Origin of the sequence: Streptomyces sp. 4N509B (assembly GCF_052245655.1) — a bacterium.
GTDB lineage: Bacteria > Actinomycetota > Actinomycetes > Streptomycetales > Streptomycetaceae > Streptomyces.
Genome location: NZ_JBQQBZ010000024.1, coordinates 55713 through 111972 on the forward strand (window position 1 = coordinate 55713; position 56260 = coordinate 111972).

Here is a 56260-nt window from a genome sequence, read left to right on the forward strand (position 1 = left end):
TCGTCCTGCGCGACGTGGCGGCGAGCCCCCGCCGCGTCGCCCGCTACGCCGCCGTGTGCGGCTTCCCCGCCGAGGCCGCCCGACGGACGCTGCCCGCGACGTACCCGCACCTGGTGGCGTTCCCGGCCGCGTTGGCGCTGATGACGCGCCGCGACGTGCCGTTCCCCGTACTGGGCCTGGTCCACCTGGCGAACACCGTCGAGCAGCGCCGCCCGATCGGCGTCGCCGAACCCCTCACCTACCACGTCTCCCTCGGCGGGGCGCGGCCCCACCCGAGCGGCGTCGTGTTCGACGTCGAGGCCGGGGCGGAGACCGCCGAGGGGGAGAGGGTGTGGCGGTCGGTCAGCACCTACCTCCACCGCGACCGCCGCCCCGACAGGGCCACCCAGGCGCGCCGCCCGAGCCCTCGCGTCGGCGCTCCCGAGGCGGAGGGCGTCGACCACGAGCCGTGGCCCGTCCCCGCCGACACCGGCCGCCGCTACGCCGCCGTCTCCGGCGACCGCAACCCCATCCACCTCCACCCGCTCACGTCCCGCCCGTTCGGCTTCCGCCAGCCCATCGCCCACGGCATGTGGGCCAAGGCCCGCTGTCTCGCGGCGCTGCCGGACCCCGGTGACGCGTTCACGTTCACCGTCGAGTTCCAGCGCGCGATCCGCCTGCCGGCCCGCGTCGTCCTCCGCGCCCACCCCGACACCGGCGAGTTCGCCCTGCTCCCCGCCGGTCGCCCCGACGCGGCCGCGGCCGCGGCCGAGACCAAGGCCGAGGCCGACGCCCGGCCCCACCTGACGGGCCGGGTGCGCGTCACCCCGTCATAGCCGTCTCCTCCGGCGCGCCCACGGACGGCGGGCGAGGGGCGCGCGACCGCTCACGGCTCCCGCTCCGCCGGCGCGCCCCTGTCCTCCTCCCCGGTGGACGGACGGGCCGGCGCACCGCCCCCGGCACCGCCCGCCGCGTCGTGCCCGCCCGCCGCAGGGCCCCCGTGCCCGCGCGCCGCCGCGCGGTCCCACCAGGCGGGCACGAGGGCCGTCAGCGTCAGCAGCGTGGTCAGGACGAACGCCCAGGGGTAGCCGGTCAGGCCGGCCACCGCGCCGAAGCCGACCGCGCCGACGCCCATGCCCCCGTCGTAGGCGACGTTCCACAGGGCACTCACCGTCCCGTACCCGGAGGCCGGGACCCGGGAGTACATCAGCGTGATCGTCGCGCTCTGGGTGATGCCGAAGCCGATCCCGAACACCGCCGCGCCCGCGACGACCGCGACGGGCACGCCCGTGAGGGCGAGGAGCAGGATGCCGGCGGCCGAGACCACCAGCCCCGGCAGGACCAGCCCGGCGGCTCCGCGCCGGTCGGCGCGCCGGCCGGCGAACCAGCGGGACGCGGTCGCGGCGGCCGGCTGCACGAAGAGCGCCGCGGCGACCACGCCGGCGTGGCCCGGCCCCACGGCCAGCGGCAGGAAGGTGACGATGATCCCTGCGCCCACCGCCGTCACCGCGAACACGGCCATGGGGCGGCCGAGCGCGCCGGAACGGGCCCCGGCGAGGATCCCCAGGGGCGGCCCCGGGGCCGCCTCCCGGCCGGGCAGGCCGGGGACGGCGGCGATGGCGACGAGGGCGGCCAGCGCCGCCGCCGTGCAGACCGGCCCGTACCCCGCGTGCGACGCCAGCCAGGCCCCGAGCGGCAGGCCCACCAGCGACGGCACGCCGGCCACGACACCGATCAGGGCCAACCCTTCGCCCCGGCGTTCGGGAGGGATCAGCGACGCCGTCAGCGCCCCACCCGCCACCAGCGTGAACGCGAAGCCGAGCCCCCGGACGAGGCACACCGCCACGATCCACCCCATGCCCTGCGACAGGGGCAGGACCAGCGCCGGAGCACCCAGCAGGAACAGCCCCGCCCCCAGCAGCACGCGGTGGCCACAGCGGGCGGCCAGCCAGGGGGCCATCACCTCGCCGACCACCGTGGCCAGCATCAGCGCACCGGTCACCAGGCCCGCATGGTCGCTGCCCCGGCCCGGCACGCTCTGCGCGTACGTCGGGGCGACCGACAGCAGCAGGAAGAAGCTCGCCGAGGAGCCGACGACCGTCACGAAGCGCAGCAGCAGCGGACGGGTCACCAGGCGCGGGCGAGCCTCGGCCGCCTGGTGCTCGGGAGCCCGAGGTTCCGGATCGACGGATGAACCCATGGGGGGAAGCTAAGGGCGGGCCCGTCGTGTCTGTCGAGCGAGAATCAGCACCGTCGCGTTCCGTCACGCCTCCCGCGCCACCCGTGCCCCCGTGGCCCCAGCGCCACCCACCGCCCGGCCCGCCGGCCCGGCGCGTAGGGTGCCGGGATGGCCGAGACACCCGAGGTTCCCGAGGTTCCCCAGGTACCCGAGATACCCGAGGCGTTCGCTCGGGGCACCGTCGAACGTGAGGGAGAGCGCGGGGCGGCGTGGCTGGCCGAGCTGCCCGGGATCGTCGCCGAGCTGCTGGAACGCTGGGGCTGCGTGCCCGACGGCCCGGCCGCGCACGGCGCCGTCGGCCTCGTCCTCCCCGTGCGGCGGCCGGCCCGGGACACCGCCGCCGTGCTCAAGGTCTCCTTCCCCCACCCCGGCAACGTCCACGAGCCGGACGCCTTCGCCACGTGGCGCGGGCGCGGCGCCGTCCTGCTCCACGAACGCGACGACGCGCGCTTCGCGATGCTGCTGGAGCGCGCCCACCTCTCGACCCTGACCGAGGTCGCCGACGGCGACGAGGTGCTGACGGTCGCCGGCCGGATCAGCCACCGCCTCGCCGTGCCCGCGCCGCCCGGCCTGCCCCGGCTGAGCGAGCGGGCCGACGCCTGGGAGGAGCAGCTGCGCAGCGACGCCGCCGAACTGACCCACACGATGCCGCCGCGCGTGGTGGACGCCGCCGTCGCGACCGTCCGCGACCTCGGCCGCGAGCAGCCGGACACCCTGCTCCACGGCGACCTCCACGGCGGCAACATCCTGCGCGCCGACCGGGAGCCGTGGCTGGCCGTCGACCCCAAGGGGTACGTGGGCGACCCCGCCTACGACGGCGGCACGCTGCTGAAGTCCCGCGCGCTGACGCTGGTCGAGGCCGACGACGTGGCCGGCGCCGTCCACCGGGCCCTCGACCTGTTCGCCGAGGCGGCGGAGCTCGACCGCGACCGGGTGCGACGCTGGGCCCAGTTCCACGCCGTCGAGGCCGCGTTCTGGGGCCGCCGCCACGGCTTCCGCGTCGCCCGCGACGGCCCCCGCCGCCACGATTTCACCCTCCTCGCGGACGGCCTGGCGACGCTCCTCGCCTGACCGCCGCGCGACGCGCCCGCCGACCCGGCCGCCGGGAGGTAGGGACGCGGCTCGTCACTCAGGGAACGAGGAGTCGTTCGAACTCCGTCACCCGCGTCCCGTGGCGGGAGTTCGAGCCCTCCACGATCGCCGCTCGCAGGACGCCCGGGTCGACGTCCGCGGCCGCGCGGGGGGACGCGACGCCCGGCGCCTGCTCGTAGTTGGCGACGATGACGTCGAGGAACACCGGGTCCCTGAGCTGCCACCCCCGGGCGAGGATCACCTGGGCGATCGCCGGATAGGGCGTGAACGCCGGGTTCGCGAGCCACTCGCGCAGCGCGTTCCCGGGCACGCTGGAGTCCACGCCCGCCCGGATCAGTGCCTCGACGACGGCGGAGGCGAGCGGGGGCGCGTGTCGGCCCGGGTCCTGTTCGATGAGTTCGCCGTAGAGCCGGGCCGCGTCGACGACGGCCGCCCGCGCCTCCCGCGTCCGGCCGTCCCGGTCGTACCGGGCGGCGTCGGCGAAGAGCGCCTGCGCGCGGTCGAGTGCCGTCGGGTCGACGTCGACATCGTCGTCCGAGGCGGAGGAGCCGAGCAGCACCGCGGCCGACAGGACGACCACGATCGCGGTGGCGAGCAGGGCGCGGCGCCCGGCCGTCCTCGACCGCCACCGCCACCGCCGGGGGTGGCGGGGTGGCGTGCCGGATGGGGTGCGGGATGGGGTGACGGGTGGCGTGGCGGGTGGGGTGGCGGGTGACGTGGCGTCGTCCGGGGGTTCGGCCCGCGCGGGGGGCGGCGGGGTGGAGCGGGGCCGTGGGGGCGCGAGCGTCCGCACCGCGCCCGCGGGTACCGGTGGCGGCAGGTCGTCATGGAGCAGGGCCTGGTGGAGGGCGCGCAGTTCGGGACCGGGCTCGGTGCCGAGGCCGTCGGCCAGTCGCCGCCGGACGGCGGAGTAGCGGTCGAGGGCCTCCGCGCCGCGCCCCGTCGTGTAGAGGGCTCTCATGAGCAGCGTTTCGAGCGGCTCGACCAGCGGGTACTCGGCGACGAGGTCGGCCAGGGCGGTGACCACCTCGTTGGGGCGGCCGAGGTGGAGTTCGAGCTGCGCCCACCGCACCACCGCGTCCAGCCGTCGGCGGCGCAGGCTGTCACGGACCTGTGCCGCCCACTCGCCGGGCAGGCCGGCCAGGGGAGTGCCCCGCCACATCCCGAGGGCCTCGGTGAGGGCGGCGGCCCGGGTCGCCTCGTCCTGCCGCTGGCCGCCGCCGAGGTCGACCAGGCGCCGGAACCGGTGCAGGTCCACGCGTTCGGGGTCGAGGTCGAGCACGTAGCCGGCGTGTCGTCGTTCGAGCGGCACCGCCTCCTCCCCGTCGGAGTCGGCGGCCTGTCGGAGCAGGCGGCGGATGCGGCTCAGGTGCGAGTACAGCACCGCGCGGGGGTCGGTGGGCGGTGCGTCGTCCCAGACGCGTGCGGCGAGGGTCTGGATCGCGACGGGTCTTCGCGCGTCAACGACGAGCGCGGCCAGCACCGCCTGTTGGCGCGGCGTGCCCAAATCGAGGAGACGACCCGCCGACCACACCTGCATTTCACCCAGTAATCGGAGTTCCACGTGTCCTCCCGGAGTGGTTCGGCCCGTTGCGGAAGCCCGCAGATTCCCGATGCTGGCTGCTCCGCAAGGTCGCCGCAAGGTCTGTGCAGGGAAGCGCTGACATGGTGGAGGCCGCATTCCGCCGAGCGGCCCGACGGGAAATGGGCGTGAGGGGAAGCGGCGCGTGTTCATGCCCGCGGATACGGCGGGCGGGGCGCTGATCGGGGTCGGCGGGAGACGCCGGCCGGCAAGCGCGACATCGAGATGTTTCGGAGGTTCTTCATGGCATCACCACTCGATCGCCGTGGTCTGCTGCGCGGCAGCCTGCTCTCCGCGGGCGTGGCGGCTCCGCTGGTGGCGTTCGGCGGCGTGGGAACGGCGGCGGCGTCGCAGGCAGGCGACGTGTCGGGCGCCGCGGACCGCGCGTCCGCCCGCAACGGCGGTCCGGCGGCCGGGGTCGCCGGTGACGGCGGGATCACCCCGCTCGCCGCGCGGACCGGTGTGCAGTTCACCGGGACGCTCGGAGCGTTAACGAGCGGACGGTGGTTCACCTTCAACTGGCCCGCCAGTTGGCACGTCATCTGGTACGCCGTCTCGACGACCCCGGCGTCCGGGGTGATCCAGGTGGATTCGAGCTGGGCGGTCGAGCGCGCGTCGGTCGACTACATCACCTACTGGGTCACCATCAGAAACCTGAGTAACGCCTCGATCAACATCGAGGGCCGGTACTCGGTTCTCAACCAGGGCTGATCCGCCGCGAGTGATCCACTTCCGGAGCAGCGTTCCGGAGCAGTGTTCCGGGGCGGGGTCGCGCGGCCTTTCCGACGGGTTCCGGGACGCCGTTTCTTTTGGTGCCGGTGGAGTTGAGGGTCGAGCCTGAAGGCTGACCCGTAATCCCCGGTGGTTCAGGGAGCGGCGTCCCGGGCATTCGGTGGCACGTCCGCCCGGGGCCCGGTGGGTCCTGGGGGAGGAGCCGCGAGGCGTCACGCGCGCGCCGGGAATCCGCGGGGCAGCCTTCAGCGCGGAAGCGGCCGCTCAACCAGACCGGCGCTGGCGGGAGTGGGCCGAAAATCCCGACCACGGCCCCGTCGGCCCTGCCACGCTGGTTGCCCATGACGTGTCGCGATCCATGCGAGCTGCTGCTCATCGGCGGCGGGGCCGGTGTCGGGAAGTCCTCGGTCGGCTGGGAGGTGACGGCGTTGTTGCAGGCCAGGGGGACGGCGCACTGCTTCCTGGAGGGCGACTACATGGACCAGGTCCATCCGGCCCCCGAAGGCGACCCGCACCGCACGGCGATCACGGAGCGGAACGTGGCCTCGGTCTGGGCGAACTACGCGGCCCTCGGCCAGACCCGCCTGGTCTACACCAACACCGTGAGCATCCTGGAGGGCCCCATGCTGCGCCGCGCCATGGGCGGCGGGCCCGTCCGCACCACGTACGTCCTGCTCACGGCGGAGGAGGCCACGATCAGGGAGCGCCTCGCCGGGCGCGAGATCGGCTCGCAGCTCGCCCCCCACATCGAGCGCAGCCTGCGCATGGCCCGCCACCTCGACGCCGAGGCCCCACCGGACACCGTCCGCGTCCCGACCGACGGCCGCTCGGTCGAGCAGATCGCGGCCCGGGTGGTCGAGGCGTCGGGCTGGTAGGGCCGGTCATGCCAGGGGGCTGACGACCGCTGCCCGCCGGTCCGGGTTCGTGGTCGTGGTCGGCCGGGCGGCATCCCGAGTTCAGGCAGCTCGCCGACGTGTTCGAACGACTCGGGCGTCTCGCCGCGGGGATCAGGGTGGCGAGCACGCCGCCCGCCGAGCCCGTTCCGGACTGGCTCGCCGACCGCCTGATCCGCACCGGGGGGATGTCGCGGGCGGAGGTCGCGGCGCTCACGCTCGAAGAGGCCGTCGACCGGTGGGCGGCCTTCGCCGCCCGGCCGCGCGAGCCGTAGGTCGTGCCCGGGTGGGGGCCGGGGCGGGCGGTGAGGGCCGCCGTCGGTCCTCGGTTCTCGGTTCTCGGCTTTCAGCTTTCCGGCGGCCGGCTCGGTGGGGTCCAGATCTCGCCCGCCAGGACGTTGCGCATGCCGATCCAGACGACGTTCATGAGGCGGAGCGTGACGCGTTCGGGGGACTCGTCGGGGTGGCGCTCCATCCAGTCGGTGAGCGCGTCGGCCGCGCCGACCAGGGTGTGGGCGACGAAGTCGGCGTCGTCCGGTCCCAGTCGGGCGGCGGCCTCCTCGCCCCCGCCCGTGCCGCCCGCCACGTCTCCCGCCGTGCCCCCGCCGGTGCCCCCGGCCGTGCCCGCGTCGATGCCCTCGCCGACCAGGCCGGCCACCTCGGCCATGACCGAGCGCCTGACCTCCGCCAGCTCCGCCGCGATGCGCTCGCTCTGCTCGGGCGCCTGCCGGTGGAGCACCACCCAGCTGTCGCGGTGCTCGGCGACGAAGCGGAAGAACGCCGTCAGGCCCGCCCACAGCCTCTCCGCCGGCTCGCCGCCCGTCCGCGCCGCGTCCCTGGCCGCCTCGCGGAAGGCGGCCACCAGGCGCTGCGCCTCGCGCTTGAGGCAGGCGACGAACAGGCCCTCCTTCGAGCCGAGGTAGAGGTAGACCATCGGCTTGGAGATGCCCGCCATCTCGGCGATCTCGTCGACGACGGCGGCGCGGTAGCCGCGCTGCGAGAAGACGCGCACCGCCGCGTCGATGATCTCCTGCTCGCGGACGGTGCGCGGCAGGCGGCGTCGGGGACGTGGCGTCTCGGTCATGGGCACCTTGTCAGGCTACTCAGGAACACCGTAATCTACTCTTCGGTAAGTCTACTTTCCGGTAAGGAGCCCCCCGATGGCTGACACGACGCCACCCGGCGGCATCGAGGACCTCGACTTCGCGAGCGTGACCCCGGCCGAGTTCGCCGCCCTGGTCAAGAAGCTGTCGAACAAGGAGATCACCGAGCTCATGCGCGGCGAGCTGCGCGCCCGCGTCCTCACGGAGATCTTCGGCCGCATGGAGCGCCTCTTCCGCCCCGACGCGGCCGGCTCGCTGAAGGCCGTCATCCGCTGGGAGGTCACCGGCACCGACGAGGACCCCACCGCCGTCTGGGAGAGCGCCATCGCCGACGGCGCCTGCACCGTCACCGAGGGCGCCTCCGACGTCGAGCCGCGCACCACCCTCACCCTCTCGGGGCCCGACTTCCTGAAGCTCGTCTCGGGCAACGCCAGCCCCGTGATGATGTTCATGACCCGCAAGGTGAGGATCGGCGGCGACATCGGCCTCGCCAGCGCCCTCACCCGCCTCTTCGACATCCCCAAGGCCTGAGGGGAGGGCACGGACACCATGACCGGTTTCTCCCTGGACCTCACCGACGAACAGCGCGAGCTGCGCGACTGGGTGCACGGCTTCGCCGAGGGCGTCGTCCGCCCGGCCGCCGCCGAGTGGGACGAACGCGAGGAGACCCCCTGGCCCGTCATCCAGGAGGCCGCGAAGATCGGCCTCTACGGCTTCGAGTCCCTGGCCGAGATGTTCGGCGACCCCACCGGGCTCTCCCTCCAGCTCGCCAACGAGGAGCTGTTCTGGGGCGACGCCGGCATCGGCATGGCCCTGTTCGGCACCTCCCTCGCCGTCGCCGGCATCTTCGCCGCCGGCACCCCCGACCAGCTGGTGGAGTGGGTGCCGCAGTGCTTCGGCGACGCCGAGGACCCGAAGGTGGCGGCCTTCTGCGTCTCCGAGCCGGAGGCCGGCTCCGACGTCTCCGCGATGCGCACCCGCGCCCGGTACGACGAGGCCCGCGACGAGTGGGTGCTCGGCGGCCAGAAGGCGTGGATCACCAACGGCGGCATCGCCAACGTCCACGTCGTCGTCGCCTCCGTCGACCCCGAGCTCGGCTCGCGCGGCCAGGCCGCGTTCGTCGTGCCCCCCGGCACGAAGGGCCTCGAGGGCAACAAGAAGATCAGGAAGCTCGGCCTGCGCGCCTCCCACACCGCCGACGTCTTCCTCGACGACGTGCGCGTTCCCGGCTCCTGCCTGCTCGGCGGCAGGGAGAAGCTCGACGCCCGCCTCGCGCGGGCCCGCGAGGGCACCCGGGCCAAGGGGCAGGCGGCGATGGCCACCTTCGAGGTCTCCCGCCCGACCGTCGGCGCCCAGGCCCTCGGCATCGCGCGGGCGGCGTACGAGTACGCCCTCCAGTACGCGGGCGAGCGCGTCGCGTTCGGCCGCCCGATCATCGACAACCAGGCGATCGCGTTCTCCCTGGCCGACATGCGCACCGAGATCGACGCTGTCCGCCTGCTGATCTGGCGCGCGGCGTGGATGGGCCGCAACGAGCGGCAGTTCACGGCCGGCGAGGGCTCCATGGCGAAGCTGCGGGCCGGCGAACTGGCCGTGCGCGCCTCGGAGAAGGCCATCCAGATCCTGGGCGGCGCCGGCTACAGCCGCGAACACCCGGTGGAACGGATGTACCGGGACGCGAAGATCTACACGATCTTCGAGGGCACGAGCGAGATCCAACGCCTGGTCATCGCCCGCGCCATCTCCGGCCGCCACATTCCGTGAGCGACCCGGGGCCGGGCCCTCACCGATCCGGTGCGTGCCCGGCCCGCGCCGGCCGCGCACGCGCATCGCGTGCGCGTTCGCGGGAAATCACCATGCTCCTCGGAAGCTCGGCTCGGTAGCCTCCGCTCCATGGACGACGTGAACCGCGCGGAGCCGCCCACCGACGCCGCGCCGGAGCGAGGCGTCGTGGTCATGATGTGCGGGCTGCCAGGGTCGGGGAAGAGCACGTACGCGCAGGCGCTCGAACGGCGCGGCTACACGCGGCTGTCGATCGACGAGGTCGTGTGGGCACGCCTCGGACGCGACGCGGCGGAGCTCAGCCCCGACGAGTACGAGCACCACAAGGCCACCGCCGAACAGGAACTCTGGCACGAGCTCGTCCGCCTGATGAACGCCCGCGAACCCGTCGTCATCGACTACAGCTTCTGGAGTCGCGCCACCCGCGACCGCTACAAGGCGCTCATCGAGAGCCACGGCTGCCGGTGGGAGCTCGTCCGCCTCCATGCGGACCTCGACACCCTGCGACGTCGACTGGCCGCGCGCAACGCGCAGCACGGTGCGAACTGCGTCACCGTCTCGGAGGAGCTGCTGCTCCGGTATGCCGCCGGCTTCGAGGAGCCGGTCGGTGAGGGGGAGCGCGTCATCCTCCAGGAGTGACCGCGTGAGGCGCAGCGCTCAGGCGGGCTCGACGAGGTGGCGGTTGGCGCGGCTCCAGGCGACGCGTCGGCGCAGCTCGTCGAGGTGGCCGTCCGCGACCCAGGCGGCCTGGGGCTGGTGGCCCTCCTCGGCCAGCCTGCGGACGTGCTCCGTCCCGTTCTCCTGCACGTCGATGACCGCGTCGACCAGGCCGTCGGTCGAGGTCAGGCCGTACGCGGTGGCGAACAGCTCCAGCCGGTGGCGTCGGTCGGGCGGCTCCGGATAGCGCAGCCAGCGCAGGCACTCGGCGTCGTCGCGGAAGGGCGCGACGTACTCCAGGGCGTAGGCGACGTCGTGCAGGCGGGGCGCGGGGCGGGCGTGGTCCCAGTCCAGGATTCCGACGGGGCGCTCGCCCCGCCAGACGACGTTCCACGGGCCGAAGTCCCCGTGACAGACCACCACGCCGTCGCCCAGACCGCTCTCCCCGCTCTCCCCGCCGTCCCCGGTCGACCAGCTGAGCCCCTCGGGCGGACGGAAGCCGGCGACCGCGTCGTGGTACTCGCGCAGCAGGCGGGCGAACGCTGTCAGGCCGGCGTCGTCGACGACCCTGGCCCAGCCCTGCGGTCCGGACTCACCCTCCAGAAAGGTGAGGACCTCGCGTCCCTCCTCGTCGATCCCCCTCACCCGGGGCGCGTACGGGAAGCCGACGTCCTCCAGGTGCCGCAGCAGGGCGTGAACGGCTGGTGACCACGCGTGGAGGGGACGGCGGACGGTGTCGCCGACGCGCACGACTCTGCGGTGGGGCTCGTCCTGGAGGACGCGTTCCTCCGTCATGCGCCGTCGGGGGCGACGAGCTGGCGCCGCATGTCGAGCAGGTGGTGCCGCAGCTCGTGCAGGGTGTGCACGGCGAGCCAGCGCAGGGAGCGCTCCTCGGGCTCGGGGTAGCTGTAGATCAGCGTCCGTTCCCAGTCGGCGGCGGACAGCCGGTCGAGAGCGCCGCCGAACAGGCCCGCCGCGTCGCGAAGCTGGCGGGCGACGTCGGCGGGTGCCTGGTCGGCGTATCCGTCGTGCTCGACCCGCTCGTCGCGCCCCATGGGCTCGGCGACCGGCGTGTCACGACGGCGCGCGGCCAGCACGCGCTCGCGCTGGACGAGCAGCACGTCGCGCACGTGGCAGGCGTACTCGAGAGGCGACCACACGTCGGCGGCGGGCCGCTGCCGCAGCGCGGACGGTTCGGCCCGCAGCAGCCGCGCGTAGTCGTCGGCGTGGCGCCGGGCGAGCCCCGACACGTCGGGAGCCTGGGCGAGGTCGTACGCGAAGCCGCATGCGGCACAGTCCGTCATGCCCGCACGGTAACAACGTCGGCGGCGGGGGGTGGGAGGGTTTTTCCTCGCGGGCGCCCCGCCTGTCCGCGCGGGTGCCCGCCCGAGGGCACCGTGGCGTCTTACGTGAGGAACACGCTCGCGGAACCCCCTATTTCGTCCCCATGTCGAGCGTCCAGTAGTGACCCCACGGGCCGCCCTCGAAATGTCCCACGCCGGCCTCCAGGGTCTCGCACCGGAGAATGGCGTTGCGGTGTCCCCAGGCGAACCTCTCGTCGTCCTGCATCCAGAAGCGCACCGCCTCCTCCAGGGTGGCGAACCCCACGGCCACGTTCTCCGCCCGCCACGCGCGATACCCTGCCTGGTCCATCGGCTCTCCGGACTCCCAGACGAGTTTTCCGCCGGGGCCACGGTGCATGTTGTCGCCGGTGGTGGCCCATTCCTTCGACTGGTCCTTCAGATAGCCCGAGTGGGCGGCTGCGATCTCCGTCAGTTTCTCCGAGAGCTCGAAGCCTCTCGCGCACGCGGCCATGGCCGCGCCCGTGGCGTTTCCGTGAGGCGGATACTTCTCGGGATGTTGACGTGCGTCGTTGATCAGCTCCAACATCTGCTTCTCCTCGGTGAACGCGGCTGGGTGGTGCCAGAGCCCTCGCCAGTTGTCATGGATGCCCGACCAGTCCGAACCCGCGTACCACCAGGACGGGTAGACCTGCCTGTCGTTTCCGGTGACGAGCAGGTCGATACTGTTCGGGGATTTCGCGATCGCCTTCACCGGCGCGCCTGGGGGAAAAGAATCCACCAAGGGGGCGCCAGTCATGGGTGATGGCACCCCGGTCCGCGCCCTGATACCACCAAGCCGTGTTCACGACACCGTTGGAGCCCGGAGTGAAAACGTCTAGGTTTCCGGGAGACCTGCTGGTGACGGAGATGTTACGCGCTGCTTTCATGGCCTTGATCACCTCGATCACGGTCAGGCTGAGCTGTCTCTCCGGACAGGCCGGGTACCGTGGCTTCGACGCGCGGAAAGCGCGGGCTGATCAGTGGCATAAGCATGACCGGCGCCAATGGTGAGATCCACGTTCCATTCGATCCGACGACGTCTCTCCCCGCAACCGGAGCCAGCGCCCTGTCCGGCATTCCGGAACGCAGGGGTCGGCCACCCCTCATGACCGTGACAGCGAGTACCGGAGAGACCGTGGGTGTGCGGTCCGCCGCCCTCAGTTCACCGCCCTCGGCTGCCTGCCGAACCGGCAGAGGGCCCCGGCCTCACGCCTTCATGGCCGCCACCTCGTGTGACCTGTCGAGAAGCTGGCGGACGGCCTTGGTCCTCCGGTACGGACCCACGCGGCGTCGCATCGACTCCAGGTGCGCGTCGCCGCGTGCGGTGGACACAAACTGGTAGTCGTCGAGAAAGCGGTGCCAGCTCTCACACGCCGCGTCGACGTGACCGTGCTCGAACTGGCGTCGCGCGAGGATCGCGTACGCGTGGACACGGCCCTGGCGCTCCTGCGGGGGCTGCACCCGGATGGACTGCCGCAGCGCGGAGATCGACCCCGGTAGGTCGCCCGACTGGTAGAGCACGGCGGAGACGTGGAACTGGTAGGCGCACTGGTCGTAGCCGCCGATCGCCTCCCGCCTGGCGTCGGCCCTGGACAGAGCGCCCTCAGCCTCCCGCAGACGGCTGAACGCCTGGCGTCGGTCCCCGGCCATGGACGCGGCGTACGCCTGCTGTCCGGCGAGGAAGGCCCGCAGCCGTGGGCCGCCCTTGGGCGACGCCTCGGCGGCCGAGTCGGCGAGCCTGAGCGCCTGGTTGCCGTGGCCGAGGCTCGTGGCCTGGAGGCTCATGCCGCGCAGCGTGCGGCAGTAGGTGACGTGGTCGTCCGCTGCGGCGGCGAGTTCGAGGGCCTTGACGTAGTACCGCTGTCCGAGGCCGTGGTCGCGTTCGTACATCGCCATCCAGCCCGTGAGGTACACGAGGTCGGAGGCAGCGGAGAGCATGTCCCGGCGGACGTCCTCGCGGGCTGACGCCCGAAGGTACGGGCCGACGGTGTTGACGAGGAACGCGGCCGCCATGGGGCGTGCGTGGCCGCCGCCGAGTTCGTCGAGAATGTCCGCCACCCGCTCCGTCATGGTCCGGACCGTGGCGACCTCTCCCGGTCCGATGTGGGCGGTCCGTCCGGCGGCGACGGCATGGGATCGGCCGGCGAGTTCGCTGAACACCGGGACGCTCAACGTCGCCGAGTACAGGCCGGCCTGGAGCAGGTTCCTGCGTGACGGGTCCATGTCGCTCCTCCCTATGTCGATGAGCTGCTCAGCGAGTTCGACGCGTTCGTCGTCACCGCCCGGGGCGGTGGAAAGGCCCGCCTCGCTCTGGGTGACAGGACGGCCAAGGCGGCGAGCGAGGGCCTCACAGACGAGAGGCCGAACTCTGGTGCGGGGCATGGTCCCTGAAAGCCAGTGGGAAACGGCGGACTGGTCGTAACGCAGTTCAAGGCCGACCTCGTCGCCGACGCGGTTCACGGCGTTGGCGAGCTGGGTGCGGGACCATCGTGCCTGGTCAAGCAGCCTTTCGAGGCTGGCGTTAGGAGTGCGTGGTTGAGGCGCCATGCATGAACTCCCGACGGTTTTCATGGCTTTCACGATCAACCGGAGTTTCAACGGTACCGGCCGCCGGCCCGCTCCGGTTACCTCTTCGTACACACCGATCACTCCTCGGTGATCGATACAGGCCAGGGAGACGCGATGCTGCGTGGTGACGACAAGCCGGTGCTTTCCACGGTGTCCGACGGTCTGCCGGTGTGGTTGCCGCCTGATGGTGTCAGTTTGCGGAGTGTTCCGTGTGGGCGGTGGTTTGATGCCGTTCGTGTGCCGGAGCGGGTGGCTGGTGTGGTGGTGGATGCGTTGGCGGGGCGGTCGGGGGCGGTGATGGCGGACAGCTGTGACGGTGTCTGCTTCTGGCTGGTGAGACCGGGGGCGGCGCGTGGCTGGGAGGACGAGCTGCCGGTGCAGGTGTACTGCGTCGCGTGTCATCTGCTGGTGCCGTCGATCGCTCCGCACCGCACCCGGTGGGTGGAGTGGCTGGTCCGGCCCGAGCCGGGCTGGGACGGGCTGACCGACCCCGGCCTGTTGCACCAGGCGCTCACCGCCGCCGTCGCCGGGACGGGAGGAGCCCGGTGATCGGGGGCCTGCACAACGGCAGGGAGGTGCTGCGCGACGTCGCGCACCCCTGGATCGGGCAACGCGTCGTCGAGCCCCGCACCGGCAGGACCGGGCGGCTCGGGCTGGTCGTCGAGCACGTCTCCTACGACGTCCTCGGACGCGAACGCGTCCTGTGGACCGAAGCCCACCTACGACCCACCGACGGCTCCGGCTGGGAGTGGCGGGCTGACCTCGACAGACTCGCCCTCAACGCCGACCACCGCCGCGAGAACGGATAGCCCGCTTCCACGAAGGATCCCGAACCGCCCCCCAGCGGGCGGTTCGGGTAAGTCCCCCGACCGGACCAGCCCCGAGCGGCGGCGGACGCTCTGCCGCTCCCGCCCCGGTCCGCCCCTTCACTGGGGTGCCGCAACGCGGTGAGGGACAACCGCCCACCCCGGGGGAAACGCTGATTCACACCCACAACCCCCGGGGTGGGCACCAGGACCCCGGCCGTCGAATACTTTCCGCGACCGATGCGCGACTTTCGAAAGATGTCGTGCAAAGGGGTTCAAGTCCACCGGGGTGCGCGGCTAGCTTGGTGGCCATGACAACGACCCGCACCCGCCGCGACCGCCGCCGTTCCCGCTCCCTCGCGGTGTGGGCCGCCTGCGGCCTGCTGTGCGCCGCCGCGTTGCCCGCCGCCTCCGCCGCCGTTGCCGCCGACTCCACCCGTGCCTCCGAGACCGACGCCCGCCACGGCAGACCGCACGACCGCGTCGACGTGCTGGTCTTCTCCAAGACCGCCGGCTTCCGCCACGACTCCATCGAGGAGGGCGTCGCCGCCCTCGCCCAGCTCGGGGAGGAGAACGGCTTCTCGGTGCACCACACCGAGGACGCCGCCGCCTTCACCAAGCGCAACCTCGCGCGGTACGACGCCGTCGTCTTCCTCTCCACCACGGGTGACGTCCTGGGTGACGGCCAGCAGCGGGCGTTCGAGCGGTACATCGCCCGTGGTGGCGGCTACGCCGGGATCCACGCCGCCTCCGACACCGAGTACGACTGGCCGTGGTACGGCGGCCTGGTCGGCGCCTACTTCGACTCCCACCCGGCGATCCAGCAGGCCACGACCCTCGTCGAGGACCACGACCACGACGCCACCGCGCACCTGGACGAGGAGTGGGTGCGGACGGACGAGTGGTACAACTACCAGGACAATCCGCGCGAGGCCGTCCACGTCCTCGCCTCCCTCGACGAGTCCAGCTACGAGGGCGGCACGATGAACGGCGACCACCCCATCGCCTGGTGTCACGAGTACGAGGGCGGCCGGTCGTTCTACACCGGCGGCGGTCACACGGTCGAGTCCTACGCCGAGCCGGACTTCCTCCGCCACCTCCTCGGCGGCATCCGCTACGCGACCGGCATGGTCGACGGCGACTGCTCGTAGTCCGCGACCACTCGTAGTCCGCGACCACCCAACGGTCGGCGACGTCCGAAGTCGGCGACCGCCCGGAGTCATCGCGCGGAGCGATCGTTCTCCGCCCCACGGTCACCCCGCGCCGCGAACCACGCCGTGCCCGCCCCGGCCGGTTTGCGGCGCGGGGCGGGGCGCCGGAAGCTGGACATAACGGACAAGGTACGTACGGGCTCGCGCACGGAGGTGGCGGCCGTGACCCTCATGCACTACTCCGACGTGGCCTGGCGCGGCCACGTCCCCAAACGATCCCTCCGCAAGGCCCAGCACGACGAGGTCGTCGGCTTCCTCGCCCTCGTCGTGGGCGTGGTGCTGTTCGTCGCGCCGTGGATCGCGGGGGAGCCGGACACCGCGCGGGACGCGCACGTCAACGAGGCCGTGATGGGCGTGGTCGTGGTGTACACCGCCGCCCGTCGCGTCTTCAGGGGCGGGGGGTGGTTCTCCGACGTCGTGCTGCTGGCGGTGGGGGCTTGGTTGATCGCCTCGCCCTGGGTGCTGGCGTGGGGGGACACCGTGGTGCGCGAGTCGCGGACGATCGACGTGGCCCTCGGCTCGGTCCTCGTCGCCCTGGCGCTGGTGTCGCTGGCGCTGCTCGCGGGCTCCCGCCGGAGGGGCGGGACGGGGGAGGTCGTCCCGGAGGGCGGACACCGACGTCGGTGACGGGCGACGACGGGGCGATCACGGGGGTGACGACGGGGGTCTGACGGCCCTTCCGCGTTCTATGGTGCGGGGAGGTGTGGGGAGCGCGGAGCGGGAGGACGGTCCATCGATGACGGCGACGGTCCGAGGGGTGCGCGGAACGCGCGGGTGGCTGCTCGCGGCGGGTGTCGGCGTCGCGCTGCTGCTGACGGGCGGCTGCGGCGGGACCGCTGACGGAACCGGTGACGGGTCCGGCGGTGGGTCCGGCGGCGGAAGCTCCACCACCGCCGACGGTGTCGGTGGTGGCGAGGGGCGGACGGAGGACTCGGCCGCTCCCTCTCCGGTCGACGAGACCATGGCCGGCCCCGTCCGCCTGGAGATCTCGGGCGGCATCGCCGGCGTCCACTCGGTGATCGAGGTCGCGCCCGACGGCGCGGTCGAGGTCGCCGACCGGGACGGTGCGCGCGGGGCCGACCCGTTGCCCGAGGAGCAGTTGGCCACCCTCCGCGAGCGACTGGCCGCCGTCGACTTCGCCGCGCTGCCCCTGGCGGCCGTGTCCGACCAGGCGGCCGACATGTTCCACTACCAGCTCAGCTACGACGGCCACCGGCTGCTGACCGACCGCACCGAGGACCTGGGACCGGTGGAGGCGGTGATCGACCAGCTCGCCGACGCCCTGAGCGAACGCGAACGCGAAGGCCAAGGCGGAGGCGAAGGCGAGTGAGAAAGCGAGGTGGCCGGGCTGCGGAGGGGCGCTGAGCCCGCCGCCCGTCGGCTTTCCAGGAGGCGGGAGCCGGTTCTCCGACGTCGTGTCGCTGGCGGTGGGCCGTTGGCTGATCGCCTCGTTCGACCGGCGGGAAACTGCCTGTCCGCCGGATTCGCATCACCGTACGATCCCGGTCAGAAGGCGTTGCTCACACGCAACCCGGACTACCCTCCCGTGTCAGAGCCAGGCCATACTGTCTCTCATGGCCAAACGCATGAGCGAATCCGAATGGCAGAGATTCGTCTCACACGGCACCCGCACGGGAAAAGTGGCCGTGGTGCTTCGTGATGGTCGACCGCACGTGAGCCCGGTCTGGTTTCTCGTGGACCGGGGCGACCTGCTTTTCGTTTCCCCGGGTGATTCCGTCAAGGCGAAACGCCTCCGCCGCGACCCGAGGGCCACGGTCTGTGTCGACGTGGAGAGCCTGCCGTTCGCGTACGTCATGCTGAGCGGGGACGTGACCCTGGACGACGATCCCGCGCTCGTTGACGCGTGGATGCGGCGGATCGAGCATCGCTACGATCCTGGCCGAAAGGACCCGGCGGACCGGCGGCTGGAGAATCCGCCTCCGGTGCCCGACGTACTGGTCCGGCTCAGGCCCTCCAAGGTCATCGCCATGGACTTCGGCGGCTGACGCGGGTCACGCGAGCCGGCCCTCCGCCCACCGGACGACCGGGATCGCGGCCCAGCCGGCGCAGAGCAGGATCGCCCCGACCAGCAGCCACCCCGGAGTTCCGAGACCGAGACAGAGGAAGCTGACCACCACCGGGGAGACGGCTCGCCCGAGCCCACCGGCGACTCCGTACAGACCCATGTACTGCCCCTGGGCGTGGGCGGGCGCGAGGGAGAAGGCGAGTTCGTACGTGGCGGCGGCGAAGTAGATCTCACCCACCGTGTAGATCACGACCGCCATCACCAGCACCAGCCACCCGCTCCAGCGGGGCAGGGGACTGACGGCGGTGATCAGAGCGAAACTCAGGAGCAGGAGAACGCCCGACCTCGCCATCATCCTCGCGGCGAGCATGGGAGTGCCGAGCCCGCGCGAGAGCCGGACCTGGAGCGAGGCCACCAGAATCGTGTTGAGCGGGAGCAGCGTGCCGACGAACCAGGGAGGCAGCTGGGTCTGGCTGAACACCCACAGCGGCAGTGCGAGCGGCAGAACCGAGTACTGCACCATCATCACCAGATTGAGCCCGCTGACAGCCAGATAGGGGCGGTCACCGAACACCGCGGTGCCCCGGGCCTTCTTCTCGGCCCTGACCGGGGGGACATGGCCGAGTCGAGCGACCAGCCCCGCGCACACCGCGAACGACACCGCGTTCCCGATCATGAGGACCAGGTACGCCCGCAGGTCACCGGTGACCAGGGCCATGGATGTGATCGCACCGCCGATGGCGATCCCGAGGTTGGTCGCCGCCCTGATCCGCGCGCGGTACTCGGTGGGCCGCTCCGTCGCCAGGCTCCTGATGAGCGGTCCCCGGGCCGCTCCGCTCGCCGACGCGACCAGGCTGGCGAGCGTCGTCACCACCACGAACGCCCAGAAGGACTGTGCCACGATCAGCCCCAGCGCCAGGACGGCTTCGACGAAGAGGGCCGCGCAGTAGATCTCTCGGGGGCCCCGCCGGTCGGCGAGCACCCCGACCGGAACGCCGGCCAGCAGACCGATCAGGCCGCCGAGGGACAGACCGACGCCCACCTGGGAGGCGGAGAACCCGACGTACTGGGTGAAGTACAGCGCACTGCTCGTCAGGAACATGCCCGTACCCGTCATGTTGACGAGGGTTGCCCAGTACAGCGTGCGGGCGTCCCCGGTCAGGGCGGGGGCGGGCCTCAACCGGCGGCGGACGCCCCGCCGACCGTCGCGCGACCGGGTCTCGGACGTGGTGACGCCGGTGGCGTCACTCATCGCCGGACGGCCCCGCGGTCGTCCTCACCCGCGCGCCGAACCAGTTCACGAACCCGCGAATGCGCTCCTCGACGTGGGTCTCGTCGTCGCCGACGATCACGACCCGTCCGGCCCGTACGTCGGAGCCGATCCGGGTGTCCGGCATCTCGCTCCCGGGCTGGACCTCGATCGCGGCCAGGGTGCAACCGGGCTGTTCCCGTGCCTCGTCCGACGTGGGCACCGCCAGCACCGTGCCGGCGGGGGCCGGTACGTGCAGCCAGCCGCTCGTGCCCGCGGACAGCCGGGGCTCAGGGGCGAAGGGGATGCGGAGCGAGGTGTGCGCCCACGCGTCCAGCAGGTCGACGCCCGTGCTCCACGCCACGGCGTCACGGGTCATGCCGCCCCCGACCCGGCCGGCGCACTCGCCGAAGACCAAGCCTCCGTCCTCCTGTAGGAACGCCTCCAGGTGGAAGACCCCGTCGTGGTGCCCCAGGGCCGCCAGCACACCGGCGGTCAGCTCGCGTGCCCTCCCGTACAGACCGGGGTGTTCCGCCGGACGCAGGACCACGGAGGCGAGGAACGTACCTGACTGGATGGCGATGACGTTGCGCATGTATCGGGAGACCGCCAGCAACGCCAGCCTGCCGTCCTGCACCGCGCCGTCGATGTGCAGCTCGCGTCCCTCGACGAACTCCTCGACCAGCCAGGGCCCGCCGAAGGCGAGCGGCTCCGCGTCCAGCAGGTCCACGAGGTCCTGCTTCGTCCGCACCAGATAGGTGTTCCGGGTGGCCGCGCCTGCCGGCGGCTTGACGACGAGCGGCCTGTCAGACGACGCGAGTCCGACGTCCGCCAGCCGGTCGACCGTCCAGCAGTCCGCGACCGGGAGCCCCGCCCTCCGGACGAGATCCTTCTGGACGTACTTGTCCCGCAGGGCGACGGCGGCGGTGACGGGCATGCCGAGGCAGCCGGCCAGCCGGGCCAGGACGCTCGCGGTCACCAGGCAGTACTCGTTCGCACTGGTGACGAGCTCGAAGTCGCCCAGGTCCAGGCCGCGCCGACGGACGCCCGAGAGCACGTCCTCGAAGTTGTTCGTGTCGGGAACCACCACGTGGCGCTCCGGGTTCCCGTGCTTCGCCGCGGTGGCGAGGTCTCTCGGTCGCAGGACGCAGGTGACCTCGCGGCCCTGGGCCTGAAGGGCCATCAGGGCGTGGCCGTGCCAGCCGATCTGCAGGACGTGTCCGGACGAACTCATGATCCGCTCTTTCCTGTTCGTTGCCGCCGCAGCTCCATGAGCTCGGCGTCGATCGCGGCGACCGTCCCGGCCCCGAGGTGGAGGTCTCGCGGATGGTCGAACTCGTACCAGGGCCCGACGCCGGCGACCGCCACCACCTCGCACCGGCCGGCCCGAACGACGCGGCCGAGCAGCTCGGTCATGTGCGAGGCCCCGTGCGCGGCATGGACCCGAACGGCCTCCGCCCATCCCGCCGGGGTGAACCGCAGCAGACCCATGTACTGGCCCTGTACCTCTTCCAACGTGGTGGGACGGGCACCGATCTCGGTCACCCGGCCGTCCGGGTCCACGGCGAACGTCTCGGCGTCGTCCAGCGGATCCTCGAACCGCTCGCTCCACAGCCGCCGCCAGTCGGGGTCGAACGCCAGGGCGATCGGGGCGTCAGTCTCCGCCAGCCTCGCCGCGGTCCTGGGCGTGTAGACGATGTCGCCGTAGCTGACGACGGTGTCGCCGGCCGTCAGCCAGGCTCCGGCACACGCCAGCGACTCGACCATGCTGGTCTCGGCCCACCGGTGGTTGGTGAACCGGTGCAGCGGCACCTCGGCGAAGGCGTCCGCACACCATCCGGTCACCACCGCGATCTCGTCCGCGCCGGCGTGCTCCAGCGCCTCCACCTGGCGGGACAGCAGAGTCCGCCCACCGACCTCGACCAGGCACTTGGGCCGGTCGTCGGTCACCCAGCCGATACGGGAGCCGCGGCCCGCGGCCAGTACGACGGCCCTCACGTCGACCCGCCGAGGTGGGTCCGGAAGAGCTCCACGTCAGGGACCTGTGGGGTTTCTTCACGCTCTGGGTGCCACATGATGCCCTTGATCCTTCCTGATGGGTGGTCGACCGCCTCGACGACCGGTCCGACCGCGCCGCTGACGGTCAACGGAGCGGGGACGCCGTTCACCGCGGCCCACGCGTGGTAGCAGGTGGCCCGCCGGGCGACGCCGTTCACCACGATCGAACGCGTGGCCCTGACGTGGCCGGGGACCTGCCGCAGAAGCCCTCCGAAGTGGTCCACGATCAGCTGCATGCCGCGGCAGACACCCAGGACGGGCAGCTCGGCGGCGATCGCCCACCGGAGCAGCGCCCGCTCGGTCTCGTCCCGCTGACGCGCCGGTCCGCCGTAGGAGGCGAGGTCCTCGCCGCCGGTGAACAGCACGCCGCCGAGGCGAAGCCGACGGGCGGTGGGCACCGCGAGGCCCGGGTCGTTGGGAAGCGGGACGCAGACCAGGCCGCACCGTTCGAGGAAGGTCGGCCAACGGACGTCGAGGGCCGTCCTGGTCTCGCCGTGCTCGTTCGGCGAGGTCAGGCGCTGGGTGACGCCGATCGGTGTCATCACCCGATCCTGACCAGCCGGTTGGCACAGTCGATCTCCAGCGCCGGGGCCTGGCGCCAGCTGCGAAAGCGTTGCTCGCCGACGCCGGTGACCGTCGGGACGCCGAGCTCCTGAGCCCGGATCGCCATGTGCGAGTTGATCCCGCCGTAGGCGGTGACCAGGCCGACGATGCCCCGTGCGAACAGCCAGTCGTACCCGGGGTCCGCGCAGGTCACGAGCGCGATCGCGCCCTCGGGTGGATCACCGCGGTCGATGTCGGCGACCCGGGCGTGCACGCGGAGATGGGTGACGAAGTTCGGCACCACGTCCGGGAGTTCGAAGCTCCGGACCTGCTCGGGCGCCCAGAGCAGCGGCGGCAGCATCAACGAGCGGGCGGCACGGTGCTCCCGCCGCCCGGCTTCGGCCGCCGCCCGAAGCCCCGCCGGGTCGCCTCCGGCCGAGACGAGCTTCCCGAGAGAGTCGATGTCGATGTACGACAACTGGTCAACCGTCACCCCGCACGACGCGCCGATCAGGCCGAGCCGGTCGAGCAGGTCACTCAGCGTCCGGGTGAACTCGAACTTCGCCCGTTCCCGCGCGGTGATCGACAGGGCGATGAAGTCGAGCAGTTCCTCGGGCGCGCAGGAGAAGCCCGCGTCGTGGAGGAGCCGTTCCACGAGCCGGAGCCGAGCCGTGGACGGAGAGAAGGGCATGACGGGTTCGGGCGCCGTACCCCGGTGATTCCAGTCGAAGTACAGGTCGGGTGCCGCGTCGTACCGCGGCGAGAGGATGTCGTAGGTCCCGGGGCGCAGGTGTCCGTAGCGGGCCAGGAACTCCGCACGCTCCAGGGTGTGGTAGTCGCGGCTCATCGACCCCGCCACCGTGTTCAGCCCCTGGAGGAGACAGGCCCGGTCGGCGTCGCTCAGGGCACCCCCCGTCACCAGCCCGTTCAGCAGCTGCATGCCGACGAACCCGGCCCGCGCCAGGCCGGCGAACGGTCGGGCGCCGTACTCGCGGCAGACGTCCAGCAGGTCGACGACCGTCTCGTGCGGGCGCGTCGACAGCCGCTTCAGGCGTTCCGTGTCCTCACACCACAGGCCGCGCGGCGAGACCAGCCGGTTCGTCAGGTCGACCAGGCTCGTCCGGAGGAGATCGCGCTCCTCCGCGGTGAAGCCGTGCTCGGCGAGCACCTCCAGACGTTGGCGCAGGTCGAAGGTGTTGCAGCTGAACACCACTTCGAACTCGACCTTGTCGTGCAGGTCGGGCCGCTCACGAAGCCGCGCCACGTAGTGGTCCACGAGGCGGGCGGCCAGGTCGTCGGGCAGCGTCGCCGGGACGAAGGAGTTGAAGCTCGCGCGCACGTCGATGAAGGGGAGCCCCGCGAACTCGACCATCAGCGGCGTACCGCGCAGATCCCGGTATCCGTAGGCGTGCCGCGCGCGAGCCCAGGTGTCGTCCGTGATGAGCGCCTGGTAGAGGGACCGGGCCAGCGGGCGCGGCCGCAGGCCGATGATCTCGGCCGGGTTCCAGTCCGGCATGACCCCGTACAGCGGCAGCTTCCCGAGCACCGGCGACCGCGCCTCGGCGAGCTCGGCCAGCCGGCGCGCCGCCGTGGCGAGCGCCCTGCCGTGCAGAGTTCGGGACGTTCCCGGCTCGCGGAGGACCAGCGGACGGGCCTGGAAGAGGATCACCGATCCGTCGCCGGTGATCCCGAACTCCACCTCGAAACGGTCGCCCCCGGCCAGCGAGGCGATCTCCTCCACGAGGAGCACCACACCCCTGAGCCAGGCGGTGGGGGTGTCGTCGGCCGAGATTCCGTACCAGGTGCGGACCTCGCCGGTCCGGCCGCCGGTCACCGCGGTGGTGGAGGTCTGGTCCGCCCAACTGACCACCCGGTAGGGCGCCCCGCTGCTGGGGTCGCAGCCGCAGGCGACACCGCTGGCCCGGACGTCCCGCAGCTCGGGCTGTACCAGGACCTGGTCATCGGGGCGTGGTTCACCGTAGGAGGCGATGACGGCCCCGACCGCCTCGTCGAGGCCCTGTCGTCCGACGACTCCCAGCTGGGAGTGGAAGCGTCCGGCCTGCGAACCGAGGTCGGAGTCCTCGTTCTGGGCGCTGCTGCGGACGATGAGGGGGTCGTGGCCCCACGGTTGTGCCAGGACGTCGTCCAGGACGGCGTCAGCGTCGGCCCGCCAGTCGGAGACCGTGAAGGCGACCTGCGGCAGGACACTGGCCGAGCGCACCAGCGGGGCCAGCACACGAAGGGTCTCCGCCTTGGTCCCGAACACGGTGGCGGTCTGCTGGGTGCGGGTGGTGTTCACCGAACCGGGCTCTCCACGGCTCGGGCGATCCAACCACGGGTGACGTACGGCACCTCCAACTGGGCGCCCGAGCCGGAGCGGACGAGTTCGACGATCGCCTCGACCACCGTCGCGAACCGGTCGCCGGCCTGCCTGGCCAGCGTGGCGTGCGACCACCAGGCCTGGCACCAGGAGCCGGTGTCGACGGTGTGCTTGACCGCACCCTCGATGCGCTCCGTCCCGGTGAACAGGCCACTGCGGGCGATGATCTCCGACTGGTCGGCGCGGCGGGCGCCGTAGTCGTAGCCCGGAACGTGGCGCCGGATCAGCTGCTCGATGGCCGACTGGAGCGGGTCGGACAGGTCACGGTGGTTCCACACACAGCTGAACCAGCCGCCCGGGACCAGCAGACGGTGGGTCTCGGGGAGCGTCAGCTCGGGGGGTGCGACGTTGAACGAGGATCCGAAGGTGACCAGGGCGTAGGTGCCGGTGGTCAACCCGGTGTCCTGCGCGGTGGCCGCGAGCCAGTTCACGGTGGACCACTCGCCGGTGCGGCTCCGCCCGAGCGCGCGCATGGCGTCGTTCGGTTCCACCGCGTCGACCAGCAGCCCGCGCTGGAGCAGCGGTAAGGTCAGGTGCCCCGATCCGGCGCCGATGTCACAGGCGCGACTTCCCTGGCCGACACCCGCCCGGGCGGTGATCTCGTCGACGACGTTCTCCGCGTAGTCGGGGCGGTCGGCATAGGTGCTGGCGAGCGCTGTGTAGTCCCAAACGTGCGCCGTCACAGGTACGCCTTCCCTTCGAGCGCTTGCATCACGAGTTCGGTCGCGACACGTGGTGTCGTCGCACCGTGATTGTCGATGGTCAGATCCGGATTGACGGGAAACTCAGGCATCAGATCAACGCCGACGATGTTGGTGGACCCCTGCCGGTACACGCCCCTGGTGTCACGGCGCTGTAGTTCGGCCAGTGGTGCGCGGAGCAGAACTTCCAGGTATCTGGGGAGATTGGCCCGATTCCAGGCATGGGTGTCGTGGAACAGTGAGATCGTCGCGCAGACAACGAAGTGTCCCTGGCCGGCGAACTCTGCTGCCAAACGGCTGTAGAAGTTCGCGTACGATCGCCGGTCCTCGACGCTGTGCCCGCCCCGGAACGGGGCCGCCGCACGCAGTCGGTCCCCGTCGAGAAGCACCGGTAATACCCCGCGGGAGAGCAGCGCGTCCCGGACTCGGAGCGCGACGGACGTCTTACCTGTGCTGGACAGACCGGTCAGCCACAGCACGGTTCCCAAACTCGATGAATTCGCCGATTCGGACAGCTCTGCCGCCGAACTCGGAGCAGCCACAACACACTCCTCCCCCGTTACCCACCGTCACGTGTGCCGCGCGGAGTGGTCAGCTGCGCGCGTCGGCGGCGCTGGAGGCCGCCCCCGTCCGGTAGGTGGGGCGCAGCATACACGAACCCCCAAGTGGGTTGCACCGCCCTGGAATCTTGACAGGGTCGAGGTGTCCGTCCGATGGTGTAGCGACCCGGAGCGGGCGGCGGAGCCCTTGGCCTGGATGATCACGGGGAGATCACTACCGGTTACTGCAACTCGGTGGTAACGTCACCTCGGCCGACCCGCATCACTGCGTGTTCAGCAGGACGGGTGGCATACGGGGATGGGGGATATTGGGTGAAGTCATGGGCCCGCGATAAGACTGTCGTCGACCAAGGCCTTTACGACCATCTGGTCACCGAGGGAGAAATCTCGCGGCGATCCGGGGCGATCTCTGTCGAATCCCGGCACGCCTCCGAACGGTTATCAGAAAAGATCGTTGTCGAGCCCTTCTCGGACCTCTTTCCCCTGTTCTCCGTCGCCGCGGACGACGCCGGTCACGATCGTCTCCTTGACCTGTTCGTCGGCCATGCCGAGTCCGCCATGCCGCCTGTTGGCACGTTCGGGCGGCAGGCCGGGGAATGGCGAGCAGCCGTCGGTGCCCGCCGCCCGGGAACGTCGCGGGACGTCCTCGCGTCTCCCGCCGTGCCAAAGCTCGCGAAAGCCGTCTTCGACTTCTACTTCCGGGACGACCTCTACGGCCACTGGATCGAGCGCGATCCGATCGTGCTCTCCAGCGGCTCCTTCGACGAGACGGTCTTCGGGCTGCCGGAGTCCCTGAAGGCCTGCATTCGGTTCGCGCTGCGCCGCAACTGGTACGGATACTCCGACTCCTTGGGCCGGATGTCGGCCCGCGAGGCCCTGGCGGCGCTGGAGACGGAGCGGTCCGCCGGACGGCTGCGGATCGAGCCGGAGCAGGTCGCCGTGACGCTCGGCGGGACCGCCGCGGTCGCCTCCATCGCCGAACTCCTCGCCGACACCGGCGGGACGGGGAGACAGCACGCCCTGTGTGGCATCCCCAACTACCCGCCCCTGGTGGCGGCTCTCGGCCGTCGGATGACCGTGGACTTCGTGCACACGCCCACGGTCGACAGGGCCACCGACATCGAGGAGTTGACGCGTTCCGCGGCCGAGGGGAGGGCCCGGGTGATCCTCCTTCAGACGGTGACCAACCCGACGGGTCTGCGGGTGCCGGAGGAACAGTTGGCCGCCCTGGTCGCGGCGCTCCCCAGCGACTGCTTCCTCATCCTCGACGAGTGTCACGACTCGTTCGGACCCGGAGTGGAGCTGACACCGGCCCGGTTGGCCCCGAACGTCATCTCCGTCCGCAGCATGTCGAAGCGCTGGGCCGCCCCTGGCCTCAAGGCCGGTTGGATGGTGGCCTCCACGGACTTCATCGACGCGTTCTACACCCACGCGTCCACCACGTACGGCGGACCGCCCTCGATCTTCTACCTCCTGCTGGAGATGTTCGGCTGGTTCGAAGCCGCACTGCTGCGCGGGGAGTTGGACACCGACGGGGTGCTGGGCAGGCTGTCGTCCGACTACGGTCTGAGCAGGGCCGCGCTCAAGGCCGGCTTCGCGGAGTACGTCGAGGCCCACGAGGTGATGGCCGTCCAGGTCCAGGACCGCCGGCGGTACGCCCTCGACGCCTTCCGTAGCCTGGGCCTGCCGTGCCTGGCACCCGAGTACTCCATCAACATGATGGTCCGCATCGGGGACGAACCGAGCTACGCGACCTACCGGCGGCTCGTCAGCGAGGCAGGTGTCTCCGTGTACCCCACCCTGCTGAACCTGACGGGCGGCCCCGGACTGGTCCGCGTCAGCCCCAACCTGCCCGAGCCCGCCCTGGCCGAGGCAGTGAACCGACTGGCCCGGTGGACGGAGTACACCCGCGCATGACGCTTCCCGAACCGACCGCTTCGCGGTCGACCGCCGGGGCGCTGGACCACCTGGCGCTCCACCGGCACAACGTCGAGAACCTCGGTGAGGACAACGTGGTCATCGCCGGCTACCCGGGGTCGGGGGCCGCGCTGGTCGGGAACATCCTGCTGGAGCTGGGGCTGCGCTACCTCGATCCGTACACCGAGGAGCTGCGCGCGTCGGGGCGGACGTCACCGGTGGCACAGCGCCGGGAGTACCGGAGTCGACTCGCCGCGTCGCACCGCGTCGACACCGCCACCGACACCGATGGCGACACTGACGGCGACCGCGCCCTGTCGCCCCTCGGAGGACCGGTCTTCGTCAAGACCCACCTCTATCCGGACGCGTTCGCCGGTGCGGCGATCCGTGGTCTGATCCTGCTGGTCCGCGACCCGCGGGACGCCATCCACTCGTACTACCGGTGGCGTCTGGGCTTCTCCGAAGCCGGCGAACACGGCACGTTCATGGATTTCCTGCGTCGTCCCGGCATCCACGGCACACCGCCGGCCGAGGACTGGGCCACGTTCCACCAGGCGTGGCGGGACTGGGCCGAAGCGGCCCGGACACCGCTCGCCCTGCTGCGTTTCGAGGACCTGAAGACCGAGCCGGCCGCCGCGGTACGAGCCTGTCTGGCGGACTTCGGGGTCGGGCTGGACGAAGCCGCTCTCGCGAGCGCCGTCGAGGCGAGTTCCTTCGAGGCGATGCGCGCCCATGAGGACCAGGTCGCGGGGGACCGACACCGCATCATGCGGCGTGGCCGGGTCGAGGAGTGGCGCGAGTGGTACACGGCCGAGCTGGCGACCGAGATCGAACAGCGGGGTCTGGTCGAGGTGGCGACGTCGTTCGGCTACCGGTTCCAGCCCGACGCCCGCGCCACCGCGCCGTAGAAACCAGGAGGAGAGATGTCGAACGTCGCGCCGCGTCGCCGAGTCGCCGTTGTGGTGGGCATGGGCGGACCCAACGTACCCACCCTCGCCCGCTCGCTGAGCGGCCTGGTCGAGTGCGTGTGGGTGTACCGCGCCGACGAGGTGGCGAACGCCGCCCGGGACCTTCCGATCATGGCGGAGACCGGCCGCACCGTCGTCGCCGACGACGACGACCGGACGGTGGAGCTGCTCCGGCACGAGAGCGCTGACGCCCCCCTCGACGGGGTCCTCACCCTGAGCGAGAACAAGCTCGGCTTGGCGAGCCGCATCGCCGCTGAGCACGGCCTGCGCTTCAACACCCCGGAGGCCGTCCACCGCCTCACCAACAAGTACGCGCAGCGCCAGGCGCTCGCCGCGAGCGTGCCGGTTCCACGGTTCGCGCTGATCACCGACACGGCCTCACTGTCCGAGGGAGCGGACCACGTCGGCTTCCCCGCCGTACTGAAGCCGGTGCGCGGCGGGGGAAGCAAGCTGACCACCCTGGTCCGCGACCTGGCCGAACTCCAACAGTCCTGGGCCACGGCCCTGGAGTACTTCCAGGGCCCGCCGTCCAGGGCGACCCGCCTGCTGCGCAGCGTCGGACGGCCCCAGATGCTGCTTGAGGAGCAGCTCGTCGGCACCCGGGACTGGCACACCGAACCACGGCTGGGCGACTACGTGAGCGTTGACTCGACCGTCTGGGACGGCGTGGTCACCCACGTCATGACCATGGACAAGCTGCCGCAGTCCGAGGGCTTCCGCGAGCGGGCGCACATCACCCCGAGCATGCTGCCAGCCGGTCGCCAGGCCGAGATCCACGCGATGACCAGCGCGGCCCTGGCCGCGCTGGGGGTGACGCAGGGGATGACCCACACCGAGCTCAAGCTGACCGCGTCGGGTCCCCGGATCATCGAGGTCAACGGGCGCCCCAGCGGCGCGAGCCACGGAATCCTGATGGCGGCGGCCGGCTACGACCTGGTCGCCGAGAGCGCGAGGGCCTGCCTGGGTGAGCGGCCGATGGCCGAGCCCGTGTACACCGGTGCCGGCGGCTTCCTCACGCCGTGCGTGCCGGGGGAGCTGAGCGGCAGGCCGGTGCGGATCACGTTCGACCCGGGCGTGTCGTCCCTGGACGGAGTCCTGGAGTTCTACGACATGGGCGTCACCAGCTTCGACCTCGGCCTCGGACAGGGCTACGCGGCGATGGTCTACGCCCAGGCCGACACCCCGGCCGGACTCCTCGATCTCAACGACAAGATCGTCGCCGGGATGAACATCACCGTCGGCGAACTCCCGGAGGAACGGTAGACACCCATGGACGACACACTGATCAACCGGCTCATCCCGGAGGACGATCAGGAAACCGACGTCTGGGACTCGGCCTTCCCCCGGCGCGACCTCCCCGAGGGGGCCTACGTCACCCGCTTCGGCCCCAGCTTCGGCAAGCACCTGTCCCTGGCGGCGGCGAACATCGCGCTGATCTCCCAACAGGCCGCCTACTCCACCGGTGGCGTCTACATCGTCCGCATCGAGGACACCGACGGCGAGCGTGAGGTGCCCGGCGCGCTCGCCGCGCTCGACGGAGCGCTCGCCTACCTCGGCCTGGAGTCGGACGAGACCGACGCGAACGGCGCCCTCTTCGGCCCCTACCGCCAGTCGAACCGCGCCGAGATCTACCGCTCCTACGTCCGGACGCTGCTGCGCCGCGGGCTCGCCTACCCCTGCTTCACCACCCGTGCCGAACTCAGGGCCATCGCCGACCGGCAGGCCGCGGCCAGAGAACCGATCGGATACCACGGCGAGTGGGCCGTGTGGCGCGACGCGCCAGCCGCACGGGTGCACGCGCAACTCGACGCCGGTACGCCCTACGTCCTCCGGTACCGGTCGGAGAACCCGGTCGGGCAGCGCTTCGGCTTCAGGGACGTGGTGCGCGGTGAGGTCGAGTGCGAGGCCTACTACAACGACGTGGTGATCCTCAAGGCGTCCGACCGGTCCGACTGGCTGCCCACCTACCACTTCGCGCACATCGTCGACGACCACCTCATGCAGGTCAACCTCGTCGTCCGCGGTGAGGAGTGGATCCCGTCCACCCCGCTGCACATCGAACTGAACCGGGTGATGGGGTTCGAGCAGGTGCGGTACGCGCACATCGCCTCGCTGATGCGGCGGGACGGCGACCACCGTCGGCGGCTGTCCGGGAAGAAGGACCCGGACGCGCTCGTCGTGTACTTCCAGTCCCAGGGCTACCCCGCCGAGGCCGTCCGCCACTACCTGCGCGGACTGTACAACCCGTCGCTGGCCGACCTCACCGTCGCCCAGGCGCGAACGAGGTGGCTGCGCCTTGAGGAGTGCGTGCGGGCGCAGCCGACGATGGAGCTGTCGGATCTCCGGAAGAAGTGCGCGCAGTTCGTCGCGGACCTCTCCGACGAGGAAGTCCTGCAGGCCGTCGAGGACTGGGCCGCCATCCACGACACGGAGCTCGCCGACGTTCTGCGCACGGCGAACCGCCAGGCCAGGGCGGTGCTCGCCCTGCGGCGCGCCAACACCACCTCCGTCAGGCGTGACCTGGCGTGCTGGTCCGAGTTCCGCTCGGTCTACGGCTTCGCCCTGCCTGGACTGTTCGTGGCCCCGGACGGGGCGGACGACGAGCGTTTGGGCGTCGCCCCCGACCGGGTGGGCGCCATCGCCTCGGCGGTGGCCGAACTGCCGCTCGGGTCCGCGGAGGAGTGGTACGCCGGGCTCTGGCGGATCGCGGAGGACCATCAGGACACACCTGGTAGGGCGGGGGCTCGCGCCGCGCGCACCGCGGTGACCCGGGTGGTCCGGGTCGCGCTGACCGGCAGCACCGCCGGCCCCGACCTCCACGAGGTGGCCGGCACGCTGGGCGCCGCCGTCGTCGGGGAACGGCTGCGCTCGCTGGTCCCCACCACGCCCGCCGATACCGAGAACCGGACCAGGCCGCCCGGCGAGGGCGGCACGCGATGGGAGAACGCATCATGAGAGCCGTTGTCATCCCCCAGCCCGGGGTCGTCGAGACAGTCACCGTCGCCGACGCCACCCCCGGGCCGGGCGAGGTCGTGGTCAAGGTCGCCGCGACGGGTGTGTGCAGCATCGACCTTCGGGTCCTCGACGGCGAGTACGCGCCCACCCTGCCCCTGGTCCCGGGGCACGAGTTCGCCGGTGAGGTCGTCGCCGTGGGTTCCGGGGTCACCGACTTCGGGATCGGGTCGCGGGTCGCCGTCTACCCGTATCTCTGGTGCCACGAGTGTCCGGCCTGCCGACAGGGCCGGAACAACCTGTGCGAGCGCTGGTCGGCGATCGGTGTGACGGTTTCCGGCGGAGCCGCCGAGTACGCGGCCGTCCCGGCGGCGAACTGTGTGCCCGTGCACGACTCCGTCCGGCTGGAGGACGCCTGCCTGATCGAACCGCTCTCGTCGGCGATCCGTGGGTACGACGTCCTGACGTCGCGGGTGGGCGTGAGCGTGCTGATCTACGGTGCCGGCACCATGGGGCTCATGATGCTCGAGCTCGGAAAGCTGAGCGGGGCCTCACGGGTCGACGTCGTCGACACCAACACGGAGCGGTTGGGCGTGGCGAGCATCGTGGGGTGCACCGCCACCGCGACCCGCCCCGACGAGTTCGACAACGGACGCGGCTGGGACGTCGTGGTGGACTGCACCGGCAACGACCGGGCGATCGAGGACGGCATCACCCGGGTCGCCCCGGGTGGCACGTTCCTGCAGTTCGGCGTGACCAACCGCGCGGCACGCGTCCTGATCGACCCCTACCGGATCTACAACAAGGAGATCACCGTCACGGGGTCGATGGTCGAGCTCCACGAGAACTTCGAGCGGGCCGCGCGGCTCTTCGCCAACGGGGTGGTCGATCCGAAGATCTACATCACCCACCGGCTGGACCTCGGCGAGTACGCCGGTGCGCTGGACATGTTCCGGACCGGCGGCCTGGGTTACAAGTTCCAGATCCAGCCGTGAACCGACGCGTTCCCCGCTGTGAGGGAGTTCCCGACTGTGGCCACACGGATGTCGGACGAGGAGTTCTTCCGCCGCCTGCCGAAGGCGACAGCCCACGCCTGTCTGTACCTCACCGACGAGGAGGGCCGGCCCTTCCAACTGCGGTCGTCGATCAACCCCGGCCTCTGGCAGATCCCCGGCGGGCACATGGACCCGGGTGAGACCCCCTGGGAGACGGCGGTCCGGGAGTGTCGGGAGGAGACGGGTCTGGCCGTGGACGGTCCGCGACCGCTTCTGCTCACGCACTTCGTCGCTCCCCGGGCCGACTGGCCGCACAGCCGGATCGGCCTGGTCTTCGACGGCGGGATTCTCACCGCCGCGACGCTCGGCCGGATCGTCCTCGACCCGGCCGAGCACAGCGAGTGGCAGACGAGGTGCCTGGCTGACTGGCGGCAGGGCATGGACGGGCGCTCCTGGCGTCGACTCGAAGCGATCGACGCGGCGCGACGGACCGGGACGGCCGGGTACCTGGAGACGGTGTGACCACCGGCCGCGGCAGGGCCGGGTCAGTCGGCCCCGGCCACCGGCGCCGGCACGTCGCGGTGCTCCAGCAGCGCGGCGGCCACCTCGTCCCACGGGAAGGTGGCGTTGCCGTGGTTCCCGGGCGTGGTGTCGGGGAGCCGGTCCGGGTCGAGGACGAACCGCACTCCGGCGGAGGAGAGCAGGTCCACACTCCTGGCGAAGGCGGGATGCCTGGCCAGTGCCCGATTCGGCCAGGGGGCGGCGACGACGGGCAGCCCCTTCCCATCGCCTCGTTGACCAGGCCGAGGGCAAGGGTGTCGGATATTCCGTTGGCCCACTTGTTGATCGTGTTGAAGGTGGCTGGGGCGACAACGATGGCGTCCGGGGAGGGCAGTACGTCCGGGGCGCCAGGTCGCTTGTACTGGGACCGGACGGGATAGCCGGTCAGTTCCTCGATCTCCGCGACGTCGAGAAACCCCATGCCGGACGGTGTGCCGATCACGCACACTTGCCAACCCCTGCGCATCATGCGCTCGGAGAATTCCGGGACCTGTTGGGCAGGGTATCCGCCGCAGGAAACCACATAGAGTGTCGCCATGATACTGATTCCTTAACAGAGGCCGCAGCAGCGGCGGTTGCCCGTCGAGATTCCGAGCCATTATTTCATGCCCTGCGGATCTCGGCTGGATTTTCGTTCCTCATCAGGTCCACCGGAATCGGATGAACACATGTCAATGCCTGAAGGCTCTCGGTTCGGCTCGATCCGCCATATCGTCTGGGACTGGAACGGGACACTCTTCGACGATCGCGAGGCCATCATTCGCGCGAACGACATCTCGATGCGCGCCGCCGGCTTCGAGGGTGTGACTCCGGAGCGCTTCGCGCAGCACTTCGCGAGGCCGACCGCGGCCTTCTACGAGCGAGTGGTCGGCCGCCCGGTGGACCAGGCGGAATGCCGGACCCTCGACGCCGGATTCGAGAAGGCCTACGTCGCGATCATGCGCGACTTCTCCCTCGCACCGGACGCTCTGGACGCCCTGGACCTCTGGGCGGCGTCGCGGACGACGTCCGGGCGCCTCCGCACGCAGTCGGTGCTCTCCATGTGGGGCCACGAGCTGCTGGTCCCCTTCGTCCGGGAACTCGGCGTCGAGGAGTACTTCGTCCGGGTCGATGGCCGGACCGGTCCCCCGGGCGGGCCCAAGCGCGCGCACCTCGCCCGCCACGTCGAGCGGCTCCAGGCGTCCGTCCCCGGCCTGGCACGCGAGGAGATCCTGGTCGTCGGCGACGTCGCCGACGACGCGAGTGCTGCCCGGTCGGTCGGCACGGCCTGTGTCCTGCACACCGCCGGCTTCGACGGGTTCGTCACCCTTCGCGGCACCGGCGCACCCGTGGTGTCCGGACTTCGGGAGGCGGTCCGGCTGGCTCTGCTCTGACGCTGGGCCCGCCCGGTCCACCCGGACGCCCACCAGGGCGGCCCGGGTGCGCCACCGCCTCTCAGGCGAGCTTCGCCAGCGCCGCACCCGTGCGGGCCAGCACCCGTTCACGGCCGAGGACCTGCAACGACTCGAACAGGGGCAGCCCGACCGTACGCCCGGTCACCGCGACCCGGACCGGTGCCTGAGCCTTCCCGAGCTTGAGGCCGTGCGCCGTACCGACCTCGCTGATCGCTTCCTTGATCGCGTCAGCCTCCCACGCGACGTCCGTCAGTCGCTTGTGGACGTCGGCGAGCAGCCCCGCGGCGCTCTCTCCCATGGTCTTCGCCCAGGCGACCTCGTCGATCGCGGGCTCGTCGAGGAAGAGGAAGTCGACGTTCCTGGTGATGTCGCTGAGGACCGTGATCCGCGTCTGAGCCAGTTCCGCGACCTCGGCGAAGACGGCGTGGTCGAACGCGTCGTCCCGCCACGGCGCGGCCGGGGCCCTCAACCACGGTTCGCAGGCCCGGACGAACTCCGCCGGCCCGAGAGCGCGGATGTACCCGGCGTTGATGGCCGCGAGCTTCTTGACGTCGAAGAACGCCGAGGACGACGTCACCTCCTCGATCCGGAAGAGCTCCGCCAACTCGGCGAAGGGCCGGACCTCGACGTCGTCCTTGGGCCCCCACCCCAGCAGCATCAGGTAGTTGATCATCGCCTCGGGCAGGTAGCCCTCAGCGAGATAGGACTCCAGCGCGACCTTGTCCCGGCGCTTCGAGAGCTTCTGCCGCTTCTCGTTCACGATCACCGGCAGGTGGCCCCACACCGGCGGAGTGGCGCCGAGGGCCTCCCAGAGCAACTGCTGTTTGGGGGTGTTCGACAGGTGCTCCTCGCCCCTGATGACATGGGTGACGCGCTGGTCGACGTCGTCGACGACGTTGGCGAGGACGAAGACCGGGGATCCGTCGCCACGGGCGATGACGAAATCCTCCATCGCCGCGTTGGGGAACGAGGTCTCGCCACGGACGAGGTCGACAACCGTGGTGACACCGTCCTGTGGTGTGCGGAACCGGAGCGCCCGGCCCGGAATGAAGTCCAGCCCTCGGTCAGCGCAGTATCCGTCATAGCCGCGCTGTTCCGAACCGGTGCGCTCGACCACCTGACTCCGCGTGCAGTCGCAGTAGTACGCGGCCTGCTCGGTGAACAGCCGGAGGGCCACCTCGCGGTGCCGGTCGGCGTTCTGCGACTGGAAATAGGGGCCCTCGAACGTCGGGTCGCGTTCGTCGATACCGATCGCCGCGAGTGCCCGCAGGATTCCCTCTGTCCACTCCGGACGGTTTCGCTCGGCATCCGTGTCCTCGACGCGGAGCACGAAACGGCCACCGTTGTTCCGGGCGATCACCCAGTTGTACAGGGCGGATCGGGCCCCGCCGACGTGGAACATACCGGTGGGTGACGGAGCGAATCGGACGCGAACCTTGGACATGGTCACCCGCGACAGGGTAGCAACGCTGGCTGGCCGGGCCGCAGTCAGGACGCCGTCGAACCGGCGAGCCGGTTCTCCCCCTCTCGGTTTCGGCCGGCTTCACTGACCGGCGTGGGCGTTGGGCGCCCGGCCTACCGCGTGGCGGCCCCGCGAGCCGGCCCGAGCACGCGGTCGAGGTGGTCGTTGGCGAAGACGCCCGCCGGGTCGAGCTCGTCGCGCACCCGCAGGAAGTCGTCGAAGCGCGGGTAGCGGGGGCGGAGCGTCTCGGCGGTGAGGTAGTGCAGCTTCCCCCAGTGGGGTCGGCCGCCGACGGCGTCGGCGATCCCGGCGACCGCCCGGAAGTACCGCTCGTAGGGCCGCCGCTGGTACTGGTGGACCGCCACGTAGGCCGTGTCCCGCCCGTGGGCGGTGGACAGCCACAGGTCCTCCGCCGGGCCGAAGCGCACCTCGACGGGGAACGCGACGCGTTCGCCGCTCAGCTCCAGCCAGCGGCCGATCGCCCGCACCACCTCCGTGACCGCCTCGCGCGGCACGGCGTACTCCATCTCGCGGAAGACGACGCGGCGCGGCGAGACGAACACGCGGTGGGAGTCGGTGCTGTAGGAGCGGGGTGACAGGGCGCGGCCGGCGAACGCGTTGAGGCGGGGGATGGCGCGGGGGAGGGCGGCGCCGATGCGGTTGAGGGCGGCGAAGGCGGTGTTGGAGAGGAACTCGTCCTCGAACCAGGCGCGGGCGCGGCCGAGCGGGTGGGGTGTGGCGCCGGGCGGCAGCCGGTTGTTCCGCTTCGTCAGCGTCCGGTCCGTGTGCGGGAACCAGAAGAACTCGACGTGCTCGTTCTCCGCCAGCAGCCGCTCCAACCCGGCGAGCACCGTCTCCAGCCGCGCCGGGGTCTCGACGGCGTGCAGCGCGAACGCGGCCTCGCACTGGAGGGTGACCCGGGTCAGCACGCCGAGCGCGCCCAGGCCGACGCGGGCGGCGGCGAACAACTCGGGCCGGGTGTCGGCGTCGCAGCGCACGAGCGAGCCGTCGGCCGTCACCAGCTCCAGCGCCCGCACCTGCGCGGCCAGGCTCGGGGAGCGGGCGCCGGTGCCGTGGGTGCCGGTGGAGATCGCGCCGGAGACGGTCTGACGGTCGATGTCGCCGAGGTTCGTCATCGCGAGCTCGTGGGCGGCCAGCAGCTCGTTGAGGCGGCGCAACGTCATGCCGGCCTCGACGGTGACGAGGCCGGTGTCCCGGTCGACGGACACGGGGCGGGCCATCGCGTCCATCCGCACCAGCACGCCGTCGGTGACGGCCACGCCCGTGAAGGAGTGGCCGCTGCCGACGGCCTTGACGCGCAGGCCGTCCGCCACGGCGCGTCGGACGACGGCGGACAGCTCGTCGGCGTTCGTGGGGCGTTCGACCCGGGCGGGGTGGGCGGTCTGGGTCCTGGCCCAGTTCCGCCAGACGGTGGGCGGGGCGGGCGGGGCCGCAGCAGTGTCCCGCGCGGTGTCCGCCGTCGCGTCCGTTGTGTCGGGTCTGTCCGCCGGGGTCGCCGTCATGAGCGGCAAGTGTCACGGCCGTGACCAGCGAGGTCAACGTCAACGCACGACCGTTCCGCCTGTCGGGTGTCACCGTTACGGTGAGCCTCACCATGAGTGACGCCACCCGGGGCAGGGACGCCGACAGGCATGCCGACAGGGACGGGGACGCGGGCGGCGGGGTCTTCGCGCGGCTGGCGCGGGCCACCGCCCACCTCGAACCGCCGTTCGCCGTCGTGGACCTCGCCGCGTTCGACGCCAACGCCGCGAGCCTCACGCGGCGCGCGGGCGGCAAGCCGGTGCGCCTCGCGAGCAAGTCGGTCCGCTGCCGCGCCCTGCTGGCGCGGGCCCTGCGCCTGCCCGGCTTCGCCGGCGTGCTGGCCTTCACGCTCCCCGAGGCGCTCTGGCTCGCCGAGCGGCACCCGCCCGCCGACGACCTCCTCGTCGCCTACCCCACGAGCGACCGTGCGGCGCTGCGGCGCCTGGCGGCCGACGACGCGCTCGCCGCCCGCGTCACGCTGATGGTCGACTCGCCCGACCACCTCGACCTCCTCCGACGCGCCGCCCGGCCGAGCCCGGCCAGGCCGCTGCGCCTCTGCCTGGAACTGGACGCCTCGCTGCGGCTGCTGCGCGGGCGCGTCCACCTGGGAGCGCGCCGCTCCCCGGTCCACAGCCCGGAGCAGGCCCTCGCCCTGGCGCGGGCCGTGGTCCGGTGCCCGGAGTTCCGGCTGGTGGGGCTCATGGCGTACGAGGCGCAGACCGCCGGCGTCGGCGACGCCCCGCCGGGCGCGCCGCTGCGCGGCCTGGCCGTCCGCGCCGTGCGCCGTGCCTCCGTCGCCGAGCTGCGGCGACGCAGGGCCGAAGCCGTCGCGGCCGTGCGGTCGGTGGCGGAGCTGGAGTTCGTCAACGGCGGCGGCACCGGCAGCGTCGAGCTGACCGCCGCCGAGCCGGCCGTCACCGAGACGGCCGCCGGCTCCGGCCTCTACGGCCCGGCGCTGTTCGACGCCTACCGCGCCTTCCGCCCCCGCCCGGCCGCCTACTTCGCGCTGCCCGTGGTCCGCCGGCCCGCGCCCGGCGTCGCCACCGTCCTCGGCGGCGGCTGGGTCGCCTCCGGCACCCCGGGCCGCGACCGCCTGCCGCTGCCGGTCCACCCCGCCGGGCTGCGCTACCGGGGCGCGGAGGGCGCCGGCGAGGTGCAGACGCCGCTACTGGGCCGGGCGGCGGACGGCCTGCGCGTCGGGGACCGCGTCTGGTTCCGTCACGCCAAGGCCGGCGAACTGGCGGAGCGCGTCACCACCCTGCACCTGGTCGACGGCGAGCGCGTCGTCGACGAGGCCCCGACGTACCGGGGTGAGGGCCACGCCTTCCTGTGAGGGCCTTTCCGCGAAAGCCTCCCGTGGGGCCTCCCGTGGGGCCTTCCGTGAGGGCCTTCCGTGAGGCGCCGGCCGGCCCGAGCGGCGAGCCCCGGTGGCATCATGCGTACGCATGAGCGAATCCCCCCTTGACTCTCCCCTCGACGCCGTCCTGTGCGACCTGGACGGCGTGGTGCGCCTGTGGGACCCGGAGGCGATGACGGCGCTCGACCGCGCCCACGGACTGGCCGAGGGGACCCTCGCCGCCGCCGCGTTCCGGCCCGCGCTGCTGGAGGCGGCGGTCACGGGGCGGATGTCGGACGAGCGCTGGCGGGCCCGGGTGGCGGCCGACCTCGCCGAGGCGTGTGGTGCGCCGGAGGTCGCCGGGGAGCTGGTGCGGCAGTGGTCGGCCGTGCCCGGACGGGTGGACGCGGAGGTGCTGGAGCTGCTGCGGGGGGTCCGTCGGCGCGTTCCCGTCGTGTTGGTCTCCAACGCCACCACCAGGCTTGAGGACGACCTCGCGGCGCTGGGGCTGACCGACGCCTTCGACGCCGTCGTCAACACCTCGCGCGTCGGCGTCGCCAAGCCGGACCCCCGGGTCTTCCACGTCGCGGCCGAGCGGGTGGGGGCGAAGCCGGAGCGGTGCCTCTTCGTCGACGACACCGCCGGCCACGTCGAGGCCGCCCGAGCCGCCGGGCTCGCCGCGCACCACTACCGGGACGTCGGCGGGCTGCGGGAGGTGCTGGTCCGGGCCTTCGGCTGACCGGCGCCCGACGCGCACGCCGCGTCCGAAGCGTGCGCGGGCCCGTGATCGGGGGCGGAGGACCCGCGCACGCCGCTGGGTGGGCGGCCGGTCGGGCACGACGTGGCGCCCGACCGGCCGGCCGTGGTGCGGCCCGAGGCCCGGGGCCGGTGGCCCTCGGACCGCACCCGCCGTGTCCGGCTGGCTAACCGAGCGCGCCGGGGACCGAGAGCAGCGCCTCGTACCAGACGTCGGCCATCTTGCTGTAGCCGGTGGCGTTCGGGTGGACGCCGTCGGCGAGGTCGGCCGTGGTCAGTGCGCTGTAGTTGTCGACCAGGTGGACGTTCGCGCCCTCGGCCGCCGCGGCGTTGACGATGCCGGGGACCTGGGAGTTGAACGCCTGCACGCGGTCGTTGAAGAAGCCGAGCGGCGTGATCGTCGACACGAACAGGTGGGTGTCGGGTGCCTGCGCCGTGATGCGGTCGACGAGGGTCGCCAGCCGCGCGGGCGCGCCGTTCGGGTCGCTGCCGTAGATGTCGTTGGTGCCGATGTGCAGCAGGATCGTGTCGGGGTCGTGGGTGGTGAGCCAGTTCGTGATGTTCTGGTCGATCTGTTGGATCGTCCAGCCCGAGTGGCCCTCGTGGTCCCGGTCGCCGAGGCTGCTGGGGCCGTTGACCATCGAGCCGACGAAGTCGACGTCGTGGCCGCCGGCCTGGAAGTCCTGCCACAGGTCGACGCGGTACCCGCCCGGCACGTTGAAGCCGTCGGTGATCGAGTCGCCCAGCGGCATGACGCGCACGCCCTCGCCCGGCTGCTGGCCCGGCTCCTCGCCGGGGTCCTCACCGGGGTCCTCGCCGGTCGGCTGGTCGAGGCCGAAGAAGCGGATCGCCTCGGCGGCCTGGCCGCCCATCGGCAGGTTGTGGCCGACGTTCGGGAGGCTGATCGCCTCGATGGTGGCCTGGCCGCCGGTGCCGCCGTAGCGGGTGCGGTTCCAGCCGTTCGGCTGGTCGGAGAAGTCCGGGGTCTGGCTCAGGCCGTGGACGTTGGTCCACTGCTTGATGGCCTCGTTGAAGTTGTTGTAGTGGAGGGTGGTGTCGTTGGTGCCGTGCCACAGCTGGACGCGCGGGCGCTCGCCGCTGTAGCCGGGGTAGGCGCTCCGCACCATGTCGCCCCACTGCTGGGCGCTGTGGACGCGCTGCCCGCTGGAGCACTGGCTGTTCCACGAGGAGCCGTCGGTCGTGCCGAAGCAGCCGAACGGCACGCCCGCGAACGAGGCGCCGGCCGCGAACACGTCGGGGTAGAGCCCGAGCATGACGTTGGTCATCATCGCGCCGGAGGAGGCGCCGGTGACGAAGATCCGCTCGGGGTCGACGGCGTGGTTCTGCTCGACGTAGGAGATCATCGAGCGCAGGCCGACGGGGTCGCTGCCGCCGTCACGCCGCAGCGCCTGGGGCGAGGAGACGTCGAAGCACTGGCCGCTGCGGGTGGCGGAGGGGTAGATGACGATGAAGCCGTGCTGGTCGGCCAGGCGGGCGAACTCGGTGCCCGAGTAGAACGCCGGGCCCGAGCCGGTGCAGTAGTGCACCGCGAGCAGCACGGGAGCCGGGTCCTGCACCTGGTCGGGGACGTACAGGTGCATCGACAGGTTGGTGGGGTTGTTCCCGAAGTTGTTGATCTGCACCAGCTGTGCCGCCTGCGCGCTCGGGGCGCCGGCGAAGAGCGCTGCCAGCAGGGGGAGCAGCGCGCCCAGCACCGTGGCCAACGCGGTGCGGAGTCGGCGCGCGGGGCGTGTGGGTTCTGAAGGTGTGCGCGGGGGTTGTGGGGGTAGTGCGGCTCTGGTGGTGGACATGTCATGCCCTTTCTAGACTGGGGATCGTGAAGGGTCTGCTCCTGCGGTTGTCCTCACTCGACGCGGACGCCGCCGCCGCGTTCCGGGTGATCGCCCACTTCCAGGCCCTGCTGGGCGGTGGCGTGGTCGAACCCGTGGTGCTCGTGCGGTCGACCGCCGGCCTGGCCCAGTGCCCCGCGGGACTCGAACTCCCCGACGGTCGACGGGTGCGGTTCGGGCCCGACGGAGTCGCCCTCGCCGGCGCTCCCGGACGGACCTCGGGCGAGGTCGGGACCAGGTCGGGCGGTCGGGTCTGGCTGGAACGGAAGGCCGCGGCGGGCCCGTTCGACGCGCTCGTGCTGGAGTGGATGGCCATCGCGGCCGAGGTGGGAACCCAGGCCGGAGGGCCGGGCCGGACCGGTCCGTCGCCCCAGGCGGCCGATCCGGCGCTCGTGGAGTTGGTGCTCTCCGAGCGCGAGGCGATCGAGGACCGGACCCGGGCCCTGCGCCTGCTCGGACTCCACCCCGAACGGCCGCTCCGCGTCGTCGCCGTCGCGGGCGTCGATCCCGGGCCGGCTGCTGGCGCGGGGTCGGACGCGGGCTCGGGGTCGGACGTCGGAGCCAACGCCGGGGTGGAGGCCGTGACGCTGATGGCCCGCAGCGGCCAGGCCGCGGCGACCCGGGTGGCCGCCGTCGGCGCGTTGGCCGCCGCGCTCGTTCAGTCACCGGCACCGCTGCCAGGGGAAGGACCGCCGGGGAAGGAACCTGACCGGCCGCCGTGCGGCGGCGGCACGGACGGTCTGGCGGCGGAGCTGCGGGCGGTGGTGACCGAGCGGGTCCGTGAGCACCTGCCGGGTGGCGATCGTCCGTACCCCCGGCAGATCCGTTTCTGCGTCGGTGTCGGCGGCAGCGTGCCGCCGGACCGCGCATGCGTCTCGTGGGCGCAGGCCAGGACCGCGCTGCGGTTCGCCGCGGCCGGTGGCCCCGCCGAGGTCGCCGCGGGCGAGGCGGTCGTGGACCACGACGAACTCGGGCCGCTCACCCTGCTCGCCGAGGTGCCACCGGAACGCCTGCGGTCCGAGCCGGGCGTGCGGGCCCTCGCGGAGCTGGCCGCCAGGGACGGCGGCGAGCTCAGCATCGCGGCGCTGGCCGCGTTCTGCCGGACGGGCTCGCTGCGCCAGGCCGCCGCGGCCCTCCACCTGCACCACAGCTCCGTGGCCGCGCGGCTCGCGGGGGTGGAGACGGCGCTGGGCTGGCGCCTGACGGAGCCGCCGGACCGGCTGCGGGCCCACATGGCCCTGTACGCCTGGCGGCTGTCGGCCGCGGGCGGCGCGTGACGCCGGGCGTCGTGGCACCGGCGGGCGTCGTGGCATCGCGTGCGGTGGCACCGGGAGTGGTGGCGGTGCGTGTGGTGGCGGTGCGTGGGGTCGCGGCGCTCGTGCGCGGCGCGGCCCGTGGAGGTGCGTGCCGCGCCGAGGCGGCTCGCGGTGCGGCTCTCCGGTTGTCTGGTCGGTTGGCTGGACGGGCGGCTGGCCGGGTGGGCGTGGCGTTCGGTGCTCGGGGCCGTGCTCACGGGCTCAGCCCGGTCCGTAGCGCCGCGAGCCCTTCGGCCGCGATCCGCTGGGCGATCGCCGCGTGCTCGATCCCCCAGCTGCCGTGGAACGTGCCCGGGTAGAACCGCAGCTCGGTCGGCACCCCGGCGGCGCCGAGCGCCCTCGCGTACGCCAGGCCCTCGTCGCGCAGCGGATCGAACTCCATCACCGCGACGAACGCCGGCGGCAGACCCGCCAGCGAGCCCTCCTCCGCGGCCCGCGCCGGTGCCGCGTACGGCGAGACGTCCTCGCCGCCCGGCACGCCGGGGCCGAGGTAGGCGTCCCAGCTCAGGCGGGCGTTGCGCCGGTTCCACACCGGGGTGTCGGTGAAGACCCTCGCGCTGTGCGTCGTCAGCCGGTCGTCCAGCGCCGGGCTGTGCAGGTGCTGGTGGTGGATCGGCGGGCCGCCGAGGTCGCGGGCGAGCAACGCCACGCCGGCCGCGAGCCCCGCGCCCGCGCTGTCGCCCCACAGGGCGATCCGTTCGGGCAGCACCCCCAGCTCCTCCGCGTGCTCCGCGAGCCAGCACAGGCCGGCGTAGCAGTCCAGCAGCGGGGCCGGGAAGGGGTGTTCGGGGGCGAGGCGGTAGTCGACGGAGACGACGACGGCGGGCAGCTCGCGGCAGAAGCGGAGGTTGGTGGCGTGGTCGACGTCGGGCGAGCCGAGGACGAAGCCGCCGCCGTGGATGCCGTAGACCGCCGGCAACGGGCCGGGCACGCCGCGCGGCCGGTAGATCCGCAGCCTCACCTCGACGGCGTCGGGCTCGGGTCCCGGCTCGGGGCCCGGGCCCGCCAACGTGCCGGTGCCGGCGTGGGCGGCGGTGCCGGCGTGGGCGTTGAGGCGGGCCCCGCGAGGGGCGGGGCCTGGGGGCACCCCCGGCTTGCGGGGGAGCAGCGCCGGCTCGTCGGGCGCGCGCACGGACGTCCACGACCCCTCAGGGGCCGGGGGAACCCCCACCGCTCCACCGTCCGAGGACTGCCCTCCGCCGCGCGACGCTCCCCCGCAAGCGGGAGGTAGCCCCAGGCCCCAGCCGTCGCGGGGCCCTCCGGCGGGGACCCGCGCCGCGTCCACCGTCGCGTCCACCGCCGCGTCGGCCGGCGTCGGCCGACTCGCCGCCAGCCGGGCCCGGGGGCCGACGGCCCGCACCTCCTCCACCTCGACGCCGTGCGCGTCGATCTCGGGGAGCGCCACCGCGAGTTCGGCGGCCTGGGACGCGCGGGCGACGGCCGGGTCGGTGATGTCGACCTCGGCCATCATGGCGGCGGCCGCCGCCAGTTCGGGATCGAGGGGGTAACCCATGACACCAAACGGTGGCACGGGCCAGGCGGGGCGGTCATCAGACGGGTGTCGGGGAATCACCCCGCCCCACCCGACACCCGTGCGCCCTTCGTGACGGAACGCCTACGCGGCGACCGTGCCCGTGCGGCGGCACCGCTCGCCCACGTGGCGAGACCGCACGGCGCCCTACGCGGTGACGGGAAGCTCCCGCAGCCCCCGCATCACGAACTCCGGCCGGCGCGGCGGGTCCTCCACCGCCAGGCGCAGCCCCGGCAGCCGCGTCACCAGCGCCGTCAGCGCGGCGGCGATCTCCACGCGGGCCAGCGGCGCCCCCACGCAGTAGTGGATGCCGGCCCCGAAGCCCAGGTGCGGATTGGGCGACCGGCCCACGTCGAGGGCGTCGGGCCGGTCGAAGACGGCAGGGTCGCGGGCCGCCGCCCCCAGCAGCACGGCGATCTTCTGGCCCGGCGCCAGCTCGTGACCGTCCACCGCCGTGGGCGCCGTGGCGGTCCGTTCGAAGAGCTGGAGCGGCGCGTCGAAGCGGATCAGCTCCTCGACGGCCGTGTCGGCCAGCCCCTCGGGGTCGGCGACCAGCCGCTCCCACTGCTCGCGGTGGCGCAGCAGCGCGAGCACCCCGTTGCCGATCACGTTGACCGTGGCCTCGTGGCCGGCCATCAGCAGCAGCACCGCCGTGCCGACCAGCTCGTCGTCGCTCAGCCGGTCGCCGCCGTCCCTGACCGCGACCAGGTCGCTGATCAGGTCCTCGCCGGGCTCGCGGGGGTCGCGGGTACGGGCGGCGGCGAGTGCGCGCAGACACTCGACGAACTCGGCCGCCGCCCGCTCGGCTGCCGCCGCGCCCTCCGCCGGCAGTCCGTACTCATACATCTTGACGATCGCGTTGGACCATGGCTGGAGCCGCGGTCGATCCTCCGCCGGGATGCCCAGCAGCTGCGCGATCACCTCGACCGGCAGCGGCGCCGCCAGGTGGGTGAGCAGGTCGGCCCGGCCGTCGGCGGCGATGGCGGCGGCGAGGTCGGCGACCATGCGGTCGGCCAGCGACCGCACCCAGGGCCGCAGCCGCTCGGTGTGCCCGCGCCCGAACGCCGCCGACACGAGCCGCCGCAGCCGGGTGTGGCGGGGCGGTTCGTTCTCCAGCAGGGAGTTGCGGTGCAGCATGTTGAACGCGGGGAACGCGGCGGCCGGCTCCCTGTCGACCCAGATCCGCCCGGCGGACCGGTCGCGCAGCACCCGCGAGCAGGCGGCGTGCGACACCGCGACGGGCATGCCGAGGCCGGCGTGCCAGTGCACGCCGCCGCGTTCGCGCAGCGCGGCGAAGGTCGGGTACGGATCGGCGAGGAAGGCGGGATCGCTCGGGTCGAACACCACGGGGTGACGGTACCGCGTGGCGGTGCCGTCTGGCCGGCGCGGCGTGACCCGTACCACGTGACCCGGTACGTGTCGGTGTGACCCGGCGCGGCAGACTCCCGTCGTGCGCGAAACCGTCCCCGTCCCCATTCCCATCCCCGTCCCCGCCCCCGCCGGTCTGCTGCTCCGCCGTTGGCGCCCCGCCGACGCCGCCGCCGTCCTGACGGCCTTCAGCGACCCCCTCATGTCCCGGCAGTCCGCCGAGCCCGTCGACTCCCTCCGAGCCGCGGAACACTGGATCGCCGCCCGCACCATCCAGTGGGACACCGACACCGCCTACTCCTTCGCCGTCGTCGACGGTGACCACGTCGTCGGCCAGGTCTGCGTCGGCTCGGTGAACCGCCGCCACGCCACCGGCTGGGTCTCGTACTGGACGACGCCCGCCGCCCGCGGCCGGGGCGTCGCCACCCACGGCTGCCGCGCCCTGGCCGGCTGGGCCTTCGCCGACGCGGGCCTCTTCCGTCTCGAACTCGGCCACCGCGTCAACAACCCCGCCTCCTGCGCCGTCGCCCGCGCCGCCGGCTTCGCCGTCGAGGGCCTCCAACGCCAGAAGCTGGCCTACGACGGCCTCCGCCACGACGTGGAACTCCACGCCCGCCTCGCGACGGACGCCTAGGATCACCGCACCATGACCGCGCAGCAGCCGCAACGTTCCCGGAGGAAGCCGATCACCACCCGTCACCTCCCGAGCGACCTCCCGCGGCACGTTTACGGCCAGCGCGACGGCCGGACGCCTCCGCCGCCCCCTCCCGCCGCGGTTCCGTAGCCTGGCCCTCCACGAGAAGGCCGGAGACACGCATGACATCAACCACCTTCCGCGTCGGTGGCGACCTGGAGGTACGACGGCTCGGGTTCGGGGCCATGCACCTGTCGGCGGAGCCGGGCCCGGACCGTGAGCGCTCCCTCGCCGTCGCCCGGCGGGCCGTCGAGCTGGGCGTCACGCTCATCGACACGGCGTACCTGTACGGCGACGGGGGAGCCAACGAGGAACTCCTGGCGGAGGCCCTCCACCCGTATCCCGACGAGCTGCTGATCACCACCAAGGTCGGCGTCGCCCGCACGGGCCCCGGCGGCGACTGGCGGTTCGACGGGCGGCCGGCCGTGCTGCGCGAGCAGGTCGAGCAGGCGTTGCGCCGGCTGCGCGTCGAGCGGATCGAACTGCTCCAGCTGCACCGCGTCGACCCCGACACGCCGCTGGCCGAGCAGCTCGGCGCGCTGCGGGAGCTGCGCGACGAGGGAAAGATCGGCCGGATCGGGCTCTCGGAGGTCACCGTCGACGAACTCGCGCGGGCCCGTGAGGTCGTCGAGATCGCCAGCGTGCAGAACCGCTACAACCTGCTGGACCGCGCACACGAGCCCGTGCTCGCGGCCTGCGAGGCGGCGGGCATCGCGTTCCTGCCGTGGCGCACCGTCGCCTGGGGGGACGCCGGGGCGAGGGCGGAGGTCGCCGCCGTGGCGGCCGAGCTCGACGCCACCCCGACGCAGGTGGCGCTCGCCTGGCTGCTCGGACACTCCCCGGTGATCCTCCCGATCCCGGGCACCTCCCGGGCCGACCACCTGGCGGAGAACCTGGCCGCCGAGTCGCTCCGGCTGTCGCCGGCCCAGCGTGTCCGCCTGGACGGTCTCGGTGTCGCGAGCTGACGGGGACGGGGCCAGAGAAGGAGGCCGAGGACGGCCGGGTGGCGCTGGAACGCGAGCCCGTCAGTCGCGAGGGCTGACGACCGTGAAGCCGGCGTCCTCGGCGGTCGCGGCGAGTCGGTCGTCATAGGTGACCAGGCCGGTGAGGTCGGGGCGGAGAACCCGGGCGGTGGCGAGATGGATCGCGTCGAACGAGCGCAGCATGCGGTCGGGTTCGTTCATGACCACGTCCACGATGTCGTCCTCGATCGTGACGAACTCGAAGGCGAGCAGCAGTTCGCGCGCCTCGGGCAGGACGGCGGGGAACGCTCTCGTGACCGCTCGCATCATCTCGATGCGCAGGAGGGCCGAGCTGACCCAGGTCGCGCCCGTGGCCTGGTCGTAGAAGTCCGCGAACGCCCTCGAATGTTTCTCCTCCACCAGAAGCTTCAGCGCTGCGGAGGTGTCGACGTAGTACAGGCTCACCAGCGCTCTTCCTCGCGCAGATCCCTGAGCGCCTCTCCCAGGCGGTCGTCACCCTCCCCGGTGCGCATCCGCGGCCGGAATCCGGGGCGTGCCGCGGGGCGAACCCTCCCTTCGGCCGCGAGACGATCCAGAACGGGAGTGGGCTCCCGCTCCTCCACAGGGACGATCCGTGCCACCAGACGGCCGTACTCGGTGACGTCGATCGTCTCGCCATGGCGGACGCGCGCCAGCACCTCACTGGTCCGGTGCCGCAGCTCCCGGAGCCCCACGGCGTGGTCGTTGAGGGCAGTCATGGATCAAAGGTGTCACTTTTCTGTGGCCACATCTGGCGGCCTGGGGGTCGGCCCGCGGAAGGGGGACCTCTCGGTCTACTGCTCGCGTCGGATCGACGACGAGCACCGTCTCGTCCACCGGGCCGACGACAGGGAAGTGAGGGAAGTGAAGATCGTCAAGGCCCGCTACCCCTACTGACGCTCCTGGGCCTCAGTGGAAGTTCCGGCTCGGGATGCTGCCGGAGACGTCCAGCGGGGCCATGTCGTGGACGAGGAGGTTGGTGGCGCCGTCCTGGCGTTCGACCGTGCCCGCCAGGAGGAGGGCCGAGGAGTCCAGGGCCGTGGCGCGGTGGCGGTCCCAGGTGGTGGGCGGGCAGATGGCGTTGATCATGCCCGTCTCGTCCTCGATGGTCATGAAGACCACGCCGTGGGCCGTCGGCGGGCGCTGGCGGTGGGTCACCAGGCCGCCGACGAGGACGGGGCCGCCGGGCGGGGTGTGGGGGAGGCGGCCGGCCGGGACGGCGCCCAACGCGTCGAGGTGGGGCCGGACGTGCTGGACCGGGTGGCTGTCGGGGGAGGAGCCGGTGGACCACAGGTCCGCGAGGGTCTGTTCCGGCGGGGTCATCGCGGGCACGGGGGCGGGCGCGGGCGAGGGCGCGGCTGAGGGTGCGGGGGAGGGCGCCGCCGTGCCGGGGGTGGTGCCCGGCAGGTGGTCGGGGGTGGTGCCGGCGAGGGCGGCGGCGGCCCACTGCGCGGCGCGCCGGTCGAGGCCGAAGCAGCCGAACGCGCCGGCCGTGGCCAGCGCCTCCAGCGCGGGGCGCGGGATGTGGACGCGGTGGACGAGGTCGTCGAGGTCGTCGTACGGGCGGCCGGCGGCGATGGCGCGGGCGAGGTCGGCGCCGACGGTGCGGACGGTGGCCAGGCCCATGCGGATCGCGGGCTGGGGGGTCGCGGTGGGGGCGTGCGGGTGGTCGCTGGTGACGGGCAGCGGCGGGCCTTCGAGGGTGGCGTGGGCGGCGCTGGCGTTGACGTCGACGCCCAGCGTCCGCACCCCGTGGCGGCGGGCGTCGGCGATGAGGCTCTGCGGCGCGTAGAAGCCCATGGGCTGGTTGTTCAGCAGGGCGGCGGTGAAGGCGGCCGGGTGGTGGCGCTTGAGCCAGGCGCTGGCGTAGACGAGGTGGGCGAACGAGTACGCGTGGGACTCGGGGAAGCCGTAGGAGGCGAAGCCGAAGAGCTTGGCGTAGATGTCCTCGGCGACGTCGGGCGGGATGGCGTGGGCGGCCATGCCGGACATCAGGCGGTCGCGGAGGCGCTCGATCCGCTCGGGGGAGCGCTTGGAGCTCATGGCCTGCCGCAGCTCGTCGGCGTCCTTGGGGGTGAAGCCGGCGCAGTCGATGGCCAGCTGCATCATCTGCTCCTGGAAGAGGGGGACGCCGAGGGTGCGTTCCAGCGCCGGCCGCATCAGCCGGTGCGGGTACGTCACCGGTTCCCGGCCGCTGGCGCGGCGCAGGTACGGGTGGACCGAGCCGCCCTGGATCGGGCCCGGGCGGATCAGGGCGACCTCGATGACCAGGTCGTAGAAGCGGCGGGGCCTGAGCCTGGGCAGGGTGGACATCTGGGCGCGGGACTCGACCTGGAAGACGCCGACCGAGTCGGCGTCGCAGAGCATGTCGTAGACGGCCGGGTCCTCGGCGGGGACGGTGTGCAGGCCGAGGTCGAGGTCGTGGTGGGCGCGGAGCAGGTCGAACGCGTCGGACAGGGCGGCGAGCATGCCGAGGCCCAGCAGGTCGAACTTGACGAGGCCGGCGAAGGCGCAGTCGTCCTTGTCCCACTGGAGCACGCTGCGGCCCGGCATCGTGGCCCACTCGACCGGGCAGACCTCGCCGACGGGGCGGTCGGCCAGCACCATGCCGCCGGAGTGGATGGACAGGTGGCGGGGCAGGCGCAGCATCCGCTGGACGACGCCGGCCAACGGCTCGGGCAGCAGCTCGTCCTCGCGCGGCTCCCGCCGGCCGGGAGGGGAACCGGCCGGCAGCGGCCGGGCGGGGGTCTTCTCGCCGCGCGGGCCGACGTCGGGGCCGAGGCGGTGCTCGACGCGACGGGTCCAGGCGTCGGCCTGTCCCGGGCTGTGGCCGAGGGCGCGGGCGGCGTCGCGGATGGCCATCTTGGGGCGGTAGGTGTTGACGTTCGCGACCATGGCGGCGCGGTCGCGGCCGTAGGTGTCGTAGACGTGCTGGATCACCTCCTCGCGGCGGTTGTTGGCGATGTCGATGTCGATGTCGGGCGGGCCCTCGCGGGCGTCGGAGAGGAAGCGTTCGAAGAGGAGGCGGTGGCGCACCGGGTCCACGGCGGTGATGCCGAGGGCGTAGCAGACGGCGGAGTTGGCCGCCGAGCCGCGGCCCTGGGCGAGGATGCCCTTCGCGCGGCAGAACTCGACGATCTCGTGGACGATCAGGAAGTAGCCGGGGAAGCCGAGGCGTTCGATGACGCCGAGCTCGTGGTCGAGCTGGGCGTAGACGTGGGCGGTGGCCGGGCCGCGCGGGCCGTAGCGTTCCTCGGCGCCGCGCTCCACCTCGTGGCGCAGCCAGCTCGCGTCGGTGTGGCCCTCGCCCAGGCGGCGCGGCGGCAGCTCGGGGGCGACCAGGCGCAGGTCGAACGCGCAGGCCCGGCCGAGCTCGGCGGTGGCCTCCCGCACGCCGGGGTAGCGGGCCAGGCGGGCGGCCATCTCGGCGCCGGAGCGCAGGTAGGCGGTGCCCGCGACGGGCAGCCAGCCGACCATGTCCTCAAGGCCCCGGCGGGCGCGGACGGCCGCGAGGACCTGCGCGAGGTGGGCGTCGGCGGGGCGGGCGTGGTGGACGTTGTTGGAGGCGACGACGCCGACGCCGACGCGTCGGGCGAGCGTGGCGAGCGCGTCGTTGTGGGCGTCGTCGAGGGGCTGGCGGTGGTCGATCAGCTCGACGTGGACGTGGTCGCGGCCGAACGCGTCGACCAGCCGCCGCAGCTCGGCCTCGGCCGCCCGGGGGCCGTCGGCGGCGAGGGCGGCGCGGACGCGGCCCTTGCGGCAGCCGGTGAGGACCGCCCAGTGGCCGCCGCGGCTGCCGGGGCTCGCGGCCAGCTCGGCGAGGTCGTAGAGCGGGTTGCCCTTGCCGCCGCGCAGCTGCGCGGCCGTGATCGCGCCGGCCAGGGCGGCGTAGCCCTCGGGGTCGCGGGCGAGGACGAGCAGGTGGTCGTCGCGCGGGTCGGGGACGCCGGTGCGGCGGCGCTGCTGCGGCCGCTGCTGCTGCCGCGAGGTCCCGGAGCCGCCCGTCGGGGCGGGGCCGAGGCCGAGCTCCGCGCCGAAGACGGTCCCGATGTCGGCGCCGTGGAGCTCCTTCGCGTCCCGGGCGGCCTGGGCCAGGCGCGCCGCCCCGTACAGGCCGTCGTGGTCCGTGACACCGATGGTCTCGACGCCGAGCCTGACCGCCTCGGCGACGAGGGCCTCGGGGTCGCTGGCGCCGTCGAGGAAGCTGTAGGCGGAGTGGCAGTGCAGCTCGGCCCACGGGAACGGGGCGCCGCCCGGCCGGGGCGGCCGGGGGGTGGGGCGCCGCGCGGGGCGGGGCGCGGGGCGGGGGTGCTCCCGCTCCGCCTCCCCTCCCGCGTCCGTCTCCGCGCCCGTGTCCGCGTCCGGTCCCGTTCGCCACGAGAGCCGGCGTTCGAACGTCCGCCAGGGGATGGGTGGGTTGTCGAAGCCCATCGCCGCCTCCTGGTGCGGGTGGGGTGGTGCTGAAGGGACTGCTGGTGCCTGCCGGTGCCGAAGGGCTGCCAACGCTGGCGAGCCTCGCGGCCCGGCGTTCCGGCCCGGCGTTCCTGGCCGGCGTTCCGGCCCGGCGTTCCTGGCCGGCCGTCGCCGGGGCGTGTCCGCACCGTCGGGCGGGCCCGGTCGGGCCGGATCAGACCACGGCGTTCGGCACCCGGCCGGCGTCGCGGTCCCGCGAGACTCGGGGAGACGGTCCTAAAGCGTAGGTGGCCTCGACCAGCCAGCTGCCCCGGTCCAGGAGGAGCAGCCAGGCGCGGCCGTCGGCCGTGGTGAGCTGGAGCCGCGCCCTGCGGCGTGCCGTCGCCGGGTCCCACCAGCGCTCCAGCGCGGGCCACGGCCCGGTCCAGCCGGTCACGGCGACGACCTCGCCGTCCGGGCCGCGCAGCAGGGCCGGCGGGGCCGACACCACGCACCGGCCGCTGACGGCCACCGGCGCCCCCGTGGCGTCGACGAGCTCGACCGGCCGCCGCGTGGGGTGCACCACGGCCGGCGCCGGCTCGGGGATCTGCCCCGGCCAGGGCCGGTCGGCGGGGCGGGCCCGGACGGCGTCGGGGTCCTGGTCGCCCCAGGGCAGCCGCAGCACCCGCTCGTTCGGGCCGACCCCGCCGACCAGCACGGGGCGGGTGACGGCGGCGTGGCCGAGCATGGTCTGGATGCGGGTGGCGGCCCGCTCGACCCGTTGCCCGGCCTCGTCCGCGCCCGGCCGGCCCCACAGCTCCGGCTGCCGCCCGTCGGCCGCGACCACCTGGTCGGGCGTGAGCCGCAGCAGGCTGATCCCGCCGCTGGCCAGGCCCTCGTCGTCCACCGCCCGGGGCGAGCCGTCCGTGCTGCCCGGCGAGCCACCCGCCCGGGCCGGGCCGTCCGGCGAGCCGTCCGCCCGGACCGGGCCGGGCTCGGCCGTCCGCCAGGCGTCGAGCTGCCACCGCACCCGCTCCGCGACGGCGGAGGCCGACAGCAGCCCGTCGTGCCGCCACAGCCGGGACCGGACGCGGCCGTCCTCGGTGACCACCCGCACCTCGACCTGGACGCAGGCGAGCCCACGGGAGTCCAAGGTGTCGTGAAGCCGCTCCGCCAGCCCGCGCGCGGCGAACACCACCGGCTCGACCGGCGACGGCGGGTCGAACACCAGCTCCTCGCCCAGGTCCTCGCCGGGCGGCCGGGTGACGGGCGGTCGCGGGTCGAGGCCGCGCGCCAGGCGGTGGGCGGCCACGCCCTCGGTGCCGAACCGCGCCGCCACGTCCCCGGGCGGCAGCGCGGCGAACGCCCCGAGGGTCCGCAGGCCAAGCCGCGTCAGCACGCCGGCGAGCTCCGGGCGGTCCACCGCGGCCACGGGCAGCTCGGCGAGGAAGTCGGCGGTCTGGCCGGCGGGGACGACCACGCCGAGCGGTGGGCGGCGGGCCGCCAGCGCGGCGGCGAAGACGCCGTCGGCGACGCCGACGGCGCAGGCGTGGCCCTGTGCGGCCAGGGCCTCGCGGACGGCGTCGGCGGCGGCCTGCTCGCCGCCGTGGTAACGGGCGGGGCCGCGCGCGGGGACGGCGGCGAGCCCGGGGCGGACGATCTCGACCCGCGCGCACACGGACTCCACCGCCACGGCCACCTCCTCGAACGCGCGGGCCTGCGCCGCCGGGTCGTCCTCCCGCAGCAGCAACTCGGGGCAGCGGCCCTGGGCGTCGCGCAGCCGCTGCCCGCGCCGCACGCCCTCCCACCTGGCCGCCTCCGTGCAGGCCAGGATCCGGCCGCCGGAGCTCACGGCGGCGGGCGTCTCCGGGTCGAACCCGGCCGCCACCACGGGCCAGTCGGGGCACCACACGACCATGACCCGGTTCGCGCGGCCGGCCCGGACCGCGCGGCCGGCCGCCCGGCTCATCCCGCGGCCCCCAGCACCTCAAGGTCGGAGCCGGCGACGCCGCCGTCGGGCGCGGGCAGCCACAGCCACGCCGACCGAGGCCGGCCGCCGGCCACGCCACGGCCCTCGGCCACCACCCGCACCCGTCGGCCACGCAGGTGACCGTGGCCGTCGCCGAGCCCGGTCCACAGCGAGGACTCCACGCGCAGCCGAACCCGCGCGTCCTCCCAGGGGCCGGCCACGACGAGCGTCGCGCCGTGCCGCCGCGCCAGCGCCGTCAGCCGCCGCACGACCTGCGGCGACGGACGGGGCACGGGGCGCACCATCACGACCTCGACGGCCGGCAGCAGCGCGGCCACCACCTCGGCCCACCGCTCGCCCGGCTCGTCCACCAGCAGCAGCCGGTCGAGGTCCACGCCCATGCCGGCGGCGGCGAGCATGCCGCACTCGGGGAGGCCGACGACCGCGCACCACGCCCCGCCGGCCGAGGGGCCGGCCAGCAGCGCCAACGGCAGCGCGCCCACGCCGTCCACCGTCACGGCCTGGCCGCGCCGCAGTCCGGGCAGCAGCCCGCGCAGCGCGGGCAGCACGGGCAACGGCGGGGGCGTGGCCGACTCGGACGACGACGGGAGCACCCTCTCGCCTGCCCGCGCCACGCGCGTCACGTCCCGTGCCATGCCCCGCGTCATGTCCCGCGCCCTGTCCACGCCACCAGCGCCTCCGGCCCCTGAGCGGGTGCCACCGTCCGTCCGACCACCACGTCCGCCACTATCGAACGCCTGTTCCCATCCTGTCAAACGGGTCCTCTCCCGCCCCACCCTGCACAGAACGCTCTAGTCCACACACGTCGCGTTATGGTCCACAGGAATCGACCTAGGATCCCTACGAGTCACGAAGCACGACGAAGCACCAGGCCGCGCGCGCACCACCGGGCACGCCCCGTGCCCCGCCACCCCCCACCCAGCAGGCGGGCCCTGCGCAGGACGAGCGCATGATCCGCACGGCTGCCTCCGTCACGTGCTCGCACGACGCGACCGGTTTCCCTCCCCCTCGCGACGTCGGCGTGTCCGGACATCCCCTGCGGGTGTGGGCGGTGGCCCCCCACACACCCCCACTCCCAGGGAGGTCACACCATGAGACAGCCCCAGCACGCCGGCAGGCGGTCGCGGCGACGCGTCGCCCTGGTCGCCGGCACCGCGGGCGCGTTGGTCACCGGGACCGTCGTCGCGCTCTCCCCGACCACCGCGGGTGCCGACCCGACGTCCCCCGCCGACACCGCCGCCGGCACCGTCGGCTCCCTCGTCGACCCCACCGCCGCCGTCGCGGCCGTCGGCTCGCCGGAGGGCTTCGCCGCCATGTCGGCGCTCGGCCAGGACGGCACCACGGGCGGCGTCGGCGGCCAGACGGTCACCGTCAGCACCGCCGAGGAGTTCGACGCGGCGGCCACGACGGACGGGCCGTTGATCATCCAGGTCGACGGCATGATCGACCTGCCCGAGGCGATGCACGACGTCACCTCGGACAAGACCGTCATCGGCCTCGGCTCGAACTCCGGCTTCACCGGCGGCGGCCTGAACGTCGGCCTGCCGCTGGACGACGGGATCACCGAGCCGCCGGACAACGCCGTCCACAACGTCGTCATCCAGAACCTCGTCTTCGAGGACTGGGACGACGACGCCGTCAACGTCCAGATGTTCTCCCACCACGTCTGGATCGACCACAACACCTTCGTCAGCGGCGGAGACGGCGCGGCCGACGTCAAGCGCGGCTCGTCGTACGTGACGCTCTCGTGGAACCACTCCACCCACGGCAAGAACATGCTGCTGGGTCACGACGACGACAACGCCGACCAGGACGTCGGCCGACTGAACGTCACCTACACCAAGAACTTCTTCGACGGCACCAACAGCCGCAACCCGCGCGCCCGCTTCGGCGACCCGGTGCACGTCTACAACAACTACTACCTGGACGTCGGCGACTACGGCGTCGCCTCCACCCAGGACGCGGGCGTCCTCGTCGAGGGCAACGCCTTCGAGAACGTCGACGACCCGTTCCACCTGGGTGAGGGCGACTCCGGGGACGGCAACCTCGTGGCCCGCGACAACTGCTTCACCAACTCGGGCGAGGGCCAGACCGGCGGCAGCGTCCAGCCGATCCCCTACGACTACACCCTCCTCCCGTGCGAGGACGTGCCCGGCCTCGTCAGCGGCGGAGCCGGCGCGGGCAACGTCGACGTGACCCCGGGGGAGCCCGGGGAGCCGGGGGAGCCCGGGGAGCCGGGGGAGCCCGGTGAGCCGACCCCGACCCAGGGCCTGGTCGGCTGGGCCGCGGAGAACGGCGGCACCACCGGCGGCGCGGACGGCGAGACCGTCACCGTCACGGACGGCGACGAACTCGCGGACCTGCTCCAGTCGGACGAGCCGCTGACCATCCGCGTCGACGGCATGCTCTCGCTGCCCGACGACATGAACGACGTCGGCTCGGACAAGACGGTCGTCGGCGTGGGCGCGGACTCCGGCATCGACGGCGCCGGCCTCACCATCGCCGGCCAGAGCAACGTCATCATCCGGAACCTCAGCTTCGACGGCTGGAGCGACGACGCCATCAACGTCGAGGACGGGTCGACCAACGTCTGGATCGACCACAACTTCTTCGGCAGCGGCGGCGACGGCTCCGTCGACGTCAAGCGCGGCTCCGACTTCGTCACCGTGTCGTGGAACCACACCACCCACGACAAGAACATGCTGCTCGGCCACGACGACGGCAACGGCGG

The 56260-nt window shown here is 73.0% G+C and carries 51 protein-coding genes and 3 pseudogenes (2 of these 54 only partly in view); 28 read left to right on the forward strand and 26 right to left on the reverse strand.

Annotation, left to right across the window (positions count from 1 at the left end; translation table 11 throughout):
* Positions 1 to 815: the 3' portion of a MaoC family dehydratase gene (locus ACTWP5_RS21255; protein WP_443222633.1), read on the forward strand. 124 nt of this gene lie to the left of the window's left edge; 815 of the gene's 939 nt are visible here — the last part of the coding sequence; its start codon lies beyond the left edge, outside the window; its stop codon occupies positions 813 to 815.
* Positions 816 to 865: 50 nt separating this feature from the next.
* Here the strand turns inward: ACTWP5_RS21255 and ACTWP5_RS21260 are convergent, their stop codons facing one another.
* Positions 866 to 2179 (reverse strand): MFS transporter, encoded by a 1314-nt coding sequence (locus tag ACTWP5_RS21260; protein ID WP_443222634.1) that lies wholly within the window; start codon positions 2177 to 2179, stop codon positions 866 to 868.
* Positions 2180 to 2326: 147 nt separating this feature from the next.
* Between ACTWP5_RS21260 and ACTWP5_RS21265 the strand changes: the two genes are divergently transcribed.
* Positions 2327 to 3289: an aminoglycoside phosphotransferase family protein gene (locus ACTWP5_RS21265; protein WP_443222635.1), complete on the forward strand. Its 963-nt coding sequence runs from the start codon at positions 2327 to 2329 to the stop codon at positions 3287 to 3289.
* Between the two features lie 58 nt (positions 3290 to 3347).
* Here ACTWP5_RS21265 and ACTWP5_RS21270 read toward each other — a convergent pair whose 3' ends face one another.
* Positions 3348 to 4874, reverse strand: coding sequence for an AfsR/SARP family transcriptional regulator (locus ACTWP5_RS21270; RefSeq protein WP_443222636.1), 1527 nt, complete (start codon positions 4872 to 4874; stop codon positions 3348 to 3350).
* Between the two features lie 261 nt (positions 4875 to 5135).
* Here ACTWP5_RS21270 and ACTWP5_RS21275 point away from each other — a divergent pair, with 261 nt between their 5' ends.
* The 3 genes from ACTWP5_RS21275 to ACTWP5_RS21285 all read left to right on the forward strand — a co-directional run bounded on the left by ACTWP5_RS21275 (position 5136) and on the right by ACTWP5_RS21285 (position 6792).
* Positions 5136 to 5603, forward strand: a complete 468-nt coding sequence (locus tag ACTWP5_RS21275) for a hypothetical protein (protein ID WP_443222637.1) — start codon at positions 5136 to 5138, stop codon at positions 5601 to 5603.
* A 362-nt stretch (positions 5604 to 5965) separates the two neighbouring features.
* Positions 5966 to 6499, forward strand: a complete 534-nt coding sequence (locus ACTWP5_RS21280; protein ID WP_443222638.1) for a hypothetical protein — start codon at positions 5966 to 5968, stop codon at positions 6497 to 6499.
* A gap of 98 nt (positions 6500 to 6597) precedes the next feature.
* Positions 6598 to 6792, forward strand: coding sequence for a hypothetical protein (locus tag ACTWP5_RS21285; protein ID WP_443222639.1), 195 nt, complete (start codon positions 6598 to 6600; stop codon positions 6790 to 6792).
* A 71-nt stretch (positions 6793 to 6863) separates the two neighbouring features.
* On the opposite strand, the gene ACTWP5_RS21290 is transcribed toward ACTWP5_RS21285, so the two are convergent.
* Complete coding sequence (locus tag ACTWP5_RS21290) at positions 6864 to 7601, reverse strand: TetR/AcrR family transcriptional regulator (RefSeq protein ID WP_443222640.1); 738 nt, start codon at positions 7599 to 7601, stop codon at positions 6864 to 6866.
* Positions 7602 to 7677: 76 nt separating this feature from the next.
* Here ACTWP5_RS21290 and ACTWP5_RS21295 point away from each other — a divergent pair, with 76 nt between their 5' ends.
* The 3 genes from ACTWP5_RS21295 to ACTWP5_RS21305 all read left to right on the forward strand — a co-directional run bounded on the left by ACTWP5_RS21295 (position 7678) and on the right by ACTWP5_RS21305 (position 10041).
* Positions 7678 to 8151, forward strand: coding sequence for an SCP2 sterol-binding domain-containing protein (locus tag ACTWP5_RS21295; RefSeq protein WP_443222641.1), 474 nt, complete (start codon positions 7678 to 7680; stop codon positions 8149 to 8151).
* An 18-nt stretch (positions 8152 to 8169) separates the two neighbouring features.
* A complete protein-coding gene (locus ACTWP5_RS21300) occupies positions 8170 to 9384 on the forward strand; it encodes an acyl-CoA dehydrogenase family protein (RefSeq protein WP_443222642.1) in 1215 nt (404 codons plus the stop codon).
* 129 nt (positions 9385 to 9513) lie between these two features.
* A complete protein-coding gene (locus ACTWP5_RS21305; protein WP_443222643.1) occupies positions 9514 to 10041 on the forward strand; it encodes an AAA family ATPase in 528 nt (175 codons plus the stop codon).
* Between the two features lie 18 nt (positions 10042 to 10059).
* Here ACTWP5_RS21305 and ACTWP5_RS21310 read toward each other — a convergent pair whose 3' ends face one another.
* From ACTWP5_RS21310 to ACTWP5_RS21325, 4 genes are all read right to left on the reverse strand, one after another.
* Positions 10060 to 10854 carry an aminoglycoside phosphotransferase family protein gene (locus tag ACTWP5_RS21310; RefSeq protein ID WP_443222644.1) on the reverse strand — a complete coding sequence of 265 codons (795 nt, stop codon included), beginning with the start codon at positions 10852 to 10854 and terminating at the stop codon, positions 10060 to 10062.
* Positions 10851 to 11363 carry a DinB family protein gene (locus ACTWP5_RS21315; protein WP_443222645.1) on the reverse strand — a complete coding sequence of 171 codons (513 nt, stop codon included), beginning with the start codon at positions 11361 to 11363 and terminating at the stop codon, positions 10851 to 10853. Before ACTWP5_RS21315 ends, ACTWP5_RS21310 begins: the two co-directional genes overlap by 4 nt.
* A 130-nt stretch (positions 11364 to 11493) precedes the next feature.
* Entirely contained in the window at positions 11494 to 12114 is a 621-nt protein-coding gene (locus ACTWP5_RS21320) for a CAP domain-containing protein (RefSeq protein ID WP_443222646.1), read from the reverse strand.
* A gap of 494 nt (positions 12115 to 12608) precedes the next feature.
* Entirely contained in the window at positions 12609 to 13949 is a 1341-nt protein-coding gene (locus ACTWP5_RS21325) for a hypothetical protein (protein ID WP_443222688.1), read from the reverse strand.
* A gap of 318 nt (positions 13950 to 14267) precedes the next feature.
* On the opposite strand from ACTWP5_RS21325, the gene ACTWP5_RS21330 reads away from it, so the two are divergent.
* The 6 genes and pseudogenes from ACTWP5_RS21330 to ACTWP5_RS21355 all read left to right on the forward strand — a co-directional run bounded on the left by ACTWP5_RS21330 (position 14268) and on the right by ACTWP5_RS21355 (position 17993).
* Positions 14268 to 14519, forward strand: coding sequence for a hypothetical protein (locus ACTWP5_RS21330; protein ID WP_443222647.1), 252 nt, complete (start codon positions 14268 to 14270; stop codon positions 14517 to 14519).
* Positions 14516 to 14779: a hypothetical protein gene (locus tag ACTWP5_RS21335; protein WP_443222648.1), complete on the forward strand. Its 264-nt coding sequence runs from the start codon at positions 14516 to 14518 to the stop codon at positions 14777 to 14779. Before ACTWP5_RS21330 ends, ACTWP5_RS21335 begins: the two co-directional genes overlap by 4 nt.
* Positions 14780 to 15087: 308 nt before the next feature.
* Positions 15088 to 15921, forward strand: a pseudogene (locus ACTWP5_RS21340) (ThuA domain-containing protein); the annotation flags it as partial.
* A gap of 237 nt (positions 15922 to 16158) precedes the next feature.
* Positions 16159 to 16614: an SPW repeat domain-containing protein gene (locus ACTWP5_RS21345; RefSeq protein ID WP_443222689.1), complete on the forward strand. Its 456-nt coding sequence runs from the start codon at positions 16159 to 16161 to the stop codon at positions 16612 to 16614.
* 130 nt (positions 16615 to 16744) lie between these two features.
* Positions 16745 to 17317 carry a hypothetical protein gene (locus ACTWP5_RS21350; RefSeq protein ID WP_443222649.1) on the forward strand — a complete coding sequence of 191 codons (573 nt, stop codon included), beginning with the start codon at positions 16745 to 16747 and terminating at the stop codon, positions 17315 to 17317.
* A gap of 244 nt (positions 17318 to 17561) precedes the next feature.
* Positions 17562 to 17993: a PPOX class F420-dependent oxidoreductase gene (locus ACTWP5_RS21355; RefSeq protein WP_443222650.1), complete on the forward strand. Its 432-nt coding sequence runs from the start codon at positions 17562 to 17564 to the stop codon at positions 17991 to 17993.
* 6 nt (positions 17994 to 17999) lie between these two features.
* On the opposite strand, the gene ACTWP5_RS21360 is transcribed toward ACTWP5_RS21355, so the two are convergent.
* Genes ACTWP5_RS21360 through ACTWP5_RS21390 form a run of 7 tightly spaced genes read right to left on the reverse strand, consistent with a single transcriptional unit; the run spans position 18000 to position 25486 of the window.
* On the reverse strand, positions 18000 to 19265 hold the full coding sequence (locus ACTWP5_RS21360) for an MFS transporter (protein ID WP_443222651.1): 1266 nt from the start codon (positions 19263 to 19265) through the stop codon (positions 18000 to 18002).
* Entirely contained in the window at positions 19258 to 20496 is a 1239-nt protein-coding gene (locus tag ACTWP5_RS21365) for an ATP-grasp domain-containing protein (RefSeq protein WP_443222652.1), read from the reverse strand. Before ACTWP5_RS21365 ends, ACTWP5_RS21360 begins: the two co-directional genes overlap by 8 nt.
* Entirely contained in the window at positions 20493 to 21260 is a 768-nt protein-coding gene (locus ACTWP5_RS21370) for a phosphocholine cytidylyltransferase family protein (RefSeq protein ID WP_443222653.1), read from the reverse strand. The genes ACTWP5_RS21365 and ACTWP5_RS21370 overlap by 4 nt, the downstream gene beginning before the upstream one ends.
* Entirely contained in the window at positions 21257 to 21862 is a 606-nt protein-coding gene (locus ACTWP5_RS21375; RefSeq protein WP_443222654.1) for a gamma-glutamyl-gamma-aminobutyrate hydrolase family protein, read from the reverse strand. The genes ACTWP5_RS21370 and ACTWP5_RS21375 overlap by 4 nt, the downstream gene beginning before the upstream one ends.
* Positions 21862 to 24162, reverse strand: coding sequence for a PEP-utilizing enzyme (locus ACTWP5_RS21380; RefSeq protein ID WP_443222655.1), 2301 nt, complete (start codon positions 24160 to 24162; stop codon positions 21862 to 21864). The genes ACTWP5_RS21375 and ACTWP5_RS21380 overlap by 1 nt, the downstream gene beginning before the upstream one ends.
* On the reverse strand, positions 24159 to 24926 hold the full coding sequence (locus tag ACTWP5_RS21385) for a class I SAM-dependent methyltransferase (RefSeq protein WP_443222656.1): 768 nt from the start codon (positions 24924 to 24926) through the stop codon (positions 24159 to 24161). The genes ACTWP5_RS21380 and ACTWP5_RS21385 overlap by 4 nt, the downstream gene beginning before the upstream one ends.
* Positions 24923 to 25486, reverse strand: coding sequence for an adenylyl-sulfate kinase (locus ACTWP5_RS21390; protein ID WP_443222657.1), 564 nt, complete (start codon positions 25484 to 25486; stop codon positions 24923 to 24925). The genes ACTWP5_RS21385 and ACTWP5_RS21390 overlap by 4 nt, the downstream gene beginning before the upstream one ends.
* Positions 25487 to 26164: 678 nt before the next feature.
* On the opposite strand from ACTWP5_RS21390, the gene ACTWP5_RS21395 reads away from it, so the two are divergent.
* From ACTWP5_RS21395 to ACTWP5_RS21420, 6 genes are read left to right on the forward strand one after another with little or no spacing between them, the layout of a single operon-like run.
* Positions 26165 to 27421, forward strand: coding sequence for a pyridoxal phosphate-dependent aminotransferase (locus ACTWP5_RS21395; protein ID WP_443222658.1), 1257 nt, complete (start codon positions 26165 to 26167; stop codon positions 27419 to 27421).
* On the forward strand, positions 27418 to 28329 hold the full coding sequence (locus tag ACTWP5_RS21400) for a sulfotransferase domain-containing protein (RefSeq protein WP_443222659.1): 912 nt from the start codon (positions 27418 to 27420) through the stop codon (positions 28327 to 28329). Before ACTWP5_RS21395 ends, ACTWP5_RS21400 begins: the two co-directional genes overlap by 4 nt.
* Positions 28330 to 28389: 60 nt before the next feature.
* Entirely contained in the window at positions 28390 to 29652 is a 1263-nt protein-coding gene (locus ACTWP5_RS21405; protein ID WP_443222660.1) for an ATP-grasp domain-containing protein, read from the forward strand.
* A 6-nt stretch (positions 29653 to 29658) separates the two neighbouring features.
* Positions 29659 to 31344 carry a glutamate--tRNA ligase gene (locus ACTWP5_RS21410; protein ID WP_443222661.1) on the forward strand — a complete coding sequence of 562 codons (1686 nt, stop codon included), beginning with the start codon at positions 29659 to 29661 and terminating at the stop codon, positions 31342 to 31344.
* The gene (locus ACTWP5_RS21415) at positions 31341 to 32336 is read left to right on the forward strand and encodes a zinc-dependent alcohol dehydrogenase family protein (RefSeq protein WP_443222662.1); all 996 of its coding nucleotides are present in this window, start codon (positions 31341 to 31343) and stop codon (positions 32334 to 32336) included. The genes ACTWP5_RS21410 and ACTWP5_RS21415 overlap by 4 nt, the downstream gene beginning before the upstream one ends.
* Before the next feature lie 36 nt (positions 32337 to 32372).
* A complete protein-coding gene (locus ACTWP5_RS21420) occupies positions 32373 to 32858 on the forward strand; it encodes an NUDIX domain-containing protein (RefSeq protein WP_443222663.1) in 486 nt (161 codons plus the stop codon).
* Between the two features lie 23 nt (positions 32859 to 32881).
* On the opposite strand, the gene ACTWP5_RS21425 is transcribed toward ACTWP5_RS21420, so the two are convergent.
* Together ACTWP5_RS21425 and ACTWP5_RS21430 are read right to left on the reverse strand one after the other, a co-directional pair.
* A complete protein-coding gene (locus ACTWP5_RS21425) occupies positions 32882 to 33046 on the reverse strand; it encodes a hypothetical protein (protein WP_443222693.1) in 165 nt (54 codons plus the stop codon).
* 158 nt (positions 33047 to 33204) lie between these two features.
* Positions 33205 to 33435, reverse strand: a pseudogene (locus ACTWP5_RS21430) (flavoprotein); the annotation flags it as partial.
* Positions 33436 to 33472: 37 nt separating this feature from the next.
* Between ACTWP5_RS21430 and ACTWP5_RS21435 the strand changes: the two are divergent.
* Complete coding sequence (locus ACTWP5_RS21435) at positions 33473 to 34270, forward strand: HAD family hydrolase (RefSeq protein WP_443222664.1); 798 nt, start codon at positions 33473 to 33475, stop codon at positions 34268 to 34270.
* Positions 34271 to 34331: 61 nt separating this feature from the next.
* Here the strand turns inward: ACTWP5_RS21435 and gltX are convergent, their stop codons facing one another.
* Both gltX and ACTWP5_RS21445 read right to left on the reverse strand, forming a co-directional pair.
* Positions 34332 to 35693 carry a glutamate--tRNA ligase gene (gltX, locus tag ACTWP5_RS21440; protein WP_443222690.1) on the reverse strand — a complete coding sequence of 454 codons (1362 nt, stop codon included), beginning with the start codon at positions 35691 to 35693 and terminating at the stop codon, positions 34332 to 34334.
* Positions 35694 to 35866: 173 nt separating this feature from the next.
* On the reverse strand, positions 35867 to 37276 hold the full coding sequence (locus ACTWP5_RS21445) for a D-arabinono-1,4-lactone oxidase (protein WP_443222665.1): 1410 nt from the start codon (positions 37274 to 37276) through the stop codon (positions 35867 to 35869).
* 92 nt (positions 37277 to 37368) lie between these two features.
* Here ACTWP5_RS21445 and ACTWP5_RS21450 point away from each other — a divergent pair, with 92 nt between their 5' ends.
* The gene (locus tag ACTWP5_RS21450; RefSeq protein WP_443222666.1) at positions 37369 to 38628 is read left to right on the forward strand and encodes an alanine racemase; all 1260 of its coding nucleotides are present in this window, start codon (positions 37369 to 37371) and stop codon (positions 38626 to 38628) included.
* Positions 38629 to 38740: 112 nt separating this feature from the next.
* Entirely contained in the window at positions 38741 to 39370 is a 630-nt protein-coding gene (locus ACTWP5_RS21455) for an HAD-IA family hydrolase (protein WP_443222667.1), read from the forward strand.
* A 184-nt stretch (positions 39371 to 39554) separates the two neighbouring features.
* Here the strand turns inward: ACTWP5_RS21455 and ACTWP5_RS21460 are convergent, their stop codons facing one another.
* Entirely contained in the window at positions 39555 to 41198 is a 1644-nt protein-coding gene (locus tag ACTWP5_RS21460) for an extracellular catalytic domain type 1 short-chain-length polyhydroxyalkanoate depolymerase (RefSeq protein WP_443222668.1), read from the reverse strand.
* Between the two features lie 26 nt (positions 41199 to 41224).
* Between ACTWP5_RS21460 and ACTWP5_RS21465 the strand changes: the two genes are divergently transcribed.
* The gene (locus ACTWP5_RS21465) at positions 41225 to 42514 is read left to right on the forward strand and encodes a PucR family transcriptional regulator (RefSeq protein WP_443222669.1); all 1290 of its coding nucleotides are present in this window, start codon (positions 41225 to 41227) and stop codon (positions 42512 to 42514) included.
* A gap of 232 nt (positions 42515 to 42746) precedes the next feature.
* Here the strand turns inward: ACTWP5_RS21465 and ACTWP5_RS21470 are convergent, their stop codons facing one another.
* Complete coding sequence (locus ACTWP5_RS21470; RefSeq protein WP_443222691.1) at positions 42747 to 43562, reverse strand: alpha/beta hydrolase; 816 nt, start codon at positions 43560 to 43562, stop codon at positions 42747 to 42749.
* Between the two features lie 669 nt (positions 43563 to 44231).
* On the reverse strand, positions 44232 to 45431 hold the full coding sequence (locus ACTWP5_RS21475) for a cytochrome P450 (RefSeq protein ID WP_443222670.1): 1200 nt from the start codon (positions 45429 to 45431) through the stop codon (positions 44232 to 44234).
* 103 nt (positions 45432 to 45534) lie between these two features.
* Between ACTWP5_RS21475 and ACTWP5_RS21480 the strand changes: the two genes are divergently transcribed.
* Together ACTWP5_RS21480 and ACTWP5_RS21485 are read left to right on the forward strand one after the other, a co-directional pair.
* Positions 45535 to 46086: a GNAT family N-acetyltransferase gene (locus ACTWP5_RS21480; RefSeq protein ID WP_443222671.1), complete on the forward strand. Its 552-nt coding sequence runs from the start codon at positions 45535 to 45537 to the stop codon at positions 46084 to 46086.
* Between the two features lie 182 nt (positions 46087 to 46268).
* Positions 46269 to 47111: an aldo/keto reductase gene (locus ACTWP5_RS21485; RefSeq protein ID WP_443222672.1), complete on the forward strand. Its 843-nt coding sequence runs from the start codon at positions 46269 to 46271 to the stop codon at positions 47109 to 47111.
* 60 nt (positions 47112 to 47171) lie between these two features.
* On the opposite strand, the gene ACTWP5_RS21490 is transcribed toward ACTWP5_RS21485, so the two are convergent.
* Together ACTWP5_RS21490 and ACTWP5_RS21495 are read right to left on the reverse strand one after the other, a co-directional pair.
* Entirely contained in the window at positions 47172 to 47573 is a 402-nt protein-coding gene (locus tag ACTWP5_RS21490) for a type II toxin-antitoxin system VapC family toxin (protein WP_443222673.1), read from the reverse strand.
* Positions 47570 to 47866: a type II toxin-antitoxin system Phd/YefM family antitoxin gene (locus tag ACTWP5_RS21495; RefSeq protein WP_443222674.1), complete on the reverse strand. Its 297-nt coding sequence runs from the start codon at positions 47864 to 47866 to the stop codon at positions 47570 to 47572. The genes ACTWP5_RS21490 and ACTWP5_RS21495 overlap by 4 nt, the downstream gene beginning before the upstream one ends.
* Before the next feature lie 43 nt (positions 47867 to 47909).
* Here ACTWP5_RS21495 and ACTWP5_RS21500 point away from each other — a divergent pair.
* Positions 47910 to 48044 (forward strand): annotated as a pseudogene (locus tag ACTWP5_RS21500) (type II toxin-antitoxin system YoeB family toxin); the annotation flags it as partial.
* A 12-nt stretch (positions 48045 to 48056) separates the two neighbouring features.
* On the opposite strand, the gene ACTWP5_RS21505 reads toward ACTWP5_RS21500, so the two are convergent.
* From ACTWP5_RS21505 to ACTWP5_RS21515, 3 genes are all read right to left on the reverse strand, one after another.
* Positions 48057 to 51578 carry an error-prone DNA polymerase gene (locus tag ACTWP5_RS21505; RefSeq protein ID WP_443222675.1) on the reverse strand — a complete coding sequence of 1174 codons (3522 nt, stop codon included), beginning with the start codon at positions 51576 to 51578 and terminating at the stop codon, positions 48057 to 48059.
* A 196-nt stretch (positions 51579 to 51774) separates the two neighbouring features.
* Positions 51775 to 53508: a DNA polymerase Y family protein gene (locus ACTWP5_RS21510; RefSeq protein ID WP_443222676.1), complete on the reverse strand. Its 1734-nt coding sequence runs from the start codon at positions 53506 to 53508 to the stop codon at positions 51775 to 51777.
* A complete protein-coding gene (locus ACTWP5_RS21515) occupies positions 53505 to 54164 on the reverse strand; it encodes a hypothetical protein (protein WP_443222677.1) in 660 nt (219 codons plus the stop codon). The genes ACTWP5_RS21510 and ACTWP5_RS21515 overlap by 4 nt, the downstream gene beginning before the upstream one ends.
* A gap of 456 nt (positions 54165 to 54620) precedes the next feature.
* On the opposite strand from ACTWP5_RS21515, the gene ACTWP5_RS21520 reads away from it, so the two are divergent.
* Positions 54621 to 56260, forward strand: the 5' portion of a protein-coding gene (locus ACTWP5_RS21520; protein WP_443222678.1) for a pectate lyase family protein. The gene runs 397 nt beyond the window's last position; the window shows 1640 of its 2037 coding nt (coding positions 1–1640); it begins with the start codon at positions 54621 to 54623; the stop codon falls past the right edge of the window.

Bases quoted from the DNA above. Each gene is read 5' to 3' on its own strand.
- ACTWP5_RS21260 (WP_443222634.1), bottom strand. From the start codon at position 2,179: ATGGGTTCATCCGTCGATCCGGAACCTCGGGCTCCCGAGCACCAGGCG.
- ACTWP5_RS21265 (WP_443222635.1), top strand. From the start codon at position 2,327: ATGGCCGAGACACCCGAGGTTCCCGAGGTTCCCCAGGTACCCGAGATA.
- ACTWP5_RS21275 (WP_443222637.1), top strand. From the start codon at position 5,136: ATGGCATCACCACTCGATCGCCGTGGTCTGCTGCGCGGCAGCCTGCTC.
- ACTWP5_RS21280 (WP_443222638.1), top strand. From the start codon at position 5,966: ATGACGTGTCGCGATCCATGCGAGCTGCTGCTCATCGGCGGCGGGGCC.
- ACTWP5_RS21290 (WP_443222640.1), bottom strand. From the start codon at position 7,601: ATGACCGAGACGCCACGTCCCCGACGCCGCCTGCCGCGCACCGTCCGC.
- ACTWP5_RS21295 (WP_443222641.1), top strand. From the start codon at position 7,678: ATGGCTGACACGACGCCACCCGGCGGCATCGAGGACCTCGACTTCGCG.
- ACTWP5_RS21300 (WP_443222642.1), top strand. From the start codon at position 8,170: ATGACCGGTTTCTCCCTGGACCTCACCGACGAACAGCGCGAGCTGCGC.
- ACTWP5_RS21305 (WP_443222643.1), top strand. From the start codon at position 9,514: ATGGACGACGTGAACCGCGCGGAGCCGCCCACCGACGCCGCGCCGGAG.
- ACTWP5_RS21310 (WP_443222644.1), bottom strand. From the start codon at position 10,854: ATGACGGAGGAACGCGTCCTCCAGGACGAGCCCCACCGCAGAGTCGTG.
- ACTWP5_RS21315 (WP_443222645.1), bottom strand. From the start codon at position 11,363: ATGACGGACTGTGCCGCATGCGGCTTCGCGTACGACCTCGCCCAGGCT.
- ACTWP5_RS21325 (WP_443222688.1), bottom strand. From the start codon at position 13,949: ATGGCGCCTCAACCACGCACTCCTAACGCCAGCCTCGAAAGGCTGCTT.
- ACTWP5_RS21330 (WP_443222647.1), top strand. From the start codon at position 14,268: ATGGCGGACAGCTGTGACGGTGTCTGCTTCTGGCTGGTGAGACCGGGG.
- ACTWP5_RS21345 (WP_443222689.1), top strand. From the start codon at position 16,159: ATGCACTACTCCGACGTGGCCTGGCGCGGCCACGTCCCCAAACGATCC.
- ACTWP5_RS21355 (WP_443222650.1), top strand. From the start codon at position 17,562: ATGGCCAAACGCATGAGCGAATCCGAATGGCAGAGATTCGTCTCACAC.
- ACTWP5_RS21360 (WP_443222651.1), bottom strand. From the start codon at position 19,265: ATGAGTGACGCCACCGGCGTCACCACGTCCGAGACCCGGTCGCGCGAC.
- ACTWP5_RS21365 (WP_443222652.1), bottom strand. From the start codon at position 20,496: ATGAGTTCGTCCGGACACGTCCTGCAGATCGGCTGGCACGGCCACGCC.
- ACTWP5_RS21375 (WP_443222654.1), bottom strand. From the start codon at position 21,862: ATGACACCGATCGGCGTCACCCAGCGCCTGACCTCGCCGAACGAGCAC.
- ACTWP5_RS21400 (WP_443222659.1), top strand. From the start codon at position 27,418: ATGACGCTTCCCGAACCGACCGCTTCGCGGTCGACCGCCGGGGCGCTG.
- ACTWP5_RS21405 (WP_443222660.1), top strand. From the start codon at position 28,390: ATGGGCGGACCCAACGTACCCACCCTCGCCCGCTCGCTGAGCGGCCTG.
- ACTWP5_RS21410 (WP_443222661.1), top strand. From the start codon at position 29,659: ATGGACGACACACTGATCAACCGGCTCATCCCGGAGGACGATCAGGAA.
- ACTWP5_RS21415 (WP_443222662.1), top strand. From the start codon at position 31,341: ATGAGAGCCGTTGTCATCCCCCAGCCCGGGGTCGTCGAGACAGTCACC.
- gltX (WP_443222690.1), bottom strand. From the start codon at position 35,693: ATGTTCCACGTCGGCGGGGCCCGATCCGCCCTGTACAACTGGGTGATC.
- ACTWP5_RS21445 (WP_443222665.1), bottom strand. From the start codon at position 37,276: ATGACGGCGACCCCGGCGGACAGACCCGACACAACGGACGCGACGGCG.
- ACTWP5_RS21450 (WP_443222666.1), top strand. From the start codon at position 37,369: ATGAGTGACGCCACCCGGGGCAGGGACGCCGACAGGCATGCCGACAGG.
- ACTWP5_RS21455 (WP_443222667.1), top strand. From the start codon at position 38,741: ATGAGCGAATCCCCCCTTGACTCTCCCCTCGACGCCGTCCTGTGCGAC.
- ACTWP5_RS21460 (WP_443222668.1), bottom strand. From the start codon at position 41,198: ATGTCCACCACCAGAGCCGCACTACCCCCACAACCCCCGCGCACACCT.
- ACTWP5_RS21485 (WP_443222672.1), top strand. From the start codon at position 46,269: ATGACATCAACCACCTTCCGCGTCGGTGGCGACCTGGAGGTACGACGG.
- ACTWP5_RS21495 (WP_443222674.1), bottom strand. From the start codon at position 47,866: ATGACTGCCCTCAACGACCACGCCGTGGGGCTCCGGGAGCTGCGGCAC.
- ACTWP5_RS21505 (WP_443222675.1), bottom strand. From the start codon at position 51,578: ATGGGCTTCGACAACCCACCCATCCCCTGGCGGACGTTCGAACGCCGG.
- ACTWP5_RS21510 (WP_443222676.1), bottom strand. From the start codon at position 53,508: ATGAGCCGGGCGGCCGGCCGCGCGGTCCGGGCCGGCCGCGCGAACCGG.
- ACTWP5_RS21515 (WP_443222677.1), bottom strand. From the start codon at position 54,164: ATGGCACGGGACGTGACGCGCGTGGCGCGGGCAGGCGAGAGGGTGCTC.